The 57671-nt window shown below is 62.5% G+C and carries 49 protein-coding genes, 2 pseudogenes and 1 riboswitch (1 of these 52 running past the window's edge); of the genes and pseudogenes, 20 read left to right on the plus strand and 31 right to left on the minus strand.

Annotated features, from left to right (window positions below; genetic code table 11):
- Window positions 1–201 (minus strand): IS66 family insertion sequence element accessory protein TnpB (gene tnpB, locus BG61_RS40355; RefSeq protein ID WP_152565243.1); only part of this gene is annotated, 201 nt, incomplete at its 3' end.
- Window positions 198–632 (minus strand): IS66-like element accessory protein TnpA, encoded by a 435-nt coding sequence (tnpA, locus tag BG61_RS25880; RefSeq protein WP_051672785.1) that lies wholly within the window; start codon window positions 630–632, stop codon window positions 198–200. The genes tnpA and tnpB, both read right to left, overlap by 4 nt.
- Window positions 633–934: 302 nt before the next feature.
- On the opposite strand from tnpA, the pseudogene BG61_RS25885 reads away from it, so the two are divergent.
- Window positions 935–1132: pseudogene (locus tag BG61_RS25885) on the plus strand (IS21 family transposase); the annotation flags it as partial.
- 688 nt (window positions 1133–1820) lie between these two features.
- On the opposite strand, the gene BG61_RS39385 reads toward BG61_RS25885, so the two are convergent.
- The 12 genes from BG61_RS39385 to rfbB all read right to left on the minus strand — a co-directional run bounded on the left by BG61_RS39385 (window position 1821) and on the right by rfbB (window position 18397).
- The gene (locus BG61_RS39385) at window positions 1821–3506 is read right to left on the minus strand and encodes a class I SAM-dependent methyltransferase (RefSeq protein WP_161783699.1); all 1686 of its coding nucleotides are present in this window, start codon (window positions 3504–3506) and stop codon (window positions 1821–1823) included.
- A gap of 17 nt (window positions 3507–3523) precedes the next feature.
- On the minus strand, window positions 3524–6757 hold the full coding sequence (locus BG61_RS39390; RefSeq protein ID WP_051672787.1) for a glycosyltransferase: 3234 nt from the start codon (window positions 6755–6757) through the stop codon (window positions 3524–3526).
- A 91-nt stretch (window positions 6758–6848) separates the two neighbouring features.
- Entirely contained in the window at window positions 6849–7814 is a 966-nt protein-coding gene (locus BG61_RS25900; protein WP_035942390.1) for a glycosyltransferase family 2 protein, read from the minus strand.
- The gene (locus tag BG61_RS39395; RefSeq protein ID WP_161783700.1) at window positions 7811–11662 is read right to left on the minus strand and encodes a glycosyltransferase; all 3852 of its coding nucleotides are present in this window, start codon (window positions 11660–11662) and stop codon (window positions 7811–7813) included. The genes BG61_RS25900 and BG61_RS39395 overlap by 4 nt, the downstream gene beginning before the upstream one ends.
- Window positions 11663–11744: 82 nt before the next feature.
- Window positions 11745–12494: an ABC transporter ATP-binding protein gene (locus BG61_RS25910; RefSeq protein WP_035942392.1), complete on the minus strand. Its 750-nt coding sequence runs from the start codon at window positions 12492–12494 to the stop codon at window positions 11745–11747.
- Window positions 12491–13303 (minus strand): ABC transporter permease, encoded by an 813-nt coding sequence (locus BG61_RS25915; RefSeq protein WP_035942394.1) that lies wholly within the window; start codon window positions 13301–13303, stop codon window positions 12491–12493. The genes BG61_RS25910 and BG61_RS25915 overlap by 4 nt, the downstream gene beginning before the upstream one ends.
- Window positions 13290–13799: a GNAT family N-acetyltransferase gene (locus BG61_RS25920; protein WP_035942395.1), complete on the minus strand. Its 510-nt coding sequence runs from the start codon at window positions 13797–13799 to the stop codon at window positions 13290–13292. The genes BG61_RS25915 and BG61_RS25920 overlap by 14 nt, the downstream gene beginning before the upstream one ends.
- Window positions 13796–14926 carry a DegT/DnrJ/EryC1/StrS family aminotransferase gene (locus tag BG61_RS25925; protein WP_035942396.1) on the minus strand — a complete coding sequence of 377 codons (1131 nt, stop codon included), beginning with the start codon at window positions 14924–14926 and terminating at the stop codon, window positions 13796–13798. The genes BG61_RS25920 and BG61_RS25925 overlap by 4 nt, the downstream gene beginning before the upstream one ends.
- Window positions 14927–14953: 27 nt before the next feature.
- Window positions 14954–15505, minus strand: coding sequence for a dTDP-4-dehydrorhamnose 3,5-epimerase (rfbC, locus tag BG61_RS25930; protein WP_035942398.1), 552 nt, complete (start codon window positions 15503–15505; stop codon window positions 14954–14956).
- Entirely contained in the window at window positions 15502–16383 is an 882-nt protein-coding gene (rfbA, locus tag BG61_RS25935) for a glucose-1-phosphate thymidylyltransferase RfbA (protein WP_035942400.1), read from the minus strand. Before rfbA ends, rfbC begins: the two co-directional genes overlap by 4 nt.
- Before the next feature lie 39 nt (window positions 16384–16422).
- On the minus strand, window positions 16423–17352 hold the full coding sequence (gene rfbD, locus BG61_RS25940) for a dTDP-4-dehydrorhamnose reductase (protein WP_035942402.1): 930 nt from the start codon (window positions 17350–17352) through the stop codon (window positions 16423–16425).
- The gene (gene rfbB, locus BG61_RS25945; RefSeq protein WP_035942404.1) at window positions 17345–18397 is read right to left on the minus strand and encodes a dTDP-glucose 4,6-dehydratase; all 1053 of its coding nucleotides are present in this window, start codon (window positions 18395–18397) and stop codon (window positions 17345–17347) included. Before rfbB ends, rfbD begins: the two co-directional genes overlap by 8 nt.
- Window positions 18398–18740: 343 nt before the next feature.
- Here rfbB and BG61_RS25950 point away from each other — a divergent pair, with 343 nt between their 5' ends.
- Window positions 18741–19583: a symmetrical bis(5'-nucleosyl)-tetraphosphatase gene (locus tag BG61_RS25950; protein WP_035942405.1), complete on the plus strand. Its 843-nt coding sequence runs from the start codon at window positions 18741–18743 to the stop codon at window positions 19581–19583.
- On the opposite strand, the gene BG61_RS25955 is transcribed toward BG61_RS25950, so the two are convergent.
- From BG61_RS25955 to BG61_RS25980, 6 genes are read right to left on the minus strand one after another with little or no spacing between them, the layout of a single operon-like run.
- The gene (locus BG61_RS25955; protein WP_035942406.1) at window positions 19580–20416 is read right to left on the minus strand and encodes a lysophospholipid acyltransferase family protein; all 837 of its coding nucleotides are present in this window, start codon (window positions 20414–20416) and stop codon (window positions 19580–19582) included. The genes BG61_RS25950 and BG61_RS25955 overlap by 4 nt on opposite strands.
- Window positions 20417–20418: 2 nt before the next feature.
- Window positions 20419–21696, minus strand: a complete 1278-nt coding sequence (locus BG61_RS25960; protein ID WP_035942407.1) for a dihydroorotase — start codon at window positions 21694–21696, stop codon at window positions 20419–20421.
- A gap of 47 nt (window positions 21697–21743) precedes the next feature.
- Entirely contained in the window at window positions 21744–22799 is a 1056-nt protein-coding gene (locus BG61_RS25965) for an aspartate carbamoyltransferase catalytic subunit (RefSeq protein ID WP_035942408.1), read from the minus strand.
- Between the two features lie 43 nt (window positions 22800–22842).
- The gene (gene pyrR, locus BG61_RS25970; protein WP_035942410.1) at window positions 22843–23358 is read right to left on the minus strand and encodes a bifunctional pyr operon transcriptional regulator/uracil phosphoribosyltransferase PyrR; all 516 of its coding nucleotides are present in this window, start codon (window positions 23356–23358) and stop codon (window positions 22843–22845) included.
- Complete coding sequence (gene ruvX / locus BG61_RS25975) at window positions 23345–23791, minus strand: Holliday junction resolvase RuvX (RefSeq protein ID WP_035942412.1); 447 nt, start codon at window positions 23789–23791, stop codon at window positions 23345–23347. Before ruvX ends, pyrR begins: the two co-directional genes overlap by 14 nt.
- Before the next feature lie 10 nt (window positions 23792–23801).
- Window positions 23802–24380: a YqgE/AlgH family protein gene (locus BG61_RS25980; RefSeq protein ID WP_035942414.1), complete on the minus strand. Its 579-nt coding sequence runs from the start codon at window positions 24378–24380 to the stop codon at window positions 23802–23804.
- A 30-nt stretch (window positions 24381–24410) separates the two neighbouring features.
- On the opposite strand from BG61_RS25980, the gene BG61_RS25985 reads away from it, so the two are divergent.
- Window positions 24411–25865, plus strand: a complete 1455-nt coding sequence (locus tag BG61_RS25985; protein WP_035942416.1) for a cryptochrome/photolyase family protein — start codon at window positions 24411–24413, stop codon at window positions 25863–25865.
- On the opposite strand, the gene BG61_RS25990 is transcribed toward BG61_RS25985, so the two are convergent.
- Together BG61_RS25990 and BG61_RS25995 are read right to left on the minus strand one after the other, a co-directional pair.
- On the minus strand, window positions 25866–27239 hold the full coding sequence (locus BG61_RS25990) for a hypothetical protein (protein ID WP_035942418.1): 1374 nt from the start codon (window positions 27237–27239) through the stop codon (window positions 25866–25868).
- A gap of 311 nt (window positions 27240–27550) precedes the next feature.
- Complete coding sequence (locus BG61_RS25995) at window positions 27551–27721, minus strand: rubredoxin (RefSeq protein ID WP_025527884.1); 171 nt, start codon at window positions 27719–27721, stop codon at window positions 27551–27553.
- A gap of 427 nt (window positions 27722–28148) precedes the next feature.
- Here BG61_RS25995 and BG61_RS26000 point away from each other — a divergent pair, with 427 nt between their 5' ends.
- Genes BG61_RS26000 through BG61_RS26010 form a run of 3 tightly spaced genes read left to right on the plus strand, consistent with a single transcriptional unit; the run spans window position 28149 to window position 30258 of the window.
- Window positions 28149–29021, plus strand: coding sequence for a hydroxymethylpyrimidine/phosphomethylpyrimidine kinase (locus tag BG61_RS26000; protein WP_035942421.1), 873 nt, complete (start codon window positions 28149–28151; stop codon window positions 29019–29021).
- 18 nt (window positions 29022–29039) lie between these two features.
- Window positions 29040–29816 carry a DUF72 domain-containing protein gene (locus BG61_RS26005; protein ID WP_035942423.1) on the plus strand — a complete coding sequence of 259 codons (777 nt, stop codon included), beginning with the start codon at window positions 29040–29042 and terminating at the stop codon, window positions 29814–29816.
- Window positions 29817–29844: 28 nt separating this feature from the next.
- Window positions 29845–30258: a hypothetical protein gene (locus BG61_RS26010; protein WP_035942425.1), complete on the plus strand. Its 414-nt coding sequence runs from the start codon at window positions 29845–29847 to the stop codon at window positions 30256–30258.
- A gap of 125 nt (window positions 30259–30383) precedes the next feature.
- Here BG61_RS26010 and groL read toward each other — a convergent pair whose 3' ends face one another.
- The 3 genes from groL to BG61_RS42920 form a co-directional block, all read right to left on the minus strand.
- The gene (groL, locus tag BG61_RS26015; protein WP_035942427.1) at window positions 30384–32024 is read right to left on the minus strand and encodes a chaperonin GroEL; all 1641 of its coding nucleotides are present in this window, start codon (window positions 32022–32024) and stop codon (window positions 30384–30386) included.
- A gap of 103 nt (window positions 32025–32127) precedes the next feature.
- A complete protein-coding gene (locus BG61_RS26020) occupies window positions 32128–32418 on the minus strand; it encodes a co-chaperone GroES (RefSeq protein ID WP_025527889.1) in 291 nt (96 codons plus the stop codon).
- A 1338-nt stretch (window positions 32419–33756) separates the two neighbouring features.
- Complete coding sequence (locus BG61_RS42920) at window positions 33757–33930, minus strand: hypothetical protein (protein ID WP_161783701.1); 174 nt, start codon at window positions 33928–33930, stop codon at window positions 33757–33759.
- 174 nt (window positions 33931–34104) lie between these two features.
- Between BG61_RS42920 and BG61_RS26030 the strand changes: the two genes are divergently transcribed.
- On the plus strand, window positions 34105–34326 hold the full coding sequence (locus BG61_RS26030; RefSeq protein WP_035942430.1) for a hypothetical protein: 222 nt from the start codon (window positions 34105–34107) through the stop codon (window positions 34324–34326).
- Window positions 34327–34424: 98 nt separating this feature from the next.
- Here the strand turns inward: BG61_RS26030 and BG61_RS42925 are convergent, their stop codons facing one another.
- The gene (locus BG61_RS42925; protein ID WP_161783702.1) at window positions 34425–34574 is read right to left on the minus strand and encodes a hypothetical protein; all 150 of its coding nucleotides are present in this window, start codon (window positions 34572–34574) and stop codon (window positions 34425–34427) included.
- Between the two features lie 466 nt (window positions 34575–35040).
- Window positions 35041–35274 (minus strand): hypothetical protein, encoded by a 234-nt coding sequence (locus tag BG61_RS26035; protein ID WP_035942432.1) that lies wholly within the window; start codon window positions 35272–35274, stop codon window positions 35041–35043.
- Between the two features lie 270 nt (window positions 35275–35544).
- Here BG61_RS26035 and BG61_RS44675 point away from each other — a divergent pair, with 270 nt between their 5' ends.
- Window positions 35545–35670, plus strand: coding sequence for a hypothetical protein (locus BG61_RS44675; RefSeq protein WP_267908545.1), 126 nt, complete (start codon window positions 35545–35547; stop codon window positions 35668–35670).
- A gap of 32 nt (window positions 35671–35702) precedes the next feature.
- Here BG61_RS44675 and BG61_RS26045 read toward each other — a convergent pair whose 3' ends face one another.
- Complete coding sequence (locus tag BG61_RS26045) at window positions 35703–36689, minus strand: phosphatase PAP2 family protein (RefSeq protein ID WP_051672790.1); 987 nt, start codon at window positions 36687–36689, stop codon at window positions 35703–35705.
- Between the two features lie 153 nt (window positions 36690–36842).
- On the opposite strand from BG61_RS26045, the pseudogene BG61_RS41375 reads away from it, so the two are divergent.
- The 9 genes and pseudogenes from BG61_RS41375 to atzF all read left to right on the plus strand — a co-directional run.
- Window positions 36843–37390, plus strand: a pseudogene (locus tag BG61_RS41375) (helix-turn-helix domain-containing protein); the annotation flags it as partial.
- 302 nt (window positions 37391–37692) lie between these two features.
- Complete coding sequence (locus tag BG61_RS26055) at window positions 37693–38478, plus strand: DUF2242 domain-containing protein (RefSeq protein WP_035942466.1); 786 nt, start codon at window positions 37693–37695, stop codon at window positions 38476–38478.
- Window positions 38479–38799: 321 nt separating this feature from the next.
- A riboswitch (guanidine-I (ykkC/yxkD leader) is annotated at window positions 38800–38917 on the plus strand.
- Between the two features lie 62 nt (window positions 38918–38979).
- Complete coding sequence (locus BG61_RS26060) at window positions 38980–40050, plus strand: putative urea ABC transporter substrate-binding protein (protein WP_035942434.1); 1071 nt, start codon at window positions 38980–38982, stop codon at window positions 40048–40050.
- 32 nt (window positions 40051–40082) lie between these two features.
- Window positions 40083–40898 (plus strand): ABC transporter permease, encoded by an 816-nt coding sequence (locus tag BG61_RS26065; protein WP_035942436.1) that lies wholly within the window; start codon window positions 40083–40085, stop codon window positions 40896–40898.
- A complete protein-coding gene (locus BG61_RS26070; RefSeq protein WP_035942438.1) occupies window positions 40895–41686 on the plus strand; it encodes an ABC transporter ATP-binding protein in 792 nt (263 codons plus the stop codon). The genes BG61_RS26065 and BG61_RS26070 overlap by 4 nt, the downstream gene beginning before the upstream one ends.
- Before the next feature lie 11 nt (window positions 41687–41697).
- Complete coding sequence (locus tag BG61_RS26075; protein ID WP_035942439.1) at window positions 41698–42402, plus strand: urea amidolyase associated protein UAAP1; 705 nt, start codon at window positions 41698–41700, stop codon at window positions 42400–42402.
- Window positions 42403–42417: 15 nt separating this feature from the next.
- Window positions 42418–43059: an urea amidolyase associated protein UAAP2 gene (locus BG61_RS26080; protein WP_035942441.1), complete on the plus strand. Its 642-nt coding sequence runs from the start codon at window positions 42418–42420 to the stop codon at window positions 43057–43059.
- Between the two features lie 992 nt (window positions 43060–44051).
- The gene (gene uca, locus BG61_RS26085) at window positions 44052–47660 is read left to right on the plus strand and encodes an urea carboxylase (RefSeq protein WP_035942442.1); all 3609 of its coding nucleotides are present in this window, start codon (window positions 44052–44054) and stop codon (window positions 47658–47660) included.
- Between the two features lie 16 nt (window positions 47661–47676).
- Window positions 47677–49494, plus strand: a complete 1818-nt coding sequence (atzF, locus tag BG61_RS26090) for an allophanate hydrolase (RefSeq protein WP_035942444.1) — start codon at window positions 47677–47679, stop codon at window positions 49492–49494.
- A 211-nt stretch (window positions 49495–49705) separates the two neighbouring features.
- On the opposite strand, the gene BG61_RS26095 is transcribed toward atzF, so the two are convergent.
- Window positions 49706–51826, minus strand: coding sequence for a D-(-)-3-hydroxybutyrate oligomer hydrolase (locus BG61_RS26095; protein WP_035942445.1), 2121 nt, complete (start codon window positions 51824–51826; stop codon window positions 49706–49708).
- Between the two features lie 440 nt (window positions 51827–52266).
- Window positions 52267–52635: a BON domain-containing protein gene (locus BG61_RS26100; RefSeq protein WP_035942447.1), complete on the minus strand. Its 369-nt coding sequence runs from the start codon at window positions 52633–52635 to the stop codon at window positions 52267–52269.
- 620 nt (window positions 52636–53255) lie between these two features.
- Here BG61_RS26100 and BG61_RS26105 point away from each other — a divergent pair.
- The 3 genes from BG61_RS26105 to BG61_RS26115 all read left to right on the plus strand — a co-directional run bounded on the left by BG61_RS26105 (window position 53256) and on the right by BG61_RS26115 (window position 56608).
- Entirely contained in the window at window positions 53256–54692 is a 1437-nt protein-coding gene (locus BG61_RS26105; protein ID WP_035942448.1) for a TAXI family TRAP transporter solute-binding subunit, read from the plus strand.
- A 78-nt stretch (window positions 54693–54770) separates the two neighbouring features.
- Window positions 54771–55433, plus strand: coding sequence for a 2-hydroxychromene-2-carboxylate isomerase (locus tag BG61_RS26110; RefSeq protein WP_035942450.1), 663 nt, complete (start codon window positions 54771–54773; stop codon window positions 55431–55433).
- A gap of 227 nt (window positions 55434–55660) precedes the next feature.
- A complete protein-coding gene (locus BG61_RS26115; protein ID WP_035942452.1) occupies window positions 55661–56608 on the plus strand; it encodes a LysR family transcriptional regulator in 948 nt (315 codons plus the stop codon).
- A gap of 1019 nt (window positions 56609–57627) precedes the next feature.
- Here BG61_RS26115 and xdhC read toward each other — a convergent pair.
- A protein-coding gene (gene xdhC, locus BG61_RS26120) for a xanthine dehydrogenase accessory protein XdhC (protein ID WP_051672791.1) crosses the window boundary here: on the minus strand, window positions 57628–57671 show its 3' end. 454 nt of this gene lie beyond the right edge of the window; the window shows 44 of its 498 coding nt (coding positions 455–498); the start codon falls outside the window, past its right edge; the stop codon is at window positions 57628–57630.

The raw sequence follows: 57671 nt of genomic DNA on the forward strand, positions 1-57671 counted from the left end.
ATGGGGGAATTTGACCGACCGCCGGGGCCATAAAATCTTGATGAGGTCACCGCGACGCCCACGAAACAGGAAGATGTGGCCCGAGAAGGGGTCACGTCCGAGTGTCGACTGCACCAGTGCGGCAAGTCCATCCATGCCACGGCGCATATCGGTGACGCCCGCTGCCAGCCATACGCGGGTACCGCCTGGCGGAGCAATCATGCTGGCATCAGGCAGCGCAGCACGAGGCGCAACTGCATTGGATCGACCATACCCGTGACGCGCACACGGGCACCGTTCAGTTCGATCTCAATGCCCGACGCTGCCGGTACGCTGTCGCGATGTGGCTCGACCGGCTGTACTACCATAGAAGACGGTTCGGTCTTCTCGCCTGCCGGTGCATCAGGCAGGGCAACGGGCAGCAACACTGCTGTGCCGTGCGCCACCGCGTCAAACGGGCCCGCCCGCAGTTGCCGGCGCCACTTGAACACCATATTGGGATTCAGTCCGTGCGCCTGCGCGAGCTTGGCCACCGAAATACCCGGCTCGCTGGCCGCGACGGCAACTTGCCGTCGGTACTCCGGTGCGTAATTCGGTCGGCCCTTGCGGTTCGATGGTCTCGCATCCCGTGTGTCCAAAGTAGTCCCCACCACTTGAAGTAACGGGCACCACTTTGGACACCGGAACCAGCTCTGTCCATACGGCCTTCAAATGACGCTTACGATGTGAACCGTCACTGTCTTGAAGCGCGCGAGCTCATAGGGCTGTGCCGGCAGCGGCTGCAGTGCCGGCGCGTCCAGCTGGGCGAATGCGCTGGCGCGACATCCCGGCAGCGCTCGGCTTTAATGCTGCCCGAGATTGCGAGGCTAAGGATTGGCGTTGCGCATGGCATCAACTACGCGGGCTATGCTCGCCGGCTTTTGCCGGAGAGAGCATGCCCGCGCACCGGATGAACATGCGCATGATCAAGGACGTTTTACGACTTAAATTCGACGGCGGCTTCTCGCACGATCGGATCGCCGCGTCTCTGGGCATATCCAAGGGCGTGGTCACGAAGTACATAGGACTGGCCGGTGCCGCCGGGCTGGACTGGGCAAGCGCCTGCGATATGGATGAAGGCGACCTCGAGCGGCGGCTTCTCCAGTCAGCACGCAGAACCCCGTAAGAAATAGCGCCAGACTCTGGTGATCGGACAGCCGCACCGGGATGAATCCAATCGGAAACAGCGTCGCCGAAACGACGAAAACTACCTCGGCGGGCTTGAGCGTCGCGTTATTGCGAGTATTCAGATCGCGCGGCGAAAAACGGCGCAGCAGCGTGAGGCCCGAGTAGATCAGCAGCAAAAGGAACAGGACGTTTAAAAACAGCGTGATATAGCCTGCAATAAACTCATCATCAGTGAAGAGAAAGGGGATTGCGTAATAGAGCACAATTCCGATTGGCCGATAAGCGTGATAGCACGTGCTAGCGACATCGCTATCGCCGGTCAGAAAGTGGGCGCACGCCGTCGCGACATCGAAATACTGTTTTGCATCGCCAATCGAAGGAAAGTTCATGTCGCGCGTGGATGGAGCACTATTGCGAGGTATTCTGCGAATTGTACAACACCCTCTTCCGGGCATTGACAAAGCAACCATACCGAAATTTGCTTGCGACAGGGCCACGAGTATCGGACGCTCGCGCCCGACTTACCGACATGCTAGAGCGCTTTCCCCCACGTCCCTCCAGCGCGAACTCAGAACGATCGTAGGCTCGCGGCACGCGAAGCAAATCCCTCGCCGTTACGGAAACTCAATCTATCGTCGCGGCACCGAGATTTTCCTGATGTCGATGGGCTATTGTCACGACCAGCGACACAAAATGGAACGCTTTCTTGAGCCGCGTCCCCGACGTACTTCAATCGGAAAGATGGGCGACGACGCCGCCGGACTGAATAACCGTAGCTCGATCGGCTCTTGACTACTGAGCGCGAGACCTTCCAATGAAAAACGAACGGGTCCGTGATCCCAGCTGTGATCGAGCGAGATAGTCTGGTGAAATACGATCCGATCGCCGCCAGTGACGATTTCCACGCCAATTGAATCCGCCAGGTTTTTCACGGCCACATGGACACCGATCTCCAGCGTGCGCGGGTTCCCTATGCCTGGGCGCAGGCTATAGGCGTTGAACGGCCTGCCCCGCAGGTCGTCGCCCAATACGACGCGTGCGCCCGCCGATATCGCACCGAGCAAGCCGCTGAATGCAGGCGGAAGATTTGGAGCGAGATTGTCGCCGCCGCGGAACCAGTTCGTCAGGCGGACGACTCGCCTCCTCTTATAAAGAAGGGCTTCATTCGACCAGCTGATGGCGTCCGCCCATGCCTGATGCAATAAAACGCTCTGCATGCTGACCGTGGCACTCGCATGCTCGACCGCGCGGGCTTGCTCTTTAAGTGACGCGGTAAGATGTCCGTTTTCGTGCCTCTGACAATCGAGCGCGCGCCTTGCGGCCGCGAGTTCGTTTTGTTGTCGACGGTATTCGGCTTGCTGTCGATCCAATGAGTCACGGGTGGCCGTTACTTGCATGGCGAGTTGCTCCAGCTCTGCCCGCATTCTCGACATCTCGCTGTCGGCGAGCCGCCGTGCGTGTCCGACTTCCGCTGCAGCCACCTTCAGGTCGGCGATCTCAATCGTGTTTCCGGCGATAGCGGAATGCATTTGCGCCAGTCGGCCATCCATCTCCGCACGCACTTTCGAGCGCGAATCTTCGATGGCCACGCAGGCCCGATGCAAGTCGTCCACGCGGCTAACCATGGCGGCATCCGGCTGCAAGAGCTCGCCCAGCGCCGATTTGATCTGCTGCATCACGGGGGCGCGCGTGCCTTGTTGCGCGATGAGCGTCGCATCTTTCTTGCGGCGTTCGTTGATGAAGGCCGGCTCAAAAAAGCTCATCGTCTCAATTTCTTCGCGAACAGCTTCGTCGGAGGCGTCAGACTTCTTCCATACGACCAGTTGACACACCATCTGATCGCAGACGTCCCACATGTGGCGCCGCGCGAACAGCTTGTTCTCCTCCGACAGGCCGAGGAATTCGGGAAAGTAGAAAAACTCCAATCCCGCGAGTCTGAAGTCGACGCCGAGATGCGAATTGTCGGATTCCGCCAAGCCCCAACTCACCGCGTGAGGATGCCAGTACTGCGCCGAGTCCGTACCCGCCGTCCGCGAAGATGTGAAGAAGCGCGCCGTGTGCTCGTTGAACGGCACGATGTGATACGGATTGGCGACATTGAGCTTTTGTTCGAAGTAAGGCGCGATGATGCAAATCTGCGCTCCGTGCTTGCAGATTCGATACAGCTCCTTCATCGTCGCGGTGATATCGGCGACATGCTCAAGCGAGTGTGACGCGACGATGAGGTCCACGGAGTCGTCCTCGAAAGGAAGACGCTTGTTCAAATCGGCAACCACGTCCACACCCGGCATGGGCGCGCGATCGACTCCGATGAATCCCGGCGACTTCGCGAGCCCGCAGCCCAGGTCGACTTTCACCATATCCTTCTCCAATGTATTCATTTGATTTGCCGCTGCACAGCTGTTGCCAGCGCAGCCGCATGTTTGCGCGCGCTCTCGATACCGAGAAGGGCGTTAGCACGAGCAAGCTCCGCTCGCAGACGCGACACATTCGCTAAGCTTGTCGTGGTGTCAGTCGTCAACGCATTCCGGTTCGCCGCATGACTGCGCGCACGCGCCGCATCTCCATAAAGCTTGAACAGCGCCGACGAAACCGAAGTACCCGCGCATTCCGCGCAGACCACCTGGAAAGCAAGTTCGACACGCGCGGCCCGCTGTTCCTCGCTCAACGAGCAGGCTTCGCGCAGCCCGCGCGAAATCTCCGCAACACTGTTATCGCGCAACAGCACGCCGGTCGCATCCGATACGACTTCCGCGATCCCCCCGACTGCAGGTGCCACGACCAAGACACCGGCCGCCATTGCTTCGAGAATGACTTGCGGCAATGACTCCCAGTCGCTTGCGCACAGGAGGATATCGAGCTTGAGAAACTCGCTGGCTACGTCCCGACGGAAACCGTGGAAACGGACACGGTCGCTTACACTGTATTCCGACGCCATACGTTTGCAGTCGTCAACATATTCTGGGAAAAATTGCGTGTAACCGTATATATCCAGTTCTACATTGAGCCCTTCCTTCTGCAACCCGCCAAGGGCTTCGATGGCCTGCAACTGCCCTTTGCGAGCCTGCACTGTGCCGAATAGTCCGATGCGCCACGTTCTCGTCGTGTCGACGGAATCCAGCTTCGATCGACCCTCCGCAAAAAACTCCTGCGGGACATGACTGCGAATGCAATAGCCAGGCGTCCCGAGTAACCATGCCCAACGATTGGCATACAGAAGGGAATCCGAATGTACGGCGTCACAGTGTTCGGGCAGCACCGGTTCGACCGAACTGCTTTCGACCGCATACAGCGACGTGACATGCGGAACGTCGAGCTGACGTGCCGCACGTGCGACCTCTTGCAGTAACGTGACCGAATGGACGAGAGCAATCTCGTTTTCCGTCAGCCATTGCACACTCGTATCGACGGCATCGAGATCGAGTTCGCGCACCAATGGCTCTGTTTCGCACCGAAGCGGCAGAAAGTCGACATCGAATCCGCGCTCGCGAGCGTAGCGCCGGACCTCGTGATCGGAGTCCTGAGATGATACGGGAAGAACAATGACGGGTTCGAAGCCGTAATGCGCCGAGATACGTGCATGCCTGAACAGATGATTCTCCGCGCCGCCGAGGTACGAACTGTGGAATACGAAAGCAATTCGAGGCTTGCGAACGTCCGGTCGACGCAAGATTGCGTGCAGCGTCGCCGCATCGAGCGCGGCGCGAAGCGCGTCGGCCTGAACTTCTGATGTAAATCGCTGCTGCACGACGAGCCGGGCCGCGTGGACCATGAACGAGCGTTCATGGGCGACGGAATCGATTGCACGGGCCAGAGCGTTGGTCCAGCCGTCCACCGAGTTCGCACATTTGAATCCGGTTCGCCCGTCCTCGACAACGTTATAAGGTTCGACGTCGGAATACACACCAAGCGCTTGAGCTGCGGTGATCTCGAGAAACTTGATCGGACATTTCGCTCGCTTCGCCCTTTTCTCGGCAAACAAAGGGGCGAGCATGATGTCGAATCCTGCGGACATCAAGCGGCCGAGATATTCCTCGTAGCTCGACGTGAAGGGCTCGTGGAAGAATGGACTCTTCAGTTGGTCGATCCCCTGCGGCTTGAAGCCCCAGAAATGAATCTCAACCTTGTCACGGTAACGATCACTGATTTCAACGAGGGCAGGCCAAAGCGCCGCGAATTCTTCTTCCCGCGCTCCGCCCCCCGCGAACGCGATCTTCAACGGCCCGTCGTCATCCTTCGCTGGCCGCAATGGCCGCTTGAGCCATTTTTCCCGGATGTTCGTGGAAAGCTCCACGACACAATCCGAATGGGCAGATGCCGACTCTGTCATTACTGGCGAGTAGGTCAGCACGAGATCTGCCTGCGACATAAGCCCGGTAATTATCTCGTAGCAGGGCGCACCGGGCGCGATGTAGTCGAACACCGGGCTGACCTCATGCAATGACAGGAGATCGTCGTCCATCAAGAACATGCACGCCTTCCCCGCATCCTTCGCGTACTTCATCCAGTGTGGCGCCGGATGATTCATCGTGCGGTGGAAGATCACAACGTCGGTGGCATCGATTGCGCTGGCAGTCAACTGCGCGGTGGGAACATACGAGAATTCGAAACTGTCCGCGAGTCGTTGAGTCAAGTTGCCGATCGTGATGTCAATCGTCGAATCGAAATGCTCTTTTGTCACGATGACATGCCGCAGCCGGCGTACCGCATTCGCCGGCGACAACATCACGTCGCGCCGCCGGGCGAAATAAGGCGCAACGTAAATGCGCCAGATCTCGTCGATCTTGCGGGGACCTAGCGAAGTGAAAGGCTCGAGCGAGTCGACCTCGTAATCTCCGAGCCTGTCAGGCGTCAACAGATGATCGCGCGTGCGTCCGGACATGAACCGCTGCAGGAAAGGATCGTACTCAACGGTCTTTCCGAGCGAATTGTCCTGCCAGGCATCCACCACGCTGACGATCTCGTCTACGTGGATGAAGCGCGTCTGCTTCGCCCATCGCAGCCAGAGATCCCAATCGCACGAGCGCCGCATCGCTAGATGCACGTCATAGCCGCCGTGGAGGACGAACATCGAACGACGATGCATTAGCGCGTTATTCGCGATGCAGTTACCTTCCACAAGCTTGTAGTAGAGGAATTCCGAACCAAGTTTGAATTCACTTCCTTTCAATTTGCAGAGAGCGGTGCCGTATGCCACGCCGCAATTGGGGTTCGCATCGAGCGCGCCGACTAGCGACGACAAGCAACTCGCCGTCCAGACGTCGTCATCGAACTGATATGCGCAGTACTCCCCACGGGCGAGCATGAGTCCCTCGTTGACTCGCAACGCCGGCAAACCAGAATTTCGCTCATGTCGGACGTGGACGACTCGGGGATCTTTCGCCACATAGGCGCTCACGACTTCCGCTGTTGAATCGAGTGAGCCATCGTCGATCACCAAGAGTTCGAAATCCGTGTAATCCTGCGCGATGACTGAGTCTATGGCACGGGCAAGCATTCCATTATCGCCGCGGCAATAAGTTGGCAATATCACAGAAACACGCGGCTGGACGGATCTTTCGGGATGCGCGGTTATCTGCTGGTCTTGCAAGAAGAAAGCTGCTTTGAGCATGTTTCAAACCCCCTCGTCATGCCCGCATGGCGTCGTGAGCCCGGACATCATGGATCTGCATAGAAAGACTGGCGATGACTACTTTGGCGGATCACGCGTTCAGCGCACCGCTACGACCTGCAAATCCATCGATCAGACCACACCCCATCTTCCGCAGCCTCGCACCTCGCGGTGCAACGCCCAAGCCGAAGAAGACAATCGACCCGAGGAGCCGGACGGTCAAAAAGAGACGCCACGTGAAGGGCATCCGAAGTTGTCTTAGGATCAGTACCGTATTGCGGCACACGTAGTAGTCTCGCACTGGCGAGTGCACGAACACCTCTCGCCACCGTCCCAACCATACCGGAACAATGTCGTCGCCAAGCGAATGCGTAAGGTGCGCGTCGCATGCGCCATAGAGTCTGTAGCCGAGCGCGGCCGCGCGCAAACACCAATCGGTGTCGACGTGATCGATGAAAAGTCCCTCATTCATACCCCCGACGTCCCGGAACACGTCGAGACGCGTCATCGTTCCCGAAGAAATCAGGAAGTCGACGGGCATCGCGGTGCATCCATTCTCGCAAGCATCGCGGCCGATCCAGAAACGCCGCGCACGCACGAATCGTCCGCGTGTGCCGGTGCGCTTGTCCAGGATCAGCGGCCCAACCGCGCCCAAGCGCGTACCCTGCCGCCGTACACCAGCATCAACCGCGAGCAGGCGCTCGACCATGTCGGGCCCGGGAATGCTGTCGTGATCGAGAAACAGCAGGAAATGGTCGTTGGAAGGCGTGGCGTCGGCGTCGCGCACGGCCACCGCGACACCGTGATTCTGCGCCGCCGCAATGCCAAGATTAACTGCGAGCGTCTCAAGCACGCAGGCATGACGCGCAGCGAGCGTCGCGAGTTCGGTCACGGTGCTCGCGACCGAGCCGTTATCTACGATGACGATGCGCTCGACTTGCGGTCTCAGCGCGGTGAAGATCGAGTCGAGCGTCGCCGCGTTCGGATTGAACGTCACCACAATCGCCGACACCCGCGCAATTTCAGCCGCTCCTTCGCAGTGTGCCAAGCCGCTCATCTATTGCGCTCCTGCTCACCGACCGACCTTGGCCGCGGGGCGCCGCTCAGCCCCACACGCGTGCGGCTCATAAGCATCAACAGCTTCACGCGGACGCGTTCCATCAATTGGCGCGACTGAATGGAAATTTTCGCCGCGAACTTTACCTCGGTCACACGCCCCGCTTTGGCGCTCTCACACGCGAAGTCCAGCAGCACGACGCGCCAACGCTCGGCGACGATACCCTGTGCGTAGTTCATCTCCACGTCCTCGAAAGCGCGTCGCGCGATTCGCGCGCGCAAATCCGTGTCGACCACGAGACGCTCCAGCGCGTCGTACCACGACTGCACCGTGTGCTCGACGAGCACTCCTGTCTCGCCGTCCACGACGCACTCCTTGTAAGGGGACGTATTTGTATAGATGCCGGCAATCTTGAGGGCGCCGTACTCGCGGTACTTGTTGTTGGTCTTGTAGCGATTCGCCTCAGAACCCGTCATGGGCGCAATGCCGATATCGAGCGCATACGAAGCCTTTAGCGCGATGAACTCGGCATAGTCCGCCACTGGCTCGATGAACGTCACGCGCTCGCGGCCCAGTAGTTCGGGGGGACAATAGCCGAAGAACACGAGCGACACGTACGGATAGCGCGCAATCAGGCGCTCGAACGCCGGCAGGATTTCGATGAAGTCGTCCGCGCGCGTGATGCTGCCAGCGAAGCCCACGCGCACCTCGCCCGGGCCCTTGTTGCTGGGATCGAGGGGACTGCCGATCAACGAAAAGTCGAATGGCGCGTTGAGGCATTCGATGCTCACACCCGGGAACTTCTTTCGGATGTATTCGCCAAGAAGCGGCGAATTCACGATTACCGTTTTCGCTGACCTTATGATCTGCCGTAGCGCGGAGCGCACTGGCTCGCACTGGTAGTATTGCGCGACCGGCGAGTCGCCGCGCAACTCCCAGAAGTTATCGTCGATATAGTAGACATACGGAATCTTGTGCAAATTGAGCCATTCCACCATCGGCAAAGCGGCCGGGCTCGAGACGCGGCTCATGACAACCGCGCCGCCATCGAGAAGCAGATCCGGCGTGAAGTCAGTGATCAGGATTTTTTGCACTGTTCCGGTATCTCCGAGCGCCTCCTCGATCACGCGCTGGATGATGAAGTTGGTCGGAATATCGCCTTCGATGATGAACTTGACGTCTACGACCGAGGGAGCAATTTTTTCCTCGACGCCAATCAACCGTCGCGCCGCCTTCGCGCGAGCGACAACCAGCTCCTTTTCCGACGCTTCCTGCAGCATCATGAACGGCGACGGCTGGGCATAGAACATGTTGAAGCCCTTGCGGTTTACGAGTTCGTACACGTAGACGGGCGTCGCAGAGCGGCACTTCAGCCGTACGCGCCACACGCCCGGCTCGGCGATGCGTACCAGATCAAGCGGAAATGAAACTGGTTGCGTCAGATCGACATTTCCGAGCGCGCGCGTGGAACGCGCGACGATCGCACCTTCGGGCGAAAGCAGTTCGACTGTGACCTTGCCTTCCCTGGGGCCGTCCGTGACGATGGCGAAGCTCACGCCCGAATACGTTCCGGCGGTCAACCTCGCCTCGTACTCGTGGTAGCTCTTGTCGTGCAGGCTGTCGCTGAATTCGAGTGTTGCGCCACGGCGTTTCCATCCATGCGCCAGGGATGCTTTCTGCATTGGCCAAAACGCGGGACTGCAGAAGTTCCAGAGATCGGCGGGACGTGCCAACACCCGATGCCGCCATGAATAACGGCGCCCACGCCGTAGCGCGAGCAGTTCATCGGCATTGCGCCGCAGCGCAAGGGCGAGGCTCGTGGCGTTCGTGCTCTCTGCCACGGGTGCGACGCGGGCGTGCTCAAGCGCGAGCACGCGGCGGTATTGCGTGTGCCACGAAGGAGTGCCGCCCGCCGCTTTCACGAGCTCGCGCAGCACATTCACATTGGCCTCGCCCGAGAAGTTGGTTTCGCAGTACCTGCGGTTCCGCTCCTTAATTACTTCTGCATCGACCCGACCATCGACGATGTCGCGCAACACGCGATACCACGACTCGAGCTCGAAGGGCTTCTCGACCATGACGGAAATCGAGTGATCGATCTCCTCGCCGTAAGGCTCGATGTCTGGAATCACCGCCACGGCGCCCAGGAGACGTGCCGCCAGAAGCGGATGACGAGTCTTGTAGGAGTTGTTTTTCGTGTCGCTCGTGGCGAGCAACATGTAATCAGGCGCATAGCGCGCGAAGCGGCGCAGGACGTGGACATAACCGTGGTCCCACGGCACCAGCGTGACCCGCATCAACGACGGCAGGCGTTCCAGCACTTCGCTTTCGCCGCCCAGCGCAGGCGCGACAAAGTGGATCCTGGCACCCTCGCTAGCCACGCGGGCCAGCGCAGGAATGAGCAGTTCCCAAACGCCCTTCGAGCGATGCAGACCACCCATGAACGCAAAAACGATTTCGCCAACCCTACGCTCGCACGTACCGAATGCCGCGCGCATGCGCTCCTGCTCGTGAATGCTGATTCCGACCGGGAAATTGAGCAAACGCTTATGCAAGTCATGCTGACGAAAATACTCCTCGAGCCGCGGGCTGCTGAGCAACACGCCATTGAAATCCTTGAGTGCTTCCCGAAACGGATCATGCGAGAAATCCTCACCGGGCATGAACGCCTCGCCGAGTTGCGAGAGCAGCGGCATGTTGTCGTCGAGGAAGTAGTAGGTCGGGATCTTCAGCGCACGCGCTGCGTCCAGCCAACTCTGATACTGCCGCACCCCGCGCAGCACGACGAGCATCGACGCACGCATCAACGCGTCAACGTGCTGCGTCGCGAGATGATCGACCACGCGCACGCGTCGGCCGAACGGCGCGCCCAGCAAGTCGAAGTAAAGTGCGGTCGAGGCGTCGTATTGGACGGTGACGACAAGGATGTAACCCTCGTCGATCGGATCCCATGAAGTATCCGCTGCCAGCGCGGCCGGAAGCTCGGGGTCGCCTTCGGCTGCCAGCGCAAGGCAGGCGTCGCGGGTCGGCGCGCCGTGCGTCGGGTCGGGAGCATGAATGTCATACTCACCGATGCGCGCAAGCATAAGGCGATCGTTGCGCTCGGTGCGCATCCATTCCTCCACCGCCCAGTGATCCATACGCTTCGCGCTCAGCGTCTCGGGCGTGACATGCCGCGTGCCGACCGCGACATCCAGCGGTTTCAGCTCGAAATGCTCCACAAAACGGCGCCAGAAATCCCACTCCGACGCCTCGGCCAGCAGCGCGTGTGGATCCAGAAAACCGATTGCCTCGATCACGCGGCGCGGAATTAACACGGTATTGCGCGCGATGAAGTTATCGACGCGCAGCATGATCAGTGACTGCGAGCGGTTTGGCTGGGGCAGCGTGCGGGCCTCGCCGGCGGCTTCGTCGATCCAGACTGTATCCACGTACCCGAAACCGAACGTGTTCGCCTCCGAGGGTTCGGCGGTCAACAGCGCTTCAAGCGCTTTTGGCTCGAACTCGTCCTCTTCTCGCGCGAGCACGATTCGATTCGCGCGAGCATGCCGATAGGCTTCGACCCAGCCCACGGCTGGAATGCCAATCGTGCGCTGATGCCGCAGCACCCTGATCCGAGAATCACGCGCCTGCGCCGCCGAGAGCCATTCGCTGATACGCTCGTCGGAGGTATCGTCAATGACGATCAGTTCGATCGATGCCAGCGTCTGGGAAGTGACGGATTCGACCGCGCGCAGAAGCGCCTTTCGCTCGCAGGGCGAAACGAACAACAAGACGGAGACATCGGGAAGGGCCGATTGGGTTTGACCCGCCTTCTGCGTGTCGCGGATAACGGTTTCGAATTTCATTGGATGCTCCGCCTTGCCCACGGATGGATAGTTGCCCGACTTCGGCGACCGGCCGCGCCCCCCGAACGGCATTAGAGCCGAGTTATTGGCCAGCCTTGTTTTCATACTCCGCGAGCACGCGCTCGGCCGGTCCGTCCATGACGATCTCCCCCTTGCGCAACCAAATCACGCGTTCACAGAAGGACTTCAACATATCGAGGCTATGACTCGAAAAGACGAGAATCTTTCCCTGCTCCATGAATTCAAGCATCCGACGCTTCGCCTTGTTGGCAAACTGAACGTCACCGGCGCCCATCACTTCGTCGAGCAGCAAGATCTCCGGGTTGATCGCAGTCGACACCGAAAACGCAAGACGGATAAACATGCCGGCCGAATAGGTCTTGACCGGATAGTCGAGAAATTCTCCGAGTTCGGAAAAATCACCTATCTGCTGAATTCGCTCTTCTACTTCCGCGGGTGTAAGCCCGAGCAGCATTCCGCGAATGCGGATGTTGTCCCAGCCGGTCTGCGTCATCTCGAATCCCGTTGCGAGCTCAAACATCGCCGAGACGTGACCATTGATCATGGCCTCCCCAGAGGTTGGAGGGTAGATGCCAGCCATTACCTTCAGGATGGTGCTTTTTCCAGCGCCATTGAGTCCGATAAGCCCAACTCTCTCACCGTGGTCGATATCCAGGGTCACGCCTTTGAGCGCGTGCACGATACGCTTCTCGGGTTTATCCGACTTACGTCGCAGCACGTTTAGTACCGTGGATTTCAGACTGTCGTGCCGCGCCGAAACATCGAACCTCACGCCCACATCGCGCAAGCTGATCTTCAGATTTTCCTTCATAGCACGTACACGATGCGTTGCGACATCTTCCTGACGACCAGCGTTGCAATGATGCCAGCGACTACGCAATAACCTAGCGCGACATACACCACTTCCATTGGAGGCGCATCACTATTAAGCAACGGATAACGCACGATCTCGATGAGGTAATACAGCGGATTGAACATATACACAAAATCAAGCCCCCGCTCCTTCAGCATCGTTCCAGTGAAGATTACTGGGGTGAGATAGAACGCAATTTGAATGAGGCTGCCCAGAAGGTGTGGCAAATCGCGGAAGCGTACGCCGACGTGCGCCACGATTACGATGTGAAAGAAATTGATGATCACAAAAAGTATGAAGCCCGGCACTGCCCAAAGCGCACCAGGGCCGACTGGACGTTTATAAAGCGCCATGCAGACGAAGAACACGACCAGTCCAATCGCGAAAACGATCGTGTACGGCACAATTGCGCGATATAGATATATCGTCTTGGGAAAGGGAAATTGCTTGATGTAGCCTTCCGCCGCAATGAAGGCCATTGACCCCTCGACCAGCGACGACGAGATAAACGTCCAGATCACAATGCCCAATGTCAGAAACGGCAGGAACTCGTTCATCGGCTGATGAAATAGGCGCCCATAAATCAGACCTACCGCCCCTATAACAGCGGCGAGATTGATCAGAATCCACGCGGGGCCTAGCGCAGAGCTCCTGAAGCGGCTTTTGACGTCCTGCAGGCCCATATGAAGCCATACCCGCCAAAGCTTTGCAGCGCTGACGAACTCCGCCAGAGACGGACGCGCGCTGGCGCTGTTATACGTGATCATTGAGACTCCGCTCCATTCTTATCAACCCTTCCACAGCCTCCTGCTGCACGAAGCCGAGTGCTTCGTAAAGGGCCCGGGCGCGCGCATTGGTCTCGATTGCTTCGAGATAGACTGAACGCAACGCCAGTTCCGACGACGCGAACCGCATCAGCGCCTCTATCCCCTGACGCATCAATCCCTGACCCTGATACTCAGGGGAAACGACGAAACGACCGATCTCGGCCGTGCGCTTCACATTATCGATCGAATAGATAGCCACTTGTCCCACCTTGCCGCCCGTCGCCACATGTTCGACAACGAAAACAAGATCGTCCGATTTTTCGCAATAGCGGAGAAACCAGTTGTGATGCGACTCCCACTCCAGCGGCGCGGGGCTCTTGAACTGCTGGCGCACGCCGTCCCGATTACGCCATGCAAGCGTGTCACGAAGATCGCTTTCCGCGAGCATGCGTAACCGGACAGCGCCATAGATATACGGCGCGTGGATATGCTTCATTCGGCGGCGTACTGACGGACCAGCGAGGTGACGAGCTCCACGTCCCTGCGGGAAATGCCCATGTGCATCGGCAGCGACAGAATCTCCGTGCTCGCCTTGTGCGCATTCGGGCATTGGCCCTTTCCGCTCGCGTACATACGGTATTCCGTATTATCGCGATAGTGCACACCCGGATAGACTTCGTGCTCGTTCAACGCGAGCATCAACTCGTCACGGTTCTTCACACGGATCTGAAAGAGGTGGCGCGACGACTCGCATCCCTTGGTGATCGAAACCAAGCGAATGTTGTCGTGACCCGACAGCAGTTCTTCATACCAGTTAGCCAGTTGTCGACGGTAGGAATTGTCGTTGTCCAAGTATTTCAGTTGCACGAGCCCGATCGCCGCCATGATGGAGTTGCCGTGATACTTGTATCCGACCTCTTCCACATCGTACATCCACTTGTATGCACCCTGCGATGCCGTGCGCGCATACGTGTCCTTGTTGATGCCGAGCCAGCTCATCTTGCGCACGCGTACATCATCTTCTTCATCCTGGAAGCAGATCATGCCGGAGTCCGCAGTAGGCAGATTCTTGACCGCCTGGAAACTGAACACGGTCGCGTCCGCGTCGTGCCCGACATGCCTGCCTTCGAAGCGCGTACCGGACATGTGCGCCGCATCGAGGACCATCTTGATGCCGCGGTCGCGACAGAGCTTGAGCACCTCGTGGTACTGACCGACGTTGCCGCCCACGCCAACAAACACGATCGCGCGCGTTTTTTCGGTGATGCGTGAGGCGACGCTTTCGGGGTTAAGGCACAGCGAATCGTCGACGTCAGCGAATACAGGGGTCAGGCGTGAATACAGGATCGCATGGTTTGAAGACACAAAGGTCAAAGGCGTCGTGATGACTTCGTCGCCATCGGCCCAGCCAAATTTGGTCTTGAATAGCTCAAGCGCAAGATGCAGTCCGACCGTATTGGAACTCAGATAGTGCGCGTGGGAAAGACCCGTGTATGCCTTCCAGGCTTCCTCGAACTGATTCGTCTTGAAGCCAAGTCCAGTCCAGCCCTTGACCAGGCATTCCCGAATTTCTTCCAGACATTCATCCACGCGAAAGTTGGGTACAAACAATTGAATAGCCACGTGCTTCTCCTAATTTATATAGATTGTTCAGTCAAACAATTCTGCTTGGGCAAACGAAGAAGCCGCGTCATCCTTTTTGGACAATATTGGCTTGATATCGGAAGGCCACTCAATACCGATCTCAGGGTCGTCCCAGCGAATCGACCGCTCGAACTCGGGTGCGTAGTAATCCGTGGTCTTGTAAAGAAATTCAGCGGAGTCCGAAGTCACGACAAAACCGTGCGCGAAGCCCTTCGGTATCCACAGCTGGCGTTTGTTTTCCGCGGATAGTTCGACACCGACCCACTTGCCAAAGGTCGCGGATTTCTTGCGAATGTCAACGGCGACATCAAATACGGCTCCGACGATCACCCGCACCAGTTTGCCCTGCGGTTGCTGAATCTGATAATGCAGGCCTCGCAGTACGTTTTTCACCGAACGTGAATGGTTGTCCTGCACGAACTCGGTGTTCACGCCTGTCGCTTCACGAAACTGCTTCGCGTTGAAACTTTCGTAGAAGAAACCGCGTTCATCGCCGAAACTCTTCGGCTCGAGAATGAGCACTTCCGGAATGCCGGTGGAAATTGCTTTCAAAGTCATGCAACCGCCTCTTTGAAAATACGTTGGAGATACTGTCCATATCCGTTCTTCGACAGCTCGGACGCGAGCATTTCCAGTTCTTGTGCGGAAATCCAGTGATTTCGGAAAGCAATTTCCTCGGGACACGCCACCATGAGGCCCTGCCGCTTTTGAAGCGTGGCAATGAAGATAGCAGCCTCCTGCAGCGAGTCATGCGTGCCCGTGTCGAGCCATGCGTATCCCCGGCCCATGATCTCCACATTCAACGCCTTGTTGCGAAGGTAGTGGAGATTGACGTCGGTTATCTCCAGTTCGCCGCGCGCCGACGGCTTGATCTCCGCCGCGATATCGCACACCTGGTTGTCGTAAAAGTAAAGGCCCGTCACTGCGTAGTTCGATTTTGGGGCGCGAGGCTTTTCTTCTAGCGAAAGCGCGCGAAACTTCTCGTCGAACTCGACGACACCGTAACGCTCGGGATCCTGCACATGATAGGCGAACACGGTGGATCCCTTGTCGATTGCAGAAGCACGCTGCAACTGACTAAAGAGATCGTGGCCGTGAAAGATGTTGTCGCCAAGAATCAGTGTCGACGGATCATTGCCGATGAAGTCGCGGCCGATAATGAATGCCTGCGCGATTCCATCGGGACTTTCCTGCACCGCGTATTGGAGGTTGATACCCCAGCGGCTGCCGTCGCCAAGCATTTCGACGAAACGTGGCGTGTCCTGCGGAGTGGAAATGATCAGGATGTCTCGCATGCCCGCCAGCATCAGCGTGCACAAGGGATAATAGATCATCGGCTTGTCGTACACAGGCAAGAGCTGCTTCGACACCGAACGCGTGATCGGATAGAGGCGCGTTCCTGATCCGCCGGCAAGGATGATGCCTTTTCGTTTCATGGTGTTTCTCTCAGTTGATATCGCTCGGCGACGTCGTGCTCAATGCAGGGCGTCTTTCGCTTCGACTAGTTGAGCCAGCAGTTCGCGGACACCTTCACGCCAGTCCGGCAACTCAATACCGAGCGCTTCGCGAAGCAGCGAAGTATCAAGGCGCGAATTGGAAGGTCTTTGCGCAACCTGTTCGTAATCGGCCGAAGCAATACTCTTAATGCGATCGCGCGTCGCACGCACGGATACGCCCGCCTCGACAAGCGTGTCCACGATGAAACGCGAATACTCGTACCAGTTCGTCTCCCCCGAGGCGCTCAGGTGGTACAGGCCAGGCGTCATCGGTTTTTCATTTTTTAGGTAAGCACGGACAGCATGCGCCGTCACGTCTGCAACCAGCGCGGCCGCAGTCGGTGCTCCGCATTGGTCGAAAACGACCGAGAGCGAATCTCGTGTCTGCGCCGCGCGAGCAATCGATTTTACGAAATTCGCGCCACGCAGCCCGTAGATCCAGCTTGCCCTGAATATGTAATAGTCGCCGCCGGTTTCGATGACTGCCCTCTCGCCCGCAAGCTTGGTTCTTCCGTATTCAGAAATCGGTTTGGCCTCATCCTGCTCCGTATAGGGCCGCGCGGCCTTGCCGTCGAAAACGTAGTCAGTCGAATAGTGCACAAACAACGCACCGATCGCGCGCGCCTCTTCCGCAAGGGCACGCGGACCTTCAGCGTTGACGGCATGAGCCAATTCAACCTCGGTTTCCGCCTGATCGACAGCAGTATATCCACCCGCGTTCACTATTACGTCGGGCTTAACCTTCCGCACGGTGGCGACAATCTGCTCTACCGAAGCCAAGTCACATTCACGCCGCGTGACCGCAACTACGCTACCGAGCACGGCCAGACTCCGGCGCAACTCTGTGCCTACCTGGCCTCCAGCGCCTGTAATCAGAATCACCGGCACAGCGTCCTGATGCTCACTCATTGTTGAGCGACTCCAACCGCCGGTAAGCGCCCGAGGCGACGTCCTGCCACCATGAACGATGCGTCAGATACCACTGCACTGTCTTGCGCAGGCCCGTCTCAAACGTCTCCGCAGGTTTCCAGCCAAGCTCACGCTCAAGCTTGCGGGCATCAATGGCATAGCGCTGATCGTGACCGGGACGATCCTTCACGAATTCGATCTGGTCGCGGTAGGAGCCGCTCGACTTTGGCTCGAGTTCGTCAAGCAGATCGCACAGCGTGTTGACCACATCGATGTTCGTCTTTTCGTTCCAGCCACCGATGTTGTACGTTTCACCGGATACGCCTTTTTCGAGAACGCGCCGAATCGCCGAGCAGTGGTCGCCGACGTAGAGCCAGTCACGAATGTTCTTGCCATCGCCGTAGACGGGCAACGGTTCCCCAGCGAGGGCGCGCGTGATCACAAGCGGGATGAGCTTCTCGGGGAAATGATAAGGGCCGTAGTTGTTCGAACAGTTGGTCGTAAGCGTGGGCAGGCCGTAGGTATGATGATACGCGCGCACAAGGTGATCCGACGCCGCCTTCGAGGCCGAATAAGGGCTGTTGGGCGCATAAGGAGTGGATTCGGAGAATTGGGGGTCCGTCGCACCCAGTGAACCGAATACCTCATCCGTGGACACCGCGAGAAAACGGAACGCGGATTTTTCACTTGGCGAAAGCGCGCTCCAATACGCCCGGCCCGCCTCGAGCAACGTGAACGTGCCGACCACATTCGTCTGCACGAAATCCGCGGGCCCATGAATCGACCGGTCGACGTGGCTTTCCGCCGCAAAATGCAAAATCGCGCGGGGTTTGTGCTCGGCGAGCAGTGTGTCCATCGCTGCGCGGTCGCAAATGTCGGCACGCGCGAAGACATGCCTTGCGTCGCCCCGCAAGGACTTGAGCGTTCCGAGATTGCCCGCATACGTCAGCTTGTCGACGTTGAGAACCGCTTCATCGGAGCCCTGCAGCCAGTCAAGCACAAAGTTGGCGCCGATAAACCCGGCGCCGCCCGTCACGAGAATCATAGAAGCCCTCTGTTTTTAGTCGGCTCGCGCGAAACACTTACCTGAGCCAAACCGCCGAATGTGGAAAATTTTGCGCCAATATTTGACGCGCGGCCTAAATTCTGGCAATTCCGACCGTCTAAAACATGCCAGTACCGTCTTGGTTAGACGGTGATTATAAAGCCCCCGAATGCAAAAACTACACGCCTAACAACTTGAAACAGGTCAACGCCGACGGTTGCAAACTTGTGACGACGGACAATTGCGAACACGCTGCCAATCTCCAACCGCGTTTCGCGCACTGCTTCATAATGCTTCGCGACCTTCTGACTTTCCGCGCAACAATGCGCGAAACGCCCTTCCCATGACCGACCCACGCACTCCCCCGCCCCTCGTCTTCGGCGACCTCCAGGGCTGCCGCGATCCCTTCCGGCGGCTCCTGCGCGAAGCCGCGCCCACCGACGACACCCCCCTCTGGTTCGCGGGCGACCTGATCAACCGCGGCCCCGAGTCGCTGCGCACGCTGCGCGACGTGATCGCGCTCGGCAACCGTGCCACGGTCGTGCTGGGCAACCACGACCTGAACCTGCTCTCCGTCGCGGCGGGCCTGCGCAAGCCGAAAAAGGGCGACACGCTCGACGAGATCCTCGCCGCGAGGGACGCGGACGATCTCATCGACTGGATTCGGCACAAGCCGCTCGCGCACTTCGAGAACGGCATCCTGATGGTTCATGCCGGCGTGCTGCCGCAATGGGATGTGACGCTGACGCTGGAACTGGCTCACGAGCTGGAGCGCGCGCTGCGTGCGCCGAACTGGAAGGAGACTCTGGCGTCGCTCTACGGCAACGAGCCGCATCGATGGGAGGAGTCGCTTACGGGCGCCGATCGCCTGCGCGTCACCTACAACGCGCTCACGCGCATCCGCTTCTGCACGGCCGAAGGCGCGATGGAGTTCGCGAACAACGGCGGCCCGGAAGCCGCGCCGCCCGGCTACATGCCGTGGTTCGAAGTCCCGGGACGCCGCACGGAAAACGTGACGGTGGTGTTCGGCCACTGGGCGGCGCTCGGCCTGATGGTCCGCGACGACGTGATATGCCTCGATTCGGGCTGCGTCTGGGGCAACAGGCTCTCGGCGATGCAACTCGCCGCCGACCCCGCCGAACGCGTTCTCACGCAGGTGAGCTGCGCGCGCACGCCGCCGCGCTAACCCGCGGGCTCGGGCGGCCGCTGCGACGAAAGCGCTTCGTCGGCCTTGCTGGAATCGAGCTCTGTGATGTCCGCCTGCCCGGCTCGCGGCGCGACCGCCTCGCCCTGCATGCGCCGCAGGGCCGCGTCGACGGCGGCTTGCGCCTCGCTTGCCAACAGCCTCCGGTCAGCACCGGGTGCGAGCGGATCGCAGACATACAGATGCGCCGTCAGCGGCCCGCCACGCAACAGGGCGTTCAGCGAATCGGCGAGCGTCATGTCGTCGATATAAGCGGGCGCGACCGACTGTGCGCCGCGCGCGTCCTCATACATCAGGCAAATCGGCTGCACCGGACACGACGCCGACACCGCTGCCTGGAACATGTTCGCGTGAAACGGCAGCAGCTTTTCGCCGCTCGAGGTCGTGCCTTCCGGGAACACGCACATCAGCTCGCCCGCCATCAGACGATTCGCGAGCTCGTGCATGATCCGCTTCGCGTCGCTGCGTTTCTCGCGCTGGATGAACACGGTGCCGAGCTGCTGCGCGAGCCAGCCGACGATCGGCCACTTGCGGATCTCCGCCTTCGAGACGAACGGCGTCGGCCGCCACGCGTTGATCACGTAGATGTCGATCCACGAAATGTGATTGCCGACCACCAGCACGCCGGCATCGAGCCGCGCTTCGTCGTTATGGACGACGAGCTTCATGCCCGCGAGCCGCAGCATCTTCAGCGACCACGCGCGGTTGAGTTCGCTGCGTTCCTGCGCCGGGAGGCGCGGAAAACGCGTCGCGACGATCCACATTCCGCTGAGCAGGTGGCCGACGAGACGGGCCTTGCGGAGCGCGAGACGCATCGTCAGCGGGCTTCGTAGGCGAGATGGCCGGACACGATCGTCGCGCGCACGCGGGCCGGCAGCTCGTAGCCGAGGAACGGCGAGTTGTGCCCCTGGCTCTTCAGCTTGCGCGGATCGACGAGCCATTCGGCCGCCGGATCGAAGATGCACAGATCCGCGATCGCGCCCGCGGCGATGCGCCCGGCGGGAAGCTTCAGCACGTCGGCGGGCGCGGCGGTGATGCGCGAGAGCGCCTTCGCGAGCGGCACGTTCGCCTCGCGCGCCCACTTCACGGTGAGCGACAGCAGCAGTTCGAGCCCCGTCGAGCCCGGCGTCGCCTCGGCGAAGGGCAGCAGCTTTTCGTCGTCGTCGAGCGGGGTGTGATCGGAGCAGATCGCGTCGATCGTGCCGTCGGCGAGGCCCGCGCGGATCGCTTCGCGATCGCGCTGCGAGCGCAGCGGCGGGTCGAGCCGGAACTGCGAATCGAAGTAACCGATGTCGATGTCGGTCAGATGCACGTGGTTGACCGTGACGTCGCACGTCACCGCGAGCCCCTCGGACTTCGCGACGCGCACGAGCCCGACGCCCGCCGCCGACGACAGATGCGACAGATGCACCCGCGCGCCGGTCACGCGCATCAGCTCGAAAATCGTGTGCAGCGCGATGGTTTCCGCCGACACCGGCACGCCCGACAGCCCGAGCCGCGACGCCACCGCGCCGCTCGCCGCCACGCCGCCGCTCGCCATGTATGCGTCCTGCGGGCGCAGCCACACGGTGTAGCCGTAGGTGGTCGCGTATTGCAGCGCGCGCAGGAGCGTGCGCGTATTTACGATCGGCGTATCGGCCTGCGAGAAGCCGATGCAGCCCGCCTCCGTCAGCTCGACCATTTCCGTGATCGCCTCGCCCTTCAGCCCGACCGTGAGCGCGCCGAGCGGATAGACGTGCGCCTGATGCAGTTTCTGCGCGCGGAACTTGAGCATCTCGACGAGACCGGGCTCGTCGAGCACCGGATCGGTGTCCGGCGGGCACACGAGGCTCGTCACGCCGCCCGCCATCGCCGCAGCCATTTCGGATTCGAGCGTCGCCTTGTGCTCGAAGCCCGGCTCGCGGAGCCGCGCGGAGAGATCGACGAAGCCCGGCGCGACGGCGAGGCCGGTCGCATCGATGGTCTTCGCCGCGTTGAAGTCGGCGGGCGCGTCGCCGATCGCGACGACCCTTCCCGCCGCGATGTACACATCCGCGCGGCGTTCGGTGCCGGCGGCCGGATCGATGAGCGTGCCGCCCTGAATCTGGATCTTCATGTTTTCTTCTTCAATCGCGCGTTAGTTGCTGCACTTAGTCGCTGTACTTAGTCACTGTTGCCCGCGACGATGCCCATCACGGCCATGCGCACCGCGATGCCGAACGTCACCTGGTTCAGGATCACCGACTGCACGCCGTCGGCCACTTGCGAATCGATCTCGACGCCCCGGTTCATCGGCCCCGGATGCATCACGATCGCATCGGGCGCGGCGAGCGCGAGACGCTCGGGCGTGAGACCCCAGCTCTTGAAATACTCCTGCGCGGACGGCAGCAGCGCGCCGCTCATGCGTTCGTTCTGCAGCCGCAGCATGATGATCACGTCGACGCCCTTCAAGCCTTCGTCGAGGTTGTGATACACCTGCACGCCCATCTGTTCGAGGTTGCTTGGCAGCAACGTGCGCGGGCCGATCGCGCGCACTTCGGGCACGCCGAGCGTGGTGAGCGCGTGAATGTCGGAGCGCGCAACGCGCGAATGCAGGATGTCGCCGACGATCGCCACGCGCAGCTTCGTGAAGTCGCGCTTGTAGTGGCGGATCGTGTACATGTCGAGCAGCCCCTGCGTCGGGTGCGCGTGGCGGCCGTCGCCGGCGTTGATCACGTGCACGTGCGGCGCGCAGTGCTCGGCGATCAGATACGGCGCGCCGCTCGACGCGTGGCGCACGACGAACATGTCGGCGTGCATCGCGGAGAGGTTGTTGATGGTATCGAGCAGCGACTCGCCCTTGCTCGTCGACGACGCGTTGATGTTCAGGTTCAGCACGTCCGCGGACAGGCGCTTCGCGGCGATCTCGAAGGTCGTGCGGGTGCGCGTGGAGTTTTCGAAGAACAGGTTGAACACCGATTTGCCGCGCAACAGCGGCACTTTTTTCACTTCGCGGTCGGTGACGCTCACGAACTGCTCGGCGGTGTCGAGAATATGCGTGACGATCGAGCGCGGCAGCCCTTCGATGGTAAGCAGGTGTTTCAGTTCGCCATTCTTCGTGAGCTGCGGATTACCTTTGAGAAAGCCGTACCTGAACGTGTCGGATGCGCGCGCGGCGCCCTTGTCCTTATCCTTGTCCGGCGCGTGGCCTTCGGCGGAACCCTGGGTGTCAGTGTTCATTTCGATCCTGGGAATGTTTCGATGTATTGCTGCGGCCCGGCGTTCAAGCGTTGCGCGCTTCGGTCGTGAAGGTCAGCGTGCCGTCGTCGCGCTGCGCGAGCACGAGATTCATGTCGGCGGGCACGTCCACCACGCCGCCCACGAAGCGGGCCGCCACCGGCAGTTCGCGGCCGCCGCGATCGGCGAGCACGGCGAGATCGACCGACGCCGGGCGGCCGTAATCATAAAGCTCATTGACCGCCGCGCGCACGGTGCGCCCGGTCGACAATACGTCGTCGATCAGGACGATCCTGCGGTTGTCCACTTCAAACGGCAGCGAGGTCGGGCTCGCTTGGCTGTGCAGGCCCTTTTTCGCGTAGTCGTCGCGATGCAGCACAACGTTCACCACGCCGAATTCCTTCACGTTCAGATCCTTCGCGAGACGCGCCGCGAGCCACACGCCGCCGCTGTAGATGCCGGCAAGCACCGCGCCGTCCGGTTTCGTCAGCGACTCGCCGTGCGCCGCGCGAATCTGGTCGAGGAGCGCGCGATAGAGCGCCTCGGCGTCAATGGAACTCATGATCGTCGGGAAGTCCGTCTAGGAATTGTTGGAGGATGATGCGGGCCGCTTCGGCGTCGATTTCGTCGAAGCGGCCGCGTGCGTTCACGCGCGCCCCGCTCTTCTTCAGGTCGGCCCGGGCTTCGACTGACGAATAGCGCTCGTCCACCCAGCTGACCGGTACATTGAAGCGTCCGTTGACCTGGTTGCCGAAGCGCTTTGCCTGGCCGGTCATCTCGTGCGGGGTACCGTCGGGATGCAGCGGCAGGCCGACCACGACGGCTTCGGGTTTCCACTCGTCGATCAGCTTGCCGACCGTCTCGAAGCGGTATTCGCGGTTGCGGTTCTCGAGCACGAGAAGCGCGCGCGCCTGGCGCGTCAGCGTATTGCCGACGGCGACGCCAATGCGTTTCTCACCATAATCGAATGCCAGGAGAGTCGCAGCACGACTCATGCGTGGCCTCTCATGCGTGGCCCGCCTCGCCGGAGAGCATCGAGCGCGACACGCCGAGCAGCGACAGCGCCGCTTCGAGGCGTTCTTCAGCGGGCACGTCGAAGATGATGCGCGGATCGGCTTCGACGGTGAGCCAGCCGTTCTTCGAGATTTCCTCTTCGAGCTGGCCGGCGCCCCAGCCGGCGTGGCCGAGCGTGAGCAGGAACCGCTCGGGGCCCTTGCCGCTCGCGACCGCTTCGAGCACGTCCTTCGACGTGGTCATCGCGAGGCCGCCCGGCACGCTCATCGACGAGGTATACGGCTCGCCCTCACCTGCTTCGTGCAGGACAAAACCGCGCTCGGTCTGCACCGGGCCGCCGAAATAGACGGGCAGGTGCACGAGCGGCTCGATCTCGAGTTTCAGGTCAATGCGATTGAAGAGCGATTGCAGGTCGATGTCGGTCGGCCGGTTGATGACAAGGCCAAGCGCACCACGCTCGCTGTGATCGCAAAGGTAGACTACAGTCCCCGAGAACGTCGGATCGGCCATGTTGGGCATGGCGATCAGGAACTGATTCGTCAAATTGATGCGATCGGAAGTCTTGGACATAATTCGGGATTTTAACAAAGGCGCTGCGAGATGGCCGACTTTGATCTGGGACTGGTGTGGTTTCGCCGTGACCTGCGCATCGCAGACCATGCTGCACTCTATCACGCGCTTACACGCTGTCGCCGGGTCCTGTGCGCCTTCGTTTTCGACCGCGAAATTCTTGCGCCGTTGCCGAAGACCGACCGTCGCGTGCCGTTCATTCACGCGAGCCTCGTCGAAGCCGACCGGGCCTTGCGTGACGCGGGTAGCGCCATTATGGTGCGCCACGGCACGCCGCTCGATGAGATCCCGGCGCTCGCACGCGAATGCGGCGCCGGTGCGGTGTTCGCCAACCGCGATTACGAGCCGTCCGCGAAAGCGCGCGACGACGCGGTGGCAAAGCGCCTAGCGAGCGCGGGCGTCGCGTTTTTCACGTTCCGCGACCAGGCGATCTTCGATCACGACGATGTCCTGACGGGCGCCGGCAAGCCGTACACCGTCTTCACGCCGTACAAGCGCAACTGGCTCGCGTCGCTCACGCCCGACGCGCTGAAACCGTACGCGTCGGAGGAACACCTTTCGGCGCTTGCGAAACCGCCATCCGGTGTCAGGCACGCGATTCCCGCCTTGTCCGAATTGGGGTTCAGCGCTGATCACGCGCCTGCGCTGCCCGCGGGCACGAGCGGCGCCCTCGCGCTGTTCGACGACTTTCGCGACCGCATGGCCGACTACCACCGCACGCGCGACTTTCCGGCTGTCAAAGGTCCGAGCTATCTGAGCGTGCACCTGCGGCACGGGACGATATCGATCCGCGCGCTCGCTCGCGCCGCGCACAACGCCCAGCGCCACGGCAACCGGGGCGCCGAAACCTGGCTCTCGGAGCTAATCTGGCGGGACTTCTATTTTTCCGTGCTGCATCATTTCCCGCACGTCGGCGTGCCCGGCGACCATCGCGCGTTCCGGCCCGAATACGACCGTATCAAGTGGGAGACAGGCGAGGCCGCCGACGCGCATTTCGCCGCGTGGTGCGCCGGGCAGACGGGCTATCCGCTCGTCGATGCCGCCATGCGGCAGATCAACCAGTCCGGTTACATGCACAACCGCCTGCGCATGGTGGTGGCGAGCTTTCTGACCAAGGACCTCGGCATCGACTGGCGCCGCGGCGAAGCCTGTTTCGAGGCGCTCCTGAACGACTTCGAGCTGTCGTCGAACAATGGCGGGTGGCAGTGGGCCGCGTCGAGCGGCTGCGACGCGCAGCCGTACTTCCGCATCTTCAATCCCGTGACGCAGTCGGAGAAATTCGATCCGAAGGGCAAGTTCATCCGCCACTACGTTCCGGAACTGGCCGCGCTGCCGGACAAGGACATCCACGCGCCGTGGCGCGCCAGACCCGACGTGCTGAAAGCGGCGAAAGTCGCGCTCGGCGCCGACTATCCGCTGCCGCTCGTCGATCACGACGCCGCGCGCCGCGCGACGCTCGCCCGCTACGACGTCGTGAAGCGCTAGCTAGCGCGCGAGCGCCGTGGGCCGCTCGATCATCGCGGTGAGCGAACGCACCGACCGGCCGCTCTCGGATGGCGCCATGCCTGCCGCCGCCTGATGCAGCATCGAGCGCAGCGTCTGCGCGGCGCGCTCGGGAATGGAGGCGTCGAGCGTGTGCGTTTCGGCCTCGTACGCAATGCGCCGCCACGCGAGGCCGAGCGTATCGGCAAGCAGCGCGACGTGGCCGAGGCCGAGCGCGCAGGACGCCGCGCCGAGGCGGTACGACGCGTCGGCGGCATGCAGCGCCGCTTCCTGGTCGACGCTGCCCGACTCGCGCGCCGCGCTTCCACGCGCGATCAGCCCGTCGATCGATACTTCCGCGCTCTGCAGGAAATCCTCATACGCCGCGGCGTTCACGCGCAATACGCCGAGATCGCGCGTCACCGCATCGCGGGACGCCGCTTCGCCCGCCTGCGCCGCGCTCTCCTCCCACGCGGCCTCGGATGCCTCGTTCGCCGCCACATGCCAGGCGACCGTGAGGCCGTAGTCACGCAGCACGTCGACGTGGCCGGAGTCGTCGGGCGTCGCGCCGAACAGCGCGAAATCGCGCCACAGGAGCGCGAGCGTCGCGCGCACGAGCGACTTCGGCGCGTACGACGACGCGTGCACCTGATCCGCCAGCACGAGATTGAAGCGGGCGTAGAGACGCCGGGCGTCGGCGGCGGGCGCGCCGTTCGCCGACCGGTGCGCGCGTTCGCGCAAGGCCCGCACCGCCGCCGACGCGAGACGCCAGAAGTCGTACGGATCGGGGCCGCTCAGGTCGGACAGGCATGCGTCCAGCCGTGACAAGGCGCCAGAGGAATCGATCGCCTCGCCCGCGGGCGCGCGCAGCAACGTGAGCAGCGCCTCCTCGTAATGGGCGCGCACGCGCACGAGCCGCTCTGGCGCGATCGGGCGCAGCGTCGCGGGAGGAATCGCGCGGCCGGCAAGCGCGAGATCGTCGAAGGAAACGGGGGCGACGCGCGTATGCGCGGCAAGCAGCGCGTGGAGCGCGCGATAGTGGTCGAAGAGAAGCGTCGAGCAGGCGAGCTCCCGCAGATTGCGACGCTCGACCGCGGCGCCGAAGACGCGCAGCGTGTCGGCGATTCGCGTGCGGCCGTCGCTCGCCTCGTCACCGAGCGGCGCGACGAGCGCGAGCGTCTCGGCAAAGCGCTGCGCCGGGAGCCACCCCGCCGCGTGCAGCGCGCCGATGGCCCGCTTGAGCGCCGAGGCCGCGTCGGCCTGACGCTGGAATGCGTGGAGCGCGTCGGTCAGCGCCATTTCGGCGAGACGAACCGAACCGCCGCGCGGATTGGGCAAGGCTTCGAACGAATCGGGCAGATCGGGTCGAGATGTCATGGAAGCGCTCACTATCCGGATTGCGGCCGGATGGCCGCGCGCGGGTTGAACTGCATCATGGCTGAGCCGGACCGATTAGGCCAGCCGAAGCGACTGCAACGAAAGCTGGCCGGCGCCCGGCCGCGACGCCCGTGAAGGCGCGGGTGCACATCTCAGTGAGTCGGATTGGGGCCCGAACGTTCCCGGCCGTCGCGCCGGCATCGCCGTGGGGCCGGAGCGAAGCGTGACAAAAAAATCGCGACGAAAATCGAGCCGACAAAAAACACGCGCCGCATGACGGTGAAATCATGCGGCGCGCATTCGGATCCGGCTCAGATCTGGACCATCTCGAAGTCTTCCTTCCGGGCCCCGCACTCGGGACAGGTCCAGTTGATCGGAACGTCTTCCCAGCGCGTGCCCGGCGCAATGCCTTCCTCGGGCAAACCCGCTTCTTCGTCGTAGATCCAGCCGCAGATCAGACACATCCAGCTTCTGTATTCCATGCTTATACCGCGTCGAATAGTCGGTTGAAATTAAGGACATGATGGTACCGTGTTGCCGCCGTGATGCCTAGCAACTGCCGCCGGCGCGCGGGGAGCGGGTTTCGCGCGGCTCGCGCGCCGATACGTCACGCAACCTACAGGCTCGTCACTCCGGACGCATTTTCTTCTGCATCCGGCGCGCCGCGACACCTCGCGACGGCCTCTGCGCCCCATGCCGCGCAACTTCCTGCGCGTTCCCCGGCTGCGCAAATTCCTCGTAAAAATGTACGAAACCGTGCGCCGACGTGGCATTAGGCCGCATAATCGAGCCGTTTGCACCGTTTTGGCCTGCTTCGGCGCTTTCAACTTTGCGCCGCTTGATTGCCGTTTTCACATCGTTTTAATCGGCGCGCCCTATGTTTTCCCACATTTCATGTCCGCTTTAGTCATGCCCAGCGACACTCCTCCGATCGTTCTCACCTTTGGCCTCTCCGACCCGACGGGCGGCTCCGGCCTGCAAGCGGACCTGCTGACGCTCGCGAGCATGGGCTGCCACGGCGTGTCCGTGCTGACGGGTTACACCGTACGCGATTCGGCCACGTGCGACGAAGTCACCGGACTCGACCCTGACACCGTCGCGACCCAGGCGCGCATGTTGCTGGAGGACATGCCGATTGCCGCGTTCAAGATCGGCGCGGCGACCCGGGCGGAAGTCGTGAGCGCGATCGCGGAAGTGGTCGCCGATTACGACGACGTCCCGCTGATCCTCGCCCCCGACTTTACGCTCGACGATGAACACGTGCTTTCCGCCGACGAACTGCGCGAATCGCTTGCCGACCTGCTCGTGCCGCAGACCACGATGCTAGTCGCCGACCACGCCACCCTTCTGCAACTCGCGCAGCCCGACGGCGACGCCGAGGCGCCGAGCCTCGACGCCGCGATCTCCCACCTTCTGGCACAGGGCTGCGAATACATTCTCGCGACCGAAACCGGTACGCATCGCCATGTGAACACGCTCTACAGCGAAGAAGGCCAGGTGCGGCAGGACATGTGGGACCGCGGTCCGAACCGCGTCATGGGCCTGACCGACACGCTCGGCGCGGCGATCGCCGCGCTGCTCGCGAACGGCCAGGAACCCGCCGAGGCGGCGCGCGAGGCGCAGGAATATCTGTTTCAGGCAACGCGTGCCGCGTTCCGTCCAGGCATGGGCGCCTATTTGCCCGACCGATTCTTCTGGGCGCGTTCGAACGATACCGACGACGATGCGCCGCCCGCAGTCGCGGACGTGCCGCCGGAAACGCCCGGCGAAGCGCGTCACTGAGCCGGGGCGCGAAGACGCATGCCGTATCGACTGCCCCATCTCCACAAGGCCGGCCCGCACGGTGCGATCCGGGTTGGCTGCGCGGGCTGGGGGCTGTCGAGCGCGGTGGCGAGCCACTTTCCGGAAGAAGGCTCGCATCTCGAACGCTATGCGCAGGTGCTCACCTGCGTCGAAGTCAATTCCAGCTTCTACAAGCCGCATCGCGCGCAAACCTACGCGAACTGGGCGCAAAGCGTGCCGGCGTCGTTCCGCTTTTCGGTCAAGCTGCCGAAAGCGATCACGCATGACGCGCGGCTCGTCGGCTGCGAGGCGCTGATCGACGACTTCTTTGGCAAGGCGGGCGAACTCGGCGACAAGCTTGGCTGCTGGCTCGTGCAACTGCCGCCGAGCCTGCCGTTCGAGACAGACGTGGCAGAAGCGTTCTTCGAGGCGTTGCGCGCGCGCACGAAACTGCCGGTGGCTTGCGAGGCGCGGCATCCAGGCTGGTTCACGACGCAGGCGGCGTCGCTCCTCAAGGCAAATCATGTCGCCTACGTCGACGCCGACCCGATTCCCGACGACTGCGAGATCACGCATCGCGCGGATGCCTCGCTGATCTATGTGCGGCTGCACGGCTCGCCGGATCTGTACAAATCGTCGTACGATTACACCTATCTCGACGATCTCGCGCACACGCTGCACCAGCGCTCGCGCAAGACGCCGGAAGTCTGGTGCATCTTCGACAACACCGCTGAAGGCGCCGCCCAGCCGAATGCGCTGCATCTGATGGAGCGATTGCGGCTGCATCACCGATAACGCCGATCCGTCACAAGGAGAAAAATCGATGCGCAGGTGGATAGCAGGTTTGAGTGTCGCCGCGATGCTGTGCGCCGCGGCATCCGCGATGGCTCAAACGGACCCGGCGGCACCCCCGCCCGGGGCGACGCCCGCCGGCGACGGCACGTTTCTCCTCACGATCTTCCTGAAGCACGATCAGTCGAAGACGCTGCCCAAGATCAATGAACAGTTGAAGGAACAGGGGTTCTTCAAGGCGTTTCCGCCGCCCGGCGTGCAGGTGGTCTCGTGGTACGTGATGATGGGAATCGGCCAGGTGGTCACGCTGCGCGTGCCGGCCGAGCGGTTGCGCGAGGTGAACCGCGCGATCGAGAACACCGCGTGGGGCGGCTATCACACGGAGTTTTATCCGACCTACGACTACAAGGCGGTCGCCGAGCAAATGCGCTCGCAGGCGAAATAGGTCCGCAAACAAACCGGACGCGCATGAAAAAAACCCGCAGTTCAAATGAACTGCGGGTTTTTTTCGGCTGGCACGGGTTTCTCGCGAAACCCGTGCGGTCCATGCAATGCCGGCGCGAGCCGAAATTACATGTCCATGCCCATGCCGCCCATGCCGCCGGGCATACCGCCGCCCATCGGAGCATCTTCCTTCGGCAGTTCGGCCACAGCCGCATCCGTCGTCAGCAGCAAGCCTGCCACCGATGCCGCGTTTTGCAGCGCCGTGCGCGTCACCTTCGTCGGGTCGACGACACCGGCTTCCACCAGGTCACCGTACTCGCCGGTTGCCGCGTTGTAGCCGTAGTTGCCCGTACCGGCTGCAACTGCCGCCACCACGACGCTGGCTTCTTCGCCGCCGTTCGTGACGATCTGGCGCAGCGGCTCTTCCATCGCGCGCAGCACGATCTTGATGCCTGCGTCCTGATCGGGGTTCGCACCCTTCAGGCCGTCGATCGCACGGCGAGCGCGGATCAGCGCAACGCCGCCGCCTGCCACGATGCCTTCTTCCACAGCTGCGCGCGTTGCGTGCAGTGCGTCTTCGACACGTGCCTTCTTTTCCTTCATTTCGACTTCGGTCGCAGCGCCAACCTTGATCACTGCCACGCCGCCGGCCAGCTTCGCCACGCGTTCCTGCAGCTTTTCACGGTCGTAGTCCGAGGTCGCTTCTTCGATTTGCGTGCGAACCTGCTTCACGCGCGCTTCGATGTTGCCGGCTTCGCCTGCGCCGTCGATGATCGTCGTGTTTTCCTTGCCCACTTCGATGCGCTTCGCCTGGCCCAGCTCAGCCAGCGTCGCCTTTTCCAGCGTGAGGCCGGTTTCTTCGGCGATCACCTGGCCACCCGTCAGGATCGCAATGTCTTCGAGCATCGCCTTGCGACGGTCGCCGAAGCCCGGAGCCTTCACGGCAACCGTCTTCAGGATGCCGCGGATGTTGTTCACAACCAGCGTAGCCAGCGCTTCGCCTTCGACGTCTTCGGCGATGATCAGCAGCGGACGACCTGCCTTTGCCACTTGTTCCAGCACCGGCAGCAGATCGCGGATGTTCGAGATCTTCTTGTCGTGCAGCAGCACGAACGGGTTTTCGAGCAGCGCGACTTGCTTGTCCGGATTGTTGATGAAGTACGGCGACAGGTAGCCGCGGTCGAACTGCATGCCTTCCACGACGTCCAGCTCGTCTTCCAGCGACTTGCCGTCTTCAACCGTGATCACGCCTTCCTTGCCGACCTTGTCCATGGCTTCGGCGATGCGGTCGCCGATCGACGAATCGCTGTTCGCCGAAATCGCGCCGACTTGGGCGATTTCCTTGTTCGTCGTGCACGGCTTGCTGATCTTGCGCAGTTCTTCGATGGCGGCCGTGACAGCCTTGTCGATGCCGCGCTTCAGGTCCATCGGGTTCATGCCCGACGCGACGTACTTCATGCCTTCGCGAACGATCGACTGGGCCAGAACCGTAGCCGTCGTCGTGCCGTCGCCGGCGTTGTCGCTGGTCTTGGAAGCCACTTCCTTGACCATTTGCGCGCCCATGTTCTGGAGCTTGTCTTTCAGTTCGATTTCCTTCGCGACCGAAACACCGTCCTTCGTGACCGTCGGGCCGCCGAAGCTGCGCTCGAGCACGACATTGCGGCCCTTCGGACCCAGCGTGACCTTGACTGCGTTAGCCAGGATGTTCACGCCTTCGACCATCTTCGCGCGTGCGGAATCGCCAAATACGACTTCTTTAGCTGCCATATCCAAACTCCTTGATTCGTTTCAGTTTTTTCGGGCCGGGAGCGCCGAAGCGAGAGCGTGTCGATCGCCTCGTTGCGCGCGGCCGAACGGACTAATAGCGTTGTTACTTGACCAGAACGGCCATGATGTCTTCTTCGCGCATCACGAGCAGTTCCTGCCCGTCGACCTTGACGGTCTGGCCAGCGTACTTACCGAACAGCACGCGGTCGCCCACTTTGACGTCGAGGGCGTTCTGCGTACCCTTGTCATCGCGCTTGCCCGGGCCGACGGCCAGGATTTCGCCCTGATCCGGCTTTTCGGCTGCGGCGTCGGGGATGATGAGGCCCGAGGCAGTCTTGGTTTCCTGATCCAGACGTTTGACGATGACGCGATCGTGCAAAGGACGAAGGTTCATACACACTCCTCTCTTGAATGAGACTGTAGAAACACGGGGCAAACCCGTCCGCTCCGGCGTTGCCGGGGCAGACGGCAAACTTGTTAGCACTCTCGTGCAGTGAGTGCCAATTATATGGACCGGATCTCACAATTTCAAGAAGGGATTGGGTTTGGGCGCGACATCGATTGGCGGGCTTCACTTAAATCTGAACCTTTGCTTCGCTTGCGCTCGAACTCCCGACCTGCGTCCGGTCGCAAACGAGGCCGGAAAGTTACTTTTAAAACAGCGACTTATGGCCAGAACGACTATTTCGCAGCATCGCTCGTCGTACGCACGCCCGCTCGAGTGCGGACATTGGGGCGGGGAACTTGGAGGGGACGTCGTATGCGCGCTGTGAGCACTGGGAGTGCAAGCGGTTGCGCGAGCTGAGTTCGGTGCGCTCTGGATCCGCGCAACCGGCGCCGATGACGAGGCGTCGAGCGCAGGAAAGATGGGGTCGCACGGAACACCGTCTAGAGACTGAAATAGGCCTTGGATTCCGGTAGACTCTCGCGCGTGTAATGATCTGGAACAATATATGAAAACGCGCGTACTTCTTGCCCTCCTTTTGACGGCTGGTGTCGCCTTTGCGGGCTGTACTACCGCATATAAAAATGGCCAAGTCTGCAAGGAGAGGATGGTCGCCACGTATCCGGCCGACGCGCCCGCGCTGACATATTCGATTCCAAAGTCGGCTTACCGCGGGACGCGAGTGGTGGTGCAGGCGACCTATAAGCGGAAGTTGGACACCCCGTACGGCTCAGCGCTTTTCAAAGTTTATAGCGTAGACGACCCGGCCGCCGTTCAATGCACGTTCGTCGCAGATCAAATTGAATCATTCGCTTGGCTAGCCCCGAAGAAAATGGCCGACCGTTACCCACTTCCGCGCCCTTCACTGCCCGAATGAGGGAACGCTCATTCGGACGAACACCTTTGACAGGCAGAATCTTGAACACTCCGCCCTGATAAAAAACATCAGCCTATTAAAGGGAATCACAATGGCAAATCCGATTATTTTTCTCCCTCATATTCATGAAGAGAAAAAACTCGCCGTCGCAAAATGCCATAGGGAACGAGTTTGGCGGGTTGGTTAAAGGAATCGTCTCATCGGCTGGAACCTGCATTTCAGCGGGTGCGAATTTCCTCGAGGCGGCCGAATACGCGCTGGTCGATTGTGTCGGAGCACTTTATTTGATTAGCCCTGTGTCTGTAAGACACCCTCGGATCAACTTCGAGCTTGGAGCGATGTGGTCACGTGGTGCCGGTTCCCGCACCCGACGTGCGCGGATAACGCCATCGCACGCCGTCGCGCTCGCGTCAAATGTTGCGAGCCCGATAAGCTAGACTGTGGTCGTCGATGCAAGGCTGAGTCGAACAACCGGCGACGATATGGTTTGGCGTACGCCGGTTGGCCAGCGTGTCGGTATCGGCGATCAGCGAAGACTCGACGCCGTCGATGTAGAGCGGCACGTCCTGCACGTAACTTGGCATGGGGCGTCCCAAATAAGAAATCCGCCCGGATTCGGCCTACGTTTGTTCTCCGGGGAAACGCCTTTCATATCCTGTGAGACCGCGAAGCTCGACTACGACGGATTGGAGGATCGTCGCATCGGCTGAGAATTTCGCTCGTGCTAGGATCCCTTTACGGTCACCTCGGAGATTGCCATGCCTACCGAATCCTTCAGCTACAACGGCAAGAAAATCGAAATCGAAATGACTGACGATGGCCAAGGCAACTGGCAATGGGCGTACAAGATCAACGGCGAGCATTACACCGACAGCCAAGATCGCCCATACCGGTCATATGAGACAACTCTGAAGCAAGCGAAGCTTGCGGCCGAGCGACATGTAGAGGCCATCGGAGGCATAGCACTCGATGAAGGCTGAATGTAGTCAGTCAACGTGCGCGCCGCCGTTCGTGTGATTCGGAAATGACTTACTTCAGGTCGTAGCGTCGCCGCTGATGCTGGCGTCACCGGTCATGGTCAAGCTGCCTTGGTCATTGTTGCTCTCCGTCGCCGAACGGAGCCGATCACCTTGAATTCTCCTGTGATCGTGATGCCGTCCGCGCCAAACGCGATCGCCTGCCCTTTGTCGTCATGCACCGCGACGTCGCCCTCTTCAAGGCTCGACAACACCGGTAACCGCGATGCGCGACCACGACCGTGATGCCGTGTGAGCGGTCGGGATCAAGAAACCCGGTCACGGCTTCCGCACCGGCTTCAACTGCAACGACCGCATCTTCGAGGACGCGTTCGCCAGCACCACGGTGCCCCCGTCAGCACGCGTCCCGGCCGATTGGTGCCTCGCACTCATCGCCCTGGCGGACGTGCCCCGGGTTGTCCGTCTGTCCCGGCTACTAGTGAGTGACGCTCAACAAGAGGTATCGCGCGCCTACCGCTCGATGCCGACGGCGATCTCGACCGACTTCCAGCCGCCCTGCGCCTGGCTGAACAGGTGATTGATCGGCGCTGCATTTGTCGCGGCCTGCGCGCGGCTCGGGCTAATCGGCGCTGTGGTCGTGCCAGGGACGCAGCATCGGCGTTTGCGCGTTGGCCGAAGGTTCGGCTCAGCGCGGTGAGCGCAGCCACCGAATCCCAATTACGCGACGATGCCCTTCCGCCGCCGAAGACCGTCGAGTTGCTCGATAATCGACTCGCCGCGTGTGAACATGCCGAAAATCGTATTGGCCATTGCGACAACGTCCGGAATCAGCGTCGTCGCTCGAGCCACCAGGAAATCGAGTGGGTTGGCGAGCATCGATTTCACACTTGATGACGCGGAATCGGTCAAATCGAGACCATTGTTAAATGCCGACACCGCATCGTTGAACACCGACGAGGACTTCCAATTCGTTTCCGGAGCGCGGTATTTTCCCAGATTTCTTCTGACGTTCTCTATTCATTACGATTAAATGTCGCGGCGGCGCCGATTGACGTAACGGTGGTCGTCGCGAGTCATGCGTCCCGCCAGGTCGCCGCCATGGCTTGGATCAGTCGCCGGCCGATGAACATAGGGGATAGGCGTTTCTTTGCTGCCCGATATGTCGCGTGATGCTCAAACGCGTACACTCAGGCCGGTTTCAAGGTGAAATGGCAGAGGCTCATGAGGGAAGCGATCGAGAAAACTGTGAACTCGCACCTTTTCACGTTCCACGGCCTGCGCGCCTACCCGGTGACCACCGCGCGTGCCTACGATCGGCGCCGAATCGTGAAGCGAAAAGCGCTCTGAATATCGGACCCGAAGGAAACGTCGGTCCATTTCTAATGGAGACGTTCGGAAGAGGCTTCTCCAATTACTCCAGCAGAAGCATTGGCGGAGCACGTCCGAACGTTGGCCCCCCGCCGACTGAAAGCATTCAAAGTCAAGATAGTCAGGGCAGACAGGAGTAGTCCTGTAATGACGTCGACCAGATAGTGGCCGCCCTGCGTCGGGTTTGACAAAATCATGACGGCATTGAGCGGGAGGGCGACAAGAAACAGCAAACGAAGCTGCCGAAACGAATATGGAAACAGGACTGCCAACGCGGTGTGGAAGGATGGCATCGACACAAGACCCTGCGCGTTTGCTATGTCAAATACTCGTAATGATCCATCGCGGAGCAGCGCAAAGTCCGATACGGTTGCGATCGCACTGCGATCTTCGACGCCGAAATGTATGAACGCGCTTGCCGCAAGAAAAGGTGTCGAAATCAACAGGAGATAGGTGCTCGCAAGCACTAGGAGAAAGAAGAAGTCAGAGGTTGCTTCGCACCTTCCGAACAAGCCGAGAAGGACCGGTAGCGCAAGCAACTGCCAGTGACCGCTGGCGTACGCCACTTGAAGGATTTTTTGAACATGCGGATGCCGTTGCACCCATTCATAGGCAGCCAGCCAGTCGTATCCCAACGAACGATCGAATGCGACCAGCCCGCTATCGATAAGCGGCGCGTTGATCGAGACGCAGAGGTACGACGTGACGCAAGTGGACGATACAAAGCATAAAAGTAAGGCGCACCAGGCGGCGATATCCACCACCTTGGCGTAACGCAACCTAGTTGTCACCACCTGATAGCGACGAACGCCCGACAGCGCTCGCAATATCACGGCAAGACAAATCAGTGTGCCCGCACCCTTGCACGCGGCGAAGATACCGGCCCACATCACCGAGTGACCGCTCAGGTACAGCCAGGACGCGTCGAATAATGAGATCAATGCGACGATAATCCACCCCAATGTACCGTCGCCACATCGACAGCTCTGATCCTGCATGGCCGAGACCAAGATTATCGTTTTGAATCATGCGGAGGCCGCTTCGGCAATTCCGACAATCAACCGCCTTCGTACGACACGCCTGATTACACAGGCTCGCCGCTCGAAGCAGGCACATGTCTCTTAACGGCACACGATCTTAAAACTTTAGGCCACGTTGACGACGTCGCAGGCCGAAGCTGCCCGCCTCTGAAGGCCTGCTTTTCATATCCGGCACCCGCCCATGCGAGCATCTGTTCCGCGTACATCAGCTGCCCGTGTTTCTTTGAGCAGGAGCAATGCGAACTCATCTCCGACAGCATCATCCTCGACCAGAAGCCACAGCTTCCTACGAGCTCATGACCGCGTTGCCTCAGGAAACATGCGACCGTCTGATCGGGCAGGCGAAGCTGTCGGCCGGCGCATCCGGCGATGTGTACCAGGGTCTCATGAGTACCCTCGGTGCATTTCCGGGCATGGATGCCGGTGCGGCCGCGATGCATCTGACTACCCGTGCATTGCGACCGGCGGCTCGAAGCGGAGGGAACATGGTTTCTGGCCATTCTCGATGACGTGCGCCGGTCACTGGCGCTCGAATATCTGAAGACGATTAAGTTGAGCACCGACGATGTAGCTGCGCTCCTTGGCTTCAGCGACACCCCAACTTTCGCCGCGCGCTGAAACGCTGGACGGGAAAGGGTGCGGCGGAACTGCGCCGATGATTTGCCGGTCACCCATCCGGCAGCTGCGCTTGCTGAGGGCTGTGTTTACAGTAAAAGCATCGCACGCTGAATCACCCGCCCAGCCTCTTCGCACATTTGTGCGCCGAGAAAAACGACTGAAAGTCGTCAGACCTCGTATCGCCCCCGACGCCGATCCGCACGCAAGACCCGAAACGCTAGCCGAAGTATGTCCCGCCATGTTTCTCGAAGACCATCCGACAATGATGGGCCGTCGCTTTTACGTCGCACTCCCCAACCGCACTACAATCTACCCCGCCGATGTCACTCGCGTTCCCCATTTCATGCACACCCGGTTCCTTTTTCTCTGCCTGCCCCTCGTCACACTCGCCGCCTGCGGCGGCAAGGCCACGACCACGCCCAGCTACCAGCAGGAAATGTTCAGCACCGGCCCGAGCCCGTTCGCGCACAACTTCGACGCCCCGACGAAGGAAACCTGCGAAGCCGCGCGCCGCGCGCTGCTCTCGCAGGGCTTCATGACGACGATGGTCCAGCCCGATACCGTCGACGCCAACAAGAATTTCCAGCCGTCGGCGGAAACGCACGTCGTCGTGTCGTTCCATGTGGTCTGCACGCCGGGCGAGAACACGACCAACACGAGCATCGCCTACGTGAATGCGGTGCAGGACGGCTACGCGCTCAAAAAGAGCGACACATCGGCGAGCGTGGGCTTGAGCGTGCTCGGCTCGCTGTCGCTGCCGATCCGCTCGAACAGCGACGCGATGGTGAAGATTTCCAGCGAGACCGTTCCGGCGGGCAAGTTCTATGACCGCTTTTTCACGCTGATGAGCCACTATCTGCGCACCGTGCCGCGCAGCTCGCCCATCCCCGCCGACGACATCAAAAGCCAGGCGCTCGCGCCCTCGCTGATCCTGAACTCGCCCGACCTCACGCCGACGCCAATCGTCGTGCAGGCGCCCGCCGCCGCCGCGACGGCGATCAGGCCGCCCGTTGCTGCCTTGCCGGACGCGCCGCCCGTCCCGCCCGTTCCGCCTGCCCTGTCCGCCCCTGCTTCGACGGACGCGAACGCTGCTTCGGCACCTGCGCCGGCGTCGTCGCCGGTTCACTGAGCGCCGCCTGACTTCTTCCGGAGGCTTTCCCTGCATCGATTGCACGTGATGAGCGGTCGATGCACGACCCTCCCCACGCGCGACCGCGCAGGAAGCCGTGCGCATCGGCGACTTCCTGCCCGCTCATGCACCCGCTCACGCACCCGATCCATGCACCCGATTCGTGCGCCGATGCGCCGCCTCCGGCGCGCAGGGCATCATCTTCGTGCATCCGGCCCCGGCCACACGCCCGAAAGACGCGGCGCCCGGGCATGGCACGCTTATCGCTTATAGCTATGTGCAAGGAGCCGGCGCACGACCCGGTTTAGCACACACAATCTGCAAATGGACGACTAGGGTTCCGGTCCGCCGCAAGCAAGCCTTGCGCGGATGCTGGTCCGAGAGTTGTCGACCTCAGAGGCGCATCGAGGTTACACGGCGGGATAAAAGCCCGGGAGAGAACGCGATCGATGAGTCGCGCTGCTCCTGCCGCCGATAAACCGCCCCTTCGAGGTCACCTTCATGCGCAAACTCTCCCGCCTGCTCGGCATCGCTGCCATTTCACTCGCCACGTTCGCCTCGGCGCCCTCGTTCGCCGCGGGCCGCCAGGACTTCAAGGTCTGCTGGACGATCTACGCGGGCTGGATGCCGTGGGGCGAAGCGAAGACGCAGGGCATCGTGTCGAAGTGGGCGAAGAAGTACGGCATCAACGTGGATGTCGTGCAGCTGAACGACTACATCGAGTCGATCAATCAGTACACCGCCGGCAAGTTCGACGGCTGCGCGATGACCAACATGGACGCGCTGACTATTCCCGCGGCGGGCGGCGTCGATTCGACCGCGCTCATCGTGAGCGACTACTCCAACGGCAACGACGGCGTGCTCATCAAGGGCAAAGGCAAGAAGGTCACCGACCTGAAGGGCCAGCAGATCAACCTCGTGCAGTTCTCCGTGTCGCATTACCTGCTCGCCCGCGCACTCGAATCGGCGGGCCTGAGCGAGCGCGACCTGAAGGTGGTAAACACATCGGACGCCGACATTGCCGCCGCTTTCGCCACGCCCGCCGTCAAGCAGGCCGTCACCTGGAACCCGATGCTCGCGGACCTGAAGGCGCAGCCGAACGTCACCGAAGTCTTCGATTCCAGCAAGATCCCCGGCGAGATCATGGACATGATGGTCGTCAACACGAAGACGCTGCAGGAGAATCCGGCGCTCGGCAAGGCGCTCACGGGCGCGTGGTTCGAGATGGTTGCGCTGATGAACGCGTCGGGCGCGAACAGCACCGCCGCGATGACCGCGATGGCGAAGGCGTCGGGCACCGATCTCGCAGGCTTCAAGGGCCAGCTCTCCACCACCGCTCTCTTCTATACGCCGAAAGCCGCGCTCGACTTCGCGACTAACCCGAACCTGCCGCGCACGATGACGCGCGTCGCGAAGTTTTCCTTCGACCACGGCCTGCTCGGACAAGGTGCGCCGAGCGCCGACGCGGTCGGCATGGCGTTCGACAACGGCGTCGTGGTCGGCAGCAAGAGCAACGTGAAGCTGCGCTTCGACCCGACCTACGTGCGCATGGCGGCCGAAGGCAAGCTCTGAGTTTTTGAACGCCAACCCAGCGAGACCGCACGATGCGACTCATCAACCGACACCCCAGCAAAAGCGGCGCGCTGATGCTGCTCCTGATGCCGTTCATCGTGCTCGTTGCGGTGTATTTCACCAGTTCGTCGCTGCGCCTGAAGGACAATCCCGACGACAAGGTGCTGCCGAGCGCCGCGCAAATGAGCGACGCGATCCACCGGTTCGCGTTCACCGAGGACAAGCGCACCGGCGAGTATCTGCTGTGGGCCGACACCGCGGCGAGCCTGAAGCGCCTCGGCATCGGGCTCGCGGTGAGCGCGGTGATTGCGCTCGTCGCGGGCATCGTGACGGGCAGCATCCCGCTCGTCACCGCAACGTTCTCGCCGTTCATCACCGTCGTCTCGATGATCCCGCCGCTCGCGGTGCTGCCGATTCTCTTCATCGTGTTCGGGCTCGATGAACTGTCGAAGGTCGTGCTGATCGTGATCGGCATCACGCCGATGATGATCCGCGACCTGCAACAGCGCGCCCGCGAAATCCCGAACGAACTGTGGGTGAAGGCGCAAACGCTCGGCGCGACCAGCTGGACGCTGATGCTGCGCGTGATCGTGCCGCAACTGATGCCGCGACTGCTCGTCGCGCTTCGGCTCGCGCTGTGTTCGGCGTGGCTCTTTCTCATCGCCGCGGAGGCGATCGCGTCGGTCGATGGCCTCGGCTACCGCATCTTTCTCGTGCGCCGCTATCTCGCGATGGACGTGATCCTGCCTTATGTCGCGTGGATCACGCTGCTTGCGTGGCTCATCGACGAAAGTCTGCGACGCGTGACGCAGTGGGCATTTCCCTGGTACGGCGGAGGCGCACAATGATCGAAGTCCGCAACGTGTGGAAGGAATACGGCGACCAGGTCGTGCTCGAGCGGCTCACGCTGAAGGTGGAGGAAGGCGAATTCTGCTCGATGGTCGGGGCGTCCGGCTGCGGCAAGTCCACGTTTCTGCGCCTTCTGCTCGGGCAGGAACGCGCGACGCGCGGCGAAATCCTGCTCGACGGCGAGCCGTTGCCGGGCGAACCGGACGCGCATCGCGGCGTGGTGTTCCAGCGCTATTCGGTGTTCGGGCACTTGAGCGTGATGCGCAACGTGCTGCTCGGGCTCGAGTTGCCGCAGGCGAAATTCACCGGACGACTGTTCGGCACGCGCCGCCGCGTGGCGCAAGACGAAGCCGTTTCGATGCTGGAGCGCGTGGGACTCGGCGCCGCGCTCGACAAGTACCCGCACCAGCTTTCGGGCGGCATGCAGCAGCGGCTCGCGATCGCGCAGGCGCTCGTGATGAAGCCGCGCGTGCTGCTGCTCGACGAGCCGTTCGGCGCGCTCGACCCGGGCATCAGGAAGGACATGCACGAACTGCTGCTCAAACTGTGGCGCGAGACCGGTCTGACGATTTTCATGGTCACGCACGATCTGAAGGAAGGCTTCACGCTTGGCAGCCGCGTGCTCGTCTTCGACAAGGTGCGCGTCGATCCGCACGCGCCCGGCGCATACGGCGCGCGCATCACCTACAACATTCCGCTCGATCACAGCCGCGACGCGGCGTCGTCGATACACGTGGCGCGTGCCGCGGTCGAGGGCGCGACGCGTGTGGACGAGATTCCTGCTTGAAAAGGTCAAATATGGACTTGCTACTCGAAGAAACCGTACCCGGCGGCGGCCATGCGTCGCTGATCGTGAAGCGCGGGCAAACGCTTCGTGTCACCGATCTGCGCGGCGGCGCGAACGTGAGCCTGATGCTCTTCAACGCCGCGGAGAAGAGCGAACGCCTGAACCTGCCCGACACGCTGAAATGCCAGCACACCGCAAAGCTCACCGTGGGCCACTGCCTCTATTCGGACATGGGGCGCGTGCTCGCCGCGATCGTCGCGGATACGTGCGGCTGGCATGACAGCATCGGCGGGGTGTCGAATGCGAATGAGGTGAATGAGAAGTACGGCGCGGGCCGCTATCAGGAATTGCGCAACGGGTTCTATCGCAACGGCGCGGACAACATGCTTGTCGAGATGGGCAAGTGGAACCTCGGCCTGTCCGACCTGCTGATGACGCTCAATCTGTTCAGCCGCATCGATGTCACCGATGCTGGCGCGCTCAGTTTCGTCGCGGGCAATTCGAAAGCGGGCGACTACGTCGAGTTTTATGCGCCGATGAACACGCTCGTCGTGCTCACCGCGATCCAGCATCCGCTCGACCCGAGTCCCGAATACGCGCCGAAGCCCGTCAAGCTCACGCTCGCCTCGACCGACAGCCAGATCGCCGAAATCTGCCGCACGTCGTGCGAGGAGAACGTGCGTGGCTTCATTAACACCGATCGCTTTTTTCTCTGAGCGGAGAACATGCACATGACGACATTCCTCACCGCGAGCGACAGGAAGCCCGAAGACGCCGTCTATCGCGAGACGCTCGCCGCGGGCGAACCGTGGCTTAAGGAACTGAAGGCGGGGCAGACGCTGCGCATTCGGGATATCGAAGGCAATCAGGCCGTCGATACACTCTTCTACGGTCTCGAGAATCCGCGCGAGCGCTTCGATCCGCAGCGCACGTTGCGGCGGCAGACGAATCTCTATCTGACGACGGGCACGGTGCTGTATTCGAACTTGGGCAATCCGATGCTGACGATCGTCGCGGATACGTGCGGGCGGCATGACACGCTTGGCGGCGCCTGCGCGCAGGAGAGCAATGCCGTGCGGTATGCGCTGGAGAAGCGCTATATGCACAGCTGCCGCGACAATTTTCTGCGTGCGTGCGCGCACGACGGGCGTTTGTCGAAACGCGACCTGAGCCCGAACGTGAATTTCTTCATGAACGTGCCGGTGACGGCCGAAGGCGGACTGACGTTCGAGGACGGTATCTCGGCACCGGGGAAGTATGTCGAGCTGCGCGCGGAGATGGACGTGATCGTGCTCATTTCGAACTGTCCGCAGTTGAACAATCCTTGTAATGCGTATAACCCTACGCCCGCCGAGTTGCTGATATGGAACTGATACACGGGGAATGTCGCTGGCGCTTGGTTTTGGCGGTTTGTAGAACCGTCTGATGCGCCTGCGCTCCCGTGAAAGTTGCTTTGTTATCGGTCTATTAGCTTCGCCCCTGTGCGGGGCGGCAGGGATTGTCGCTAGCGCTTGGATTCGGCCGTTGCAGAACCGTCTGATGCGCCTGCGCTCCTATGAAACTTGATTTGATATTGGTCTATTAGCTTCGCCCCTGTGCGGGGCAGCAGTCACTTTCTTTGCTGCTGCAAAGAAAGTAACCAAAGAAAGCAGCTATGAGGCAAGCGGTGTTAGGACGTGACCACGTTTGAGTCATTCAGAGGGGCCCGACCGTGGGAGTGTCCACCGCTGTTCGTCGAGCGGACAGGTACGCGGACCCACTGTGTCGTCGCGCCGTCAAACGAAGTGGTAAGGCAGTCATTCATCCGTCTCGGCACTGCGTGCCCGACGAAGGATGAATCAGTTGGTGGAGCAGGCTGAGCGGGTCATGCGCGGTAGTCCGCGCAAAAGAAAGCGAAGCGGATGGTTGCAATGGACGATGCGTCGGAGCGAAGCGAGGACGGAGGTATGACTGCCTTACCACTTTGCTTAACGGCTCGACCACGCGGTGGGTCCGCGTACCTGTCCGGGTGAAACACAGAGGTGGACACTCCGGCGGTCGGGCAACTCTGAATGAATAACGGCGATGACTTTGTGAAAACGACGAGCGAAAAAGCTGCTTTCTTTGGTTACTTTCTTTGCAGCAGCAAAGAAAGTGACTGCCGCCCCGCACAGGGGCGTGCTAATAAACCAAAAGCAAAGCAAGTTCCACGGGAGCACAAGCGCATCAAACGGTTGCACGAGCACCCGTCTCAAGCGCCAGCGACCTCCCCCGAACGGTTGAACGAACACCCAACCCAAGCGCCAGCGCCCTTCTTGCCGCGGACGACCGCGGCACGCATCTCCCACGTGGCGGGACGGCCCGCCCACGCATCCAGCCTCCTCTCATGTTCGAAAAGGTCCTGATTGCCAATCGCGGCGCCATCGCGTGCCGCATCCTTCGCACGCTGCGCGATCTCGACATCGCGGGCGTCGCCGTGTACAGCGAAGCCGATCTCGCAAGCCGTCATGTGAGCGAAGCCACCATCGCCCATTCCCTCGGCGACGGCAACGCGACATCCACCTACCTCGATGTCGCGAAAATCCTCGACATCGCGCGCCGCGAAAACGTGCAGGCCATTCACCCGGGCTACGGCTTCCTGTCGGAGAACGCGGAGTTCGGCGAAGCATGCGAAGCGGCAGGCGTCGCGTTCATCGGACCCACGCCCGCGCAACTGCGTGCGTTCGGCCTGAAGCACACGGCCCGCGCGATCGCCGCCGATGAGGGCGTGCCGATGCTCGAAGGCACAGGCCTCCTCGACGGCATCGAAGCCGCACTGCTGGCCGCGAACGCGATCGGCTACCCGGTGATGCTCAAGAGCACGGCGGGCGGCGGCGGCATCGGCATGCGCGTGTGCTGGAGCGCGGACGACCTCGCCACCCACTTCGACGTCGTGAAGCGCCTCGGCCAGAACAATTTCAGCGACTCGGGCGTGTTCATCGAGAAATACATCGAGCGTGCCCGCCATCTCGAAGTGCAGGTCTTCGGCGACGGCCGCGGCAACGCGCTCGCGCTCGGCGTGCGCGACTGCTCCGTGCAGCGGCGCAACCAGAAGGTGCTGGAGGAAACGCCCGCGCCGTCGCTGCCCGACGGCATGTCGGATGCGCTCTGCGAAGCGGCGCTGCGCCTCGCCAAAGCGGTGAACTACCGCTCGGCGGGCACCGTCGAGTTCGTCTACGACAGCAGCGCCGAGCGCTTCTATTTCCTCGAAGTGAATACGCGCCTGCAGGTCGAGCACGGCGTGACCGAGCAGGTCTGGGGCGTCGACCTCGTGCGCTGGATGATCGAACTCGCAGCCGGCACGCTCGCGCCGCTCGACGAACTCGCCGCCACCCTGAAACCAAGCGGCCACGCGATCCAGGCGCGTCTCTACGCGGAAGACCCCGGCCGCGACTTCAAGCCAAGCCCGGGTCTGCTCACCGAAGTCGTCTTCCCGCCAACCGACGGCCGGGCGCTTCGCATCGACACGTGGATCGAGGCCGGTTGCGAAGTGCCGCCCTACTTCGACCCGATGCTGGCGAAGGTGATCGCGTGGTCGCCGGGCCGCGATGCGGCGCGCCACGCGCTTGCCGCCGCCTTGCAGGCGACGCGCATCTACGGCGTCGAGACGAACCGCGAGTACCTGCGCCAGATCATCGACGACACGCCGTTCGCCTCCGGCGAGCCGTGGACGCGCTGTCTCGAAGGCCTGCGCTACCACGCGAACACGCTGGAAGTGGTGAGCGGCGGCACGCAGACGACCGTGCAGGACTTTCCGGGCCGTCTCGGCTACTGGGCGGTCGGCATTCCGCCGTCGGGCCCGATGGACGATCGCTCGTTGCGCCTGGGAAACCGCCTGCTGAACAACGCCGCCGATTCCGCCGCGCTCGAAATCACGATGAGCGGCCCGACGCTGCGCTTCAACACGGACGCCGTGATCGCGGTGACCGGCGCGCAACTGACCGTGAAAATCGACGACAGCGAGCAGCCGATGAACACGGCGCTCTTCGTTCCCGCCGGTTCGACGCTCGCACTCGGCACGATCCGCGGCGCGGGCGCGCGCGCGTATCTGTGCCTGCGCGGCGGCTTCGATGTCGCGCTCTATCTCGGCAGCCGCAGCACCTTCACGCTCGGGCAGTTCGGCGGACACGGCGGCCGCGCCCTGCGCGCGGGCGACGTGCTGCATCTGTATCCGCTCGACGATCCGCAGGCGGGCGCGCAGCTTCCGTTCGCGCCCGCGCTCGACACGGTCCGCACGCTGCGCGTGATCTACGGGCCGCACGGCGCGCCGGAATACTTCAGCCAGCGCTACATCGATCGGTTCCTCGATACCGAATGGGAAACCCACTTCAATTCGAGCCGCACCGGCGTGCGCCTGATCGGACCGAAGCCCGAATGGACGCGCGAGGACGGCGGCGAAGCGGGGCTGCATCCGTCGAATATTCACGACAACCCGTACGCGGTCGGCGCGATCGATTTCACCGGCGACATGCCCGTGATCCTCGGACCTGACGGCCCGAGCCTCGGCGGCTTCGTGTGCCCGGTGACGATCATCGAAGCCGACCTCTGGCAGATCGGTCAGTTGAAGGCCGGCGACAAGGTGCGCTTCGTGCCGGTCGGAATTGGCGAAGCGCGCGCGGCCGCTGCGGCGCGCCTGCGCGAAGTGGAAACGCTCGAAGCGCAACCCGCAACACCCGCACCACCCAGCGCCGGCGTGCGATCGCTCGTCTCGCCCATCGTGCTCGACACCGGCGCCGACCACGACCGCCTCGTCGCGCGCGTATCCGGCGACACGCATCTGCTGCTCGAACTCGGCCCCGCCGAGCTCGATCTCGTGCTGCGCTTTCGCGGCCACGCGCTGATGCAGTCGCTCGAAGCGCTGGCGCTGCCGGGCGTGATCGACGTGACGCCCGGCATCCGTTCGCTGCAGATCCACTATCAGCCGGAGCGCCTGCCGCTCGCGCAACTGCTCGGCACGGTCGAGCGCGCGTGGCAGGACGTGCTGCTGCAAAAGGATTTGCGCGCGCCGTCGCGCATCGTGCATCTGCCGCTCTCGTGGGACGATCCGGCGTGCCGCCTCGCCATCGAGAAGTACATGACCACCGTGCGCCCGGACGCCCCGTGGTGCCCGAGCAACCTGGAGTTCATCCGCCGCATCAACGATCTCGATTCGATCGACGCCGTGAAGCGCATCGTTTTCGACGCGAGCTATCTGGTGATGGGTCTCGGCGACGTGTACCTCGGCGCGCCGGTCGCGACGCCGCTCGATCCGCGCCACCGGCTCGTCACGACCAAGTACAACCCGGCGCGCACGTGGACGGCGGAGAACTCGGTCGGCATCGGCGGGGCCTATCTGTGCGTGTACGGCATGGAGGGGCCGGGCGGCTACCAGTTCGTCGGACGCACGCTGCAGATGTGGAACCGCTATCGCGCCACCGCCGATTTCGCGGGCCGTCCGTACCTGCTGCGCTTCTTCGATCAGATCCGCTTCTACGAAGTCGGCGCCGAGGAACTGCTGCGCATCCGCGCGGATTTTCCGCTCGGACGCTATCCGCTCAGGATCGAGCAAACCGAGCTGTCGCTGGCGGACTATCAGGCGTTTCTCGCGCGCGAGGCGCCCGGGATCGACGCGTTCCGCGCGCGCCAGCAGGCCGCGTTTCAGGCCGAGCGCGAACGCTGGCGGGAAGCGGGTGCGTCGGAGGAGAGCATCGAGCCGCCGGTGGTCGCCGACACGCAGGCCGCGCCCCTCGAAGACGGCCAGACCGCCGTCGAGAGCGAGATCGCGGGCAACCTGTGGCAGGTGCGCGTGAAGCCGGGCGAGCACGTCGCCGCCGGCGACGTGCTCGTCGTCATCGAATCCATGAAGATGGAGATCTCGGTGTGCGCGCCGTGCGCGGGAACCGTGGGCGACGTGTACGTCGCGCCCGGAACGCCCGTGCGCGCGGGCCAGCGGGTCGCCGTCATCGAAAGTATCTGAGTCCAAGGAAAATGCCATGCCCTCATTCGACCTGCGCCTCTCCACGCTGCGCGCCGCGTATCGCGCGAAGGCCACGACGCCCGCGAAACTCATCGGCGAGCTGCGCGAGAAGGCCGCGGCGCTCGACGCCGAATTTCACCTCTTCATCCACCTGCTGAGCGACGCCGAAATCGCGCCCTACCTCGACGCGCTCGAAGGGCATTCCCCCGATTCGCTGCCGCTCTACGGCGTGCCGTTCGCGATCAAGGACAACATCGACCTCGCCGGCATCCCGACGACCGCCGCCTGCCCCGCCTTCGCCTACACGCCCGGCGAATCGGCGACGCTCGTCGCGCAACTGATCGCGCTCGGCGCCGTGCCGATCGGCAAGGCGAACCTCGACCAGTTTGCCACCGGCCTGAACGGCACGCGCTCGCCATATGGCAAGTGCCGCAACAGCGTGCATCCGGACTACCCGTCGGGCGGATCGAGCGCCGGGTCGGCACTCGCGGTGGCGCTCGGCGTCGCGAGCTTCGCGCTCGGCACCGACACCGCCGGCTCCGGCCGCGTGCCCGCGGCGCTGAACAACCTCGTCGGGCTGAAGGCGACGAAGGGCCTGCTCTCGACGGCGGGCGTCGTGCCCGCCTGCCGCACGCTCGACTGCGTGACGTACTTCACCGCGACGGCCCGCGAAGCGAGCGAACTGCTCGCGCTGACCGCGAAGGACGATCCCCGCGACGCATACAGCCGCGCGAATCCGCAATTCAACGACGCGAGCGCGTTCGGCAAGCTTCCGGCCTTTCGCTTCGGCGTGCCTTCGGTGCTCGAATTCGCGGGCTGTGCGGAAAGTCCCGCGCTGTTCGCGCAGGCGCGCGCCGCCCTCGAAGCGGCGGGCGGCGTGGCGGTCGAGATCGACTTCGCGCCGTTCGCCGAAGCGGCGCGGCTTCTCTACGAAGGGCCGTGGGTCGCGGAGCGGTACAGCGTCGCGGGCGAGCTGATGCAGACGAACCCCGACGTCGTGCTGCCCGTGATCCGCGACGTGCTCGCGAAGGCGCCCGGCACGACCGCCGTCGACGCTTTCCGCGCGCAGTATCGTCTGCAGGCGCTGAAAAAAACCTGCGACGCCGTGCTCGACAGGCTCGACTTCGTGCTCACGCCGAGCTTTCCGCGCCCGGTCACGCTCGACGAACTCGCGCGCGATCCGATCGGCCCGAACTCGCTGCTCGGCTACTACACGAACTTCATGAACCTGCTCGACTACGCGGCCGTCGCGACGCCGACGGCGTTCATGGCGAACGGCCTGCCGTGGGGCGTGACGGTGTTCGGCCGCGCATTCACCGACCAGTACCTGCTGAGCGCCGCCGATACGCTGCAGCGCGCGTTTGCGCTGCCGGTCGTGGGCGGCGGCACGCTGAGCGGCGATGCATCCGAGGGGGCGGCGCGCAACGATCGCGTGCGGTTCGTCGTCTGCGGGGCGCATCTCGATGGCTTGCCGCTTAACGGGCAACTGCGTGCGCGCGGCGCCCGGCTCGTCGAAGCGACGGCGAGCGCGCCGCGCTACCGGCTGCACGCGCTCCCGGCCGGCGCGGGCGGCGTGCGTCGTCCGGGCATGGAGCGCGTCGCGCGCGACGGCGCGGCGATCGCGGTGGAAGTGTGGGAACTGCCGAGCGCGGAACTCGGCTCGTTCCTGAGCGGCATTCCCGCGCCGCTCGCGCTCGGCAAGGTCGAACTCGCCGACGGAAGCTGGGAAACCGGCTTCGTCTGCGAAGGATACGGACTGGAAGGCGCAACCGATATCACGCGCTTCGGCGGCTGGCGCGCGTGGCTTGCGCATCGGGAGGATGAGGCGCGGTAGGGGAAAAGTCGTCGGCGCGCCGCTGAGAACAGGCCGTCGGGGCAGACGTCTGCCCGGACGGCCTTGCGTTCGGCGCGGCGGTCGAAAGCCGCCCGCCCGCTGAAAGCAGCGGACGATCAAGGCAGATGGCTGCCCGAACCGCCTTCCGTTGGGCGCGTGCAGTGGAAAGCCGTCCACTCGTCAAAAACTCGGACGGTTTCGCGAACCGCCGTCAGTTCGGCACGTTCACCGCGCCAAACGATGCCGTGATCGCGTTCCCGCCCGGGTTCGCGGCGATCGCCGGCAGATTGGCCGTCGTGAGCGCCGGTGCGGCGCCCGGCGTGCCGCCGCGCGGCGTCGTGCGAACCACCTGCGACGGCGGCAGCGCCGCGCCGTTCTTCAGGTGATTCCACATCAGGTTCAGCGCCTGGATATCGTAGTAGTGAACCGGGATGAACCGCGTGTCGAAGCCCGCGACGCTGAGGAACGCGTCGAAGTGCTGCCCGTTCGTGATCTCGTAGAACGACAGCTTGCTCGATTTCCCCTCGGCCACCTGGTTCATGCCGAGATACGGACGCGACGCATGGTTGATCGGCACGAGCGTATCGGCGCGGCCCTGCACGATGATGGCAGGCTTGCCGCGCAGGTTGCCGTTCACGCGCACGGCATTGACGTTCGCCACCATCGTCGCGTTGCCGTTCGTCCACAGCGAGCGCAGGCAGGCCGCGCCCGCGAAGCTCGCATCGGCGGTGGCGAGCCGGTGGTCCGCCGCACCCGCGTTCCCCGCGTTGTAGACGAGATTGACGCCATTCGTCGGCGGTACGCCGTTGCCGTTGCCGAACACGGTCGGCATCGGCGAGACGAGCGGCGTCACGCCTGCCGCGCCGCTCACCGCGTTCGTCGTGCCGAAGCTGAAGTTGCACAGGTTGTCGGCGACGCTCGACTGCATGTAAGCGTTCGCGTACGTCACCGCGACGGCGGGCACTGCCTGCGAGTCCCACATCGGCGCCTGCAGCGTGTCCGAGTCGGTCTGATAGCCGGCCTCATGGAGTTTCGAGAGCGCGTCGTTGCCCTGGCTCACGGGGTCGCCGCCGCTCACGAGGCCGCTCGCGGCCAGCGACGCACAGCGCGCCGTGCGAATTGCGTTCGTGGTGACGAGCAGCAGCGAGCTCAGATACGGCGACCCGTTCGCCGCCGTGGCGAGCGCCGCGCAAGGCTGGAGCAGATTGGCGAGCGTCGTGTAGTCGGCGAGCGGCTTGCCGAATGCGCCGACCGGCACGCCGCCCTGCCGCACCGACACCTGCGGCGGCAGGTTCAGGTTGATCTGCGGCTCCCCGACGACCACCGCCGTGATCCAGCCATCCTTATCCTGCTCCGCTGCGGCGATGGCGGCGCCGCCGCCGTTGCTGACGGACGACGCGATCGTCGTCACGCTGCCCTTCGAGTAGCGCACCTTGCGCGTGGTGCCGTCGAGCGTGCCGTAGGTATCGTTGAGCGCCCAGTAGGCGAACTGGATCGCCTCCAGCGTGTTGGTGCCCCAGTCCTTCTCGGGATTCTGCTGAGAATGCGCGTGCTTGAACGCATAGCGGTTCGGAAAACTCGTATTGAACGCGGAAAGCGACGTCTGGCCGAGGTTCGCGGTGAAGATGCTGGTCCTGCCGGCAGCATTGGCATTGATGAGCGTGCCGTCGATGAGCGTCACGTTGTTCGTCGCCAGTTCGTGCGCGCCGTTGCCGGTGCCCTTGTCGGTATAGGCGACCGCGCAGCCGCGCTTCAGGCCCCACTCGCCCGCCGCGGAGATGGCGCCGTACACGCCGCGCGACCCCGACGACGTCGCCGTGACGATGCAAGGCTGGTCCGGGTTGAAGCTCGCCGGAATCTGCACGAGCAGGCTCACGTTCTGCTTGCCGCTGCCGTTGTCGGCGAAGGCGAGGTATTCCTTGCCGGCGATCTTGCCTTCGCCGAGCGTGTCGTTGCCGTTCAGGTCGACGTTCGGCCCCCAGAAGCGCCCGTAGCCGCCGTTCGTCGTCATGTCGACGAGCGCGCGGTAGTTCGAATAGATCGCGAGGCGCCGCAGTTCGGCGGCGGTGGGCTTGACAGCGTTGGCGATCGCGGGCGGCGTAGCCGACGCGAGTCCGGTTTTGCCGAGGCCGGCCGTGAGCAGGTCGTCGGTGTTGCCGTCGTAGGTCTGGGTGTTCACCGATCCTGCGATGAAGTTCGGCAGCGTGTTGTTGGCGGGACCACCTCCTCCGCCGCCGCTGCCGCCGTTATCGTCGTCACCGCATGCCGTCAGCACCGCGGCGCCGAGCACAATGAGCATCGCCGTTCGCGAGATGCGTGGAATTCTTGTCATTTTTTCGTCTCCGCCATTGGTCTTGATTGTATGCCGGACAGCGGGCCCGGTTGGGCCCGGTTGGGCACGGTAGCGAATCGTCGTTTCTACAGACGATTGAGTGGAAAAGCGGCGGCAAGTTTCAGACCTGTTTCCGACGCGCGGCCAAGGCTCGTCGGTTGAAGTCCACGTGGCCTCGCGACCATCCGGCGCCGGACGGCCTTCGTCCCGAACCGGAGACACGGGCTGAAGCGCGTTCTCCCGCATCGCCTGCAACGCGAGGCGCAGCGCGGAATCTCGCACGCACGACGCGCCGTCTCCACCGCGAGACGCCTGTCCTGTCACATCGCATCGCCGCGCCAAATAAAAACGGGCTCCGGCGCGAACGCCGGAGCCCGTCTGGCCGTATGACCGGCATCGCATCGCCGCGCTTCAGGAGAACGGCGACGCGTGATGCCCGCTCAGCCTCCGCCGCCCTGCGTGCCGAGCGAGATCTTGTTCGAGACGGACTTCACGCCGGGCACGGCCTTCGCGATTTCCTCAGCCTGGCCGATCTGGTTGCCCTCCGGCACCGTGCCGGTGAGCACGACCGCGCCGTTACGCGCCTTCACGAAGACGTTCGACACGTCGAAGCCTTGCGCCTTCGACAACGCGCGACGAACATCCAGACCGAGCTTGCGGTCGGTCTTCTTGGTAGCGTTCTTCGCTGCCTTGGCCGATGCGGCCGAATCGGCGGTCGCAGTGGCATCGCTCGTCTGGGCGTAGGCGCTCGACGCCATCGCCACGCATACCACCACACCCAGCGCCTTCAACATATCGACTACTTTCATGGTTTCTCCTTTTGTTTCGCTTATTGCTTCGCACAGTTGCTACTTCGGACGAACCGCATCTACCTAGCGGCTTGGGCTACGACATCGTGCGGCACTTGGCAGGCCGCATGCATGGCGCCGCGCGGCGTTCAATGCATGACCGGCCGGCAAGCCGGCGAATGTAGCGACACGGTGCTGCGAGAGACTGGCGAATCAATCGAATGCTCGGCCGGTTACCGGGCAGTGCCCGACGGCTCAAATATGGATGCTGCCTGACGCGCGACCCTTCGCGTGGCGGCTTTAGCCCACATTGCGGGCAAGCAGCGCGCACGCGGCCAAGGGCGGCGGCGAACGTCAATTTAATCCAGCGCGTCAATAAGCGCAAAGCATTTAACAACGCGCGCGGCACGCGCACGACACGCCCGCCGACGGCCCCATCCGCTCGTCCGGCGGTCCGGCGTCCATTCGATCTCATGTACCATCGACGGAAACCGGCATCCCGCGCCGCAATCCGGCGCGATCGCATCCGTTGCCGCGCGGGAACGTCTTCGGCGCCGCGCCGTCATTCTTACTAATTCATTACGAAACCGCAGGCCGCCGTACGGCCACGCGACGTTTTTCGAGCAACCATCACCGAAGAGATGACCCAGCCCTCAGGACGCAAACCCCCGCCTCGCATCGTCGCCCGCTTCGTTGCAATATCCTGGCGCGACCTCGCGCTCACGTTCCTGCCGATCCTCATCGTCAGCGCCGCCGCGATCTATCTCGCGGTGCGCCTGATCCAGCCCGCGCCGCCCAGCACGCTGACGATCGCAGCCGGCACCAAGGGCAGCTCGTTCTGGAACAGCGCGCAGAAATACAAGGCGATCCTCGCGCGCAACGGCGTCACGCTCAATGTGCTGGAAACGCAGGGCTCGCTCGACAACCTGCGCCGCCTCGACGACCCGAAGTCGAAGGCCGATGTCGGCTTCGTGCAGGGCGGCATCAGCCCGCCGGGCACGACGCACGACAACCTGATGTCGCTTGGCAGCGTGTCCTACGTGCCGCTCGCCGTGTTCTATCGCGGGCCGGCCATCACGCGGCTCTCGGAGCTGAAGGGCAAGCGGCTCGCCATCAGCAGCGAGGGCAGCGGCACGCGCGCGCTCGCGCTCACGCTCCTGAAGGCGAACGGCATCGAACCGGGCGGCGACACCGAACTGCTGCCGCTTTCCGGCGACGAAGCCGCCGCCGCGCTCCTGAAGGACGAGATCGACGCCGCGTTTCTCACCGGCGACTCCGCGCAGCCGCCGACGATGGGCAAGCTCTTTCGCACGCCGGGCATCCGCTTCTTCGACTTCGCGCAGGCCGAGGCATATTCCCGCCGGTTTCCGTACCTGAACGTGATCGAGCTGCCGATGGGCGCCTTCGATTTCGCGAAAAACCTGCCCCCGCGCCCGATCCACATGGTCGCGCCGACGGCGGAGCTCGTCGCCCGCGACGGGCTGCATCCGGCGCTGTCGGACCTGCTGATCGAGGCGGCCCGCGAGGTGCACGGCCGCGCGAACCTGATGCAGCGCGCGAACGAGTTTCCGGCGCCGCTCGTCCACGAGTACCGGATCAGCGACGACGCCGAGCGCTACTACAAGTCGGGTAAAAGCTTCCTGTACCGCTCGCTGCCGTTCTGGGTCGCGAGCCTCGCCGACCGCGTGCTCGTGCTGCTGGTGCCGGTCATCGTGGTGCTGATTCCGGGCCTGCGGCTCGTGCCGGGGCTCTACCGGTGGCGCGTGAAATCGCGCATCTACCGCTGGTATGGCGCGCTGATTGCAATAGAACGCGAGGCGATGAGCGAGCCCGACCACGCGCAGCGCGAGGCGCTGATCGACCGGGTCGACGCCATCGAAAACGCCGTCAACCGCATGAAAATGCCGCTCGCGTTCGCGGACCAGTTCTATGTGTTGCGCGAGCACATCGGCTTCGTGCGGCGGCGGCTCGCGCTGGCACACGCGGCGGCGCGCGACGCGCAGGCTTCGCAGGCGGCGGAGGCACCGGATGAGCGCCCCGATGCGCCGGAAGTCGCGACACGGGCAGACACCGCGTGACGCAGCACGTAATATCGAAGAGATAACAAGCCACGCAAGAGCGCCGCCGCGCGCAGGACAAGTCACGGAGAATCAATCATGAGCGCCCCGCATTCCACCGGTCACGGCCAACCGTATTTTTTCTTCGATTTCATCTCGCCCTTCTCGTACCTGCTGCTCGAACAGCACGACAAGTGGCCGGACATGCCGTTCAAGATCACGCCCGTCTCGCTGATGAAGCTGCTCGAACGCTGGGGGCAGCCGCATGCGGCGACGATTCCGTCGAAGCGCGTCTTCACCTATCGCCACGCGCTCTTTCGCGCGGAGCAGCTCGGCATTCCGTTCAGGATGCCGCCGACGCACCCGTTCGACCCGAGCAAGGCGCTGCGGCTCGCGGTGGCGGCGGGCGGCGAGCTCGCATGCATCCGCGAGATCTTCCGCTATATCTGGCGCGAGGGCCGCGACCCCGCGACACCCGAGGGTTTTCGCGAACTCTGCCTGCATGTCGGGCTGCCCGACGGCGAAACGCTGATCGAGCAGGAAGACGCCAAGGCGAAACTGCGCGAGAACAACGACCTCGCCGTGACGCTCGGCGTGTTCGGCGTGCCGACCTTCGTCGTCAACGACCAGCTGTTCTGGGGCGAAGACACGCTGCCGATGGTGCTGTACGTCGCGCGCTCGCCGAACTGGCTCGAAGGCACGGAAGTGCGCCGCATCAGCAACCTGCCGATGGCGCGCACGGATGGCGATTTCGGACGGTGAACGCGGTGCCGGCGGTGACGGCGGCGGTGACGGCGGCGGTAAGCGCGCCGGCGGCGGCATTGCGGCGCGGGCGAAGCGTGCCGCGCGAGAGGTCCGCCTATGCCGCGCATAGCGCGTGCGCTATGGCGCTGCGGGAGGGAAACGGCGTAACTTAGCGCATTGCCGTTTCGGCCGACGGACGGCGCAGGCCGCTTTTGCCCGTCCGCCTCCAACCGCTTTTGCCGCCCATGGACGATTTCGCCGATTCCCTCGACATCTGGCTCATTCGCGTGCTGCGCACGCTGCTGCTCGAGCGCAGCGTGACGCAGACCGCGCAGCGGCTCAACCAGACGCAGCCGGCGATCAGCACGGCGCTCAGGCGTCTGCGCGAGATCCTGAACGATCCGATCCTCGTGCGCGGCAAGCAGGGCATGGTGCCGACGGAATACGGCGAATCCCTGCTCGCGCCTGCGCAGCGCGCGTTGCGCGAGGTGGAATTCGTCGCGACGCCGCACGGCGATTTCGATCCCGCCACGTCGCGCCGGACGTTTCGCATTTCCGCGCCCGATTACCTGAATGATTTCTTCATGCCGACGCTTGTCGGCGCGTTCCGGGAACGCGCGCCGCACGCGCGCCTCGAGATCGAATCGCTCAATCCGATGCGCGATCATGAACGCGCGCTCGACGAGGGCGAGATCGATCTGGTGGTGGCGAACTGGCCGAAGCCGGAGACGCGCTTCGCGCGCCAGGATCTGTTCACCGACGTATTCGTCTGCCTGATGCGGGCCGATCATCCGCTTGCACGCGAACCGCTGACGGTCGAGCGCTACGCGCTTGCCGCGCATCTCGCGCCCACGCCGTACAGCGGCGTGAAGCGCCATCCGATCCATATCGGGCTGGAGCGCGCGGGGGTCCGACGGCGCGTCGTCGCGACGATTCCGTACTTCGGGCTCGTGCCGCAGGTGCTGATGCAATCGGACCTGATCTTTACCGCGCCGCGGCGGTTCGCGCTGCATTACGCGGCGCTGCTGCCGCTTGCGGTGCTGGAGTCGCCGGTGCCGTTTCCGCGCATCAAGTGCTATCAGCTTTCGCTGCCGCAGCCGGACCATTCGAGTGATGTTGCATGGCTGCGGGGGTTGATGGCGCAGGTTTCCGAAGAGCTGACGGGGAAGAAGGCGGGAACGGTCGCAGGGTAGGTCGCTGGGGCTTGGTGTACGGACTGCGGTCTTCCGCTCCTCGATACGCCTTTTTGTCTGGGGCCTTGCCTTGCTGTTGGTCTATTGGCTTTACCCCTCCCAGGGATGTCGCTAGCGCTTGGATTCGGGCGGTTGTAGATCCGCTTGATGCGCCTGCGCTCCTATGAAACTTGATTTGATATTGGTCTATTAGCTTCGCCCCCGTGCGGAGCGGCAGTCACACGGGGATGTCGCTTGCGGTTGGATTCGGCGGCTGTAGAACCGTTTGATGCGCCTCCGCTCCTATGAAACTTGTTTTCTTATCGGTCTATTAGCTTCGCCCCTGTGCGGGGCGGCAGTCACTTTCTTTGCTGCTGCAAAGAAAGTAACCAAAGAAAGCAGCTATGGGGTTAGCGGTATTAGGACGTGACCACGATTGCGTCTTTCAGAGTGGCCCGACCGTGGGAGTGTCCACCTCGGTTGGTTGAACGGATAGGTACGCGGACCCTCTGTGTCATCGCGCCGTTACGCGGAGTGGTAAGGCAGTCATCCCTCCGTCCTCGCTTCGCTCCGACGCAAGGTGCGGCACAACCAATCGCTTCGTTTTTTCTGTTTTGCCACGCGTACTGCGGCGCTGTTGCTGTGACTCGGAGCCCGGTCCACCACCAGAATTACCTTTCGTCGTGCACGCAGTGCCGAGACGGATGAATGACTGCCTTACCACTTCGTTTAAGGGTGCGAGGGCGCAGTGGGTCCGCGTGCCTATCCGCCCAACCAACAGAGGTGGACACTCCCACGGTCGGGCCACGCTGAAAGGCTCAATGCGATTTCCTCCTAACACCGCTTGCCCCATAGCTGCTTTCTTTGGTTACTTTCTTTGCAGCAGCAAAGAAAGTGACTGCCGCCCCGCACAGGGGCGAAGCTAATAAACCAAGAACAAAGCAAGTTTCATGGGAGCGCAAGCGCATCAAACGGTGTAGAAGCCCCAACCCCAAGCGCCAGCGAACTACTAGACAAAAATCCCCGGACAAAAACCCGCACTAAACCTCGGCAGCAGCGCAGACCTCCACACGCGAGCGCAAGG

The sequence above is a fragment of the Caballeronia glathei genome, from assembly GCF_000698595.1.
In the GTDB taxonomy this organism is placed as follows: domain Bacteria; phylum Pseudomonadota; class Gammaproteobacteria; order Burkholderiales; family Burkholderiaceae; genus Caballeronia; species Caballeronia glathei.

Coding starts and splice junctions, on each gene's coding strand:
- BG61_RS26080 (WP_035942441.1), top strand. CDS start 42,418: ATGACGACATTCCTCACCGCGAGCGACAGGAAGCCCGAAGACGCCGTC.
- BG61_RS25910 (WP_035942392.1), bottom strand. CDS start 12,494: ATGAAGGAAAATCTGAAGATCAGCTTGCGCGATGTGGGCGTGAGGTTC.
- BG61_RS26070 (WP_035942438.1), top strand. CDS start 40,895: ATGATCGAAGTCCGCAACGTGTGGAAGGAATACGGCGACCAGGTCGTG.
- BG61_RS26075 (WP_035942439.1), top strand. CDS start 41,698: ATGGACTTGCTACTCGAAGAAACCGTACCCGGCGGCGGCCATGCGTCG.
- BG61_RS44675 (WP_267908545.1), top strand. CDS start 35,545: ATGAGGGAAGCGATCGAGAAAACTGTGAACTCGCACCTTTTCACGTTC.
- BG61_RS26055 (WP_035942466.1), top strand. CDS start 37,693: ATGCACACCCGGTTCCTTTTTCTCTGCCTGCCCCTCGTCACACTCGCC.
- uca (WP_035942442.1), top strand. CDS start 44,052: ATGTTCGAAAAGGTCCTGATTGCCAATCGCGGCGCCATCGCGTGCCGC.
- BG61_RS39395 (WP_161783700.1), bottom strand. CDS start 11,662: ATGAAATTCGAAACCGTTATCCGCGACACGCAGAAGGCGGGTCAAACC.
- BG61_RS26060 (WP_035942434.1), top strand. CDS start 38,980: ATGCGCAAACTCTCCCGCCTGCTCGGCATCGCTGCCATTTCACTCGCC.
- BG61_RS42920 (WP_161783701.1), bottom strand. CDS start 33,930: ATGCCAAGTTACGTGCAGGACGTGCCGCTCTACATCGACGGCGTCGAG.
- BG61_RS39390 (WP_051672787.1), bottom strand. CDS start 6,757: ATGCTCAAAGCAGCTTTCTTCTTGCAAGACCAGCAGATAACCGCGCAT.
- ruvX (WP_035942412.1), bottom strand. CDS start 23,791: ATGAGTCGTGCTGCGACTCTCCTGGCATTCGATTATGGTGAGAAACGC.
- BG61_RS26020 (WP_025527889.1), bottom strand. CDS start 32,418: ATGAACCTTCGTCCTTTGCACGATCGCGTCATCGTCAAACGTCTGGAT.
- pyrR (WP_035942410.1), bottom strand. CDS start 23,358: ATGAGTTCCATTGACGCCGAGGCGCTCTATCGCGCGCTCCTCGACCAG.
- BG61_RS25985 (WP_035942416.1), top strand. CDS start 24,411: ATGGCCGACTTTGATCTGGGACTGGTGTGGTTTCGCCGTGACCTGCGC.
- rfbC (WP_035942398.1), bottom strand. CDS start 15,505: ATGACTTTGAAAGCAATTTCCACCGGCATTCCGGAAGTGCTCATTCTC.
- groL (WP_035942427.1), bottom strand. CDS start 32,024: ATGGCAGCTAAAGAAGTCGTATTTGGCGATTCCGCACGCGCGAAGATG.
- BG61_RS26105 (WP_035942448.1), top strand. CDS start 53,256: ATGACCCAGCCCTCAGGACGCAAACCCCCGCCTCGCATCGTCGCCCGC.
- rfbA (WP_035942400.1), bottom strand. CDS start 16,383: ATGAAACGAAAAGGCATCATCCTTGCCGGCGGATCAGGAACGCGCCTC.
- BG61_RS26010 (WP_035942425.1), top strand. CDS start 29,845: ATGCGCAGGTGGATAGCAGGTTTGAGTGTCGCCGCGATGCTGTGCGCC.
- BG61_RS25960 (WP_035942407.1), bottom strand. CDS start 21,696: ATGAAGATCCAGATTCAGGGCGGCACGCTCATCGATCCGGCCGCCGGC.
- BG61_RS26000 (WP_035942421.1), top strand. CDS start 28,149: ATGCCCAGCGACACTCCTCCGATCGTTCTCACCTTTGGCCTCTCCGAC.
- BG61_RS25915 (WP_035942394.1), bottom strand. CDS start 13,303: ATGATCACGTATAACAGCGCCAGCGCGCGTCCGTCTCTGGCGGAGTTC.
- BG61_RS26065 (WP_035942436.1), top strand. CDS start 40,083: ATGCGACTCATCAACCGACACCCCAGCAAAAGCGGCGCGCTGATGCTG.
- BG61_RS25950 (WP_035942405.1), top strand. CDS start 18,741: ATGACCGACCCACGCACTCCCCCGCCCCTCGTCTTCGGCGACCTCCAG.
- BG61_RS26100 (WP_035942447.1), bottom strand. CDS start 52,635: ATGAAAGTAGTCGATATGTTGAAGGCGCTGGGTGTGGTGGTATGCGTG.
- BG61_RS39385 (WP_161783699.1), bottom strand. CDS start 3,506: ATGGTGAAAGTCGACCTGGGCTGCGGGCTCGCGAAGTCGCCGGGATTC.
- BG61_RS25980 (WP_035942414.1), bottom strand. CDS start 24,380: ATGTCCAAGACTTCCGATCGCATCAATTTGACGAATCAGTTCCTGATC.
- BG61_RS25990 (WP_035942418.1), bottom strand. CDS start 27,239: ATGACATCTCGACCCGATCTGCCCGATTCGTTCGAAGCCTTGCCCAAT.
- BG61_RS25900 (WP_035942390.1), bottom strand. CDS start 7,814: ATGAGCGGCTTGGCACACTGCGAAGGAGCGGCTGAAATTGCGCGGGTG.
- BG61_RS26095 (WP_035942445.1), bottom strand. CDS start 51,826: ATGACAAGAATTCCACGCATCTCGCGAACGGCGATGCTCATTGTGCTC.
- BG61_RS25920 (WP_035942395.1), bottom strand. CDS start 13,799: ATGAAGCATATCCACGCGCCGTATATCTATGGCGCTGTCCGGTTACGC.
- BG61_RS26115 (WP_035942452.1), top strand. CDS start 55,661: ATGGACGATTTCGCCGATTCCCTCGACATCTGGCTCATTCGCGTGCTG.
- BG61_RS25995 (WP_025527884.1), bottom strand. CDS start 27,721: ATGGAATACAGAAGCTGGATGTGTCTGATCTGCGGCTGGATCTACGAC.
- rfbD (WP_035942402.1), bottom strand. CDS start 17,352: ATGAGTGAGCATCAGGACGCTGTGCCGGTGATTCTGATTACAGGCGCT.
- atzF (WP_035942444.1), top strand. CDS start 47,677: ATGCCCTCATTCGACCTGCGCCTCTCCACGCTGCGCGCCGCGTATCGC.
- BG61_RS26045 (WP_051672790.1), bottom strand. CDS start 36,689: ATGCAGGATCAGAGCTGTCGATGTGGCGACGGTACATTGGGGTGGATT.
- BG61_RS25965 (WP_035942408.1), bottom strand. CDS start 22,799: ATGAACACTGACACCCAGGGTTCCGCCGAAGGCCACGCGCCGGACAAG.
- rfbB (WP_035942404.1), bottom strand. CDS start 18,397: ATGATTCTCGTGACGGGCGGCGCCGGGTTTATCGGCGCCAACTTTGTG.
- BG61_RS25955 (WP_035942406.1), bottom strand. CDS start 20,416: ATGCGTCTCGCGCTCCGCAAGGCCCGTCTCGTCGGCCACCTGCTCAGC.
- BG61_RS26030 (WP_035942430.1), top strand. CDS start 34,105: ATGCCTACCGAATCCTTCAGCTACAACGGCAAGAAAATCGAAATCGAA.
- BG61_RS26110 (WP_035942450.1), top strand. CDS start 54,771: ATGAGCGCCCCGCATTCCACCGGTCACGGCCAACCGTATTTTTTCTTC.
- BG61_RS26005 (WP_035942423.1), top strand. CDS start 29,040: ATGCCGTATCGACTGCCCCATCTCCACAAGGCCGGCCCGCACGGTGCG.